The 53,919-nt window shown below is 67.0% G+C and carries 58 protein-coding genes and 1 riboswitch (1 of these 59 only partly in view); of the genes, 35 read left to right on the top strand and 23 right to left on the bottom strand.

What is annotated here, in order from left to right; genetic code table 11:
- Positions 1–474, top strand: partial view of a hypothetical protein gene (locus LJ725_RS17940; protein ID WP_230552010.1) — the 3' portion only. It extends 21 nt beyond the left edge of the window; only the last 474 of its 495 coding nucleotides appear in the window; its start codon lies beyond the left edge, outside the window; the stop codon is at positions 472–474.
- A complete protein-coding gene (locus LJ725_RS17935) occupies positions 474–743 on the top strand; it encodes a hypothetical protein (RefSeq protein ID WP_230552009.1) in 270 nt (89 codons plus the stop codon). The genes LJ725_RS17940 and LJ725_RS17935 overlap by 1 nt, the downstream gene beginning before the upstream one ends.
- Before the next feature lie 2 nt (positions 744–745).
- Here the strand turns inward: LJ725_RS17935 and LJ725_RS17930 are convergent, their stop codons facing one another.
- Entirely contained in the window at positions 746–2,644 is a 1,899-nt protein-coding gene (locus LJ725_RS17930) for a potassium transporter Kup (RefSeq protein ID WP_230552008.1), read from the bottom strand.
- 89 nt (positions 2,645–2,733) lie between these two features.
- On the opposite strand from LJ725_RS17930, the gene LJ725_RS17925 reads away from it, so the two are divergent.
- Complete coding sequence (locus LJ725_RS17925; protein WP_230552007.1) at positions 2,734–3,126, top strand: carboxymuconolactone decarboxylase family protein; 393 nt, start codon at positions 2,734–2,736, stop codon at positions 3,124–3,126.
- Positions 3,127–3,131: 5 nt separating this feature from the next.
- Entirely contained in the window at positions 3,132–4,046 is a 915-nt protein-coding gene (locus LJ725_RS17920; protein WP_230552006.1) for a phosphoribosylaminoimidazolesuccinocarboxamide synthase, read from the top strand.
- A gap of 44 nt (positions 4,047–4,090) precedes the next feature.
- Here the strand turns inward: LJ725_RS17920 and LJ725_RS17915 are convergent, their stop codons facing one another.
- The 4 genes from LJ725_RS17915 to LJ725_RS17900 all read right to left on the bottom strand — a co-directional run bounded on the left by LJ725_RS17915 (position 4,091) and on the right by LJ725_RS17900 (position 8,161).
- Complete coding sequence (locus LJ725_RS17915) at positions 4,091–4,348, bottom strand: hypothetical protein (protein WP_230552005.1); 258 nt, start codon at positions 4,346–4,348, stop codon at positions 4,091–4,093.
- A 53-nt stretch (positions 4,349–4,401) separates the two neighbouring features.
- Positions 4,402–5,313, bottom strand: a complete 912-nt coding sequence (locus LJ725_RS17910) for a TerC family protein (RefSeq protein ID WP_230552004.1) — start codon at positions 5,311–5,313, stop codon at positions 4,402–4,404.
- An 82-nt stretch (positions 5,314–5,395) separates the two neighbouring features.
- Entirely contained in the window at positions 5,396–5,743 is a 348-nt protein-coding gene (locus LJ725_RS17905) for a hypothetical protein (protein ID WP_230552003.1), read from the bottom strand.
- 78 nt (positions 5,744–5,821) lie between these two features.
- Positions 5,822–8,161 carry a heavy metal translocating P-type ATPase gene (locus tag LJ725_RS17900; protein WP_230552002.1) on the bottom strand — a complete coding sequence of 780 codons (2,340 nt, stop codon included), beginning with the start codon at positions 8,159–8,161 and terminating at the stop codon, positions 5,822–5,824.
- A gap of 37 nt (positions 8,162–8,198) precedes the next feature.
- Here LJ725_RS17900 and LJ725_RS17895 point away from each other — a divergent pair, with 37 nt between their 5' ends.
- The 6 genes from LJ725_RS17895 to LJ725_RS17870 all read left to right on the top strand — a co-directional run bounded on the left by LJ725_RS17895 (position 8,199) and on the right by LJ725_RS17870 (position 13,014).
- A complete protein-coding gene (locus LJ725_RS17895; RefSeq protein WP_230552001.1) occupies positions 8,199–8,474 on the top strand; it encodes a metal-sensitive transcriptional regulator in 276 nt (91 codons plus the stop codon).
- 1 nt (position 8,475) lies between these two features.
- The gene (locus tag LJ725_RS17890; protein WP_230552000.1) at positions 8,476–8,814 is read left to right on the top strand and encodes a hypothetical protein; all 339 of its coding nucleotides are present in this window, start codon (positions 8,476–8,478) and stop codon (positions 8,812–8,814) included.
- 44 nt (positions 8,815–8,858) lie between these two features.
- Positions 8,859–9,347 carry a cupredoxin domain-containing protein gene (locus LJ725_RS17885; RefSeq protein WP_230551999.1) on the top strand — a complete coding sequence of 163 codons (489 nt, stop codon included), beginning with the start codon at positions 8,859–8,861 and terminating at the stop codon, positions 9,345–9,347.
- A gap of 11 nt (positions 9,348–9,358) precedes the next feature.
- Complete coding sequence (locus LJ725_RS17880; protein WP_230551998.1) at positions 9,359–11,014, top strand: copper resistance system multicopper oxidase; 1,656 nt, start codon at positions 9,359–9,361, stop codon at positions 11,012–11,014.
- Positions 11,001–11,726 carry a copper resistance protein B gene (locus LJ725_RS17875; RefSeq protein WP_230551997.1) on the top strand — a complete coding sequence of 242 codons (726 nt, stop codon included), beginning with the start codon at positions 11,001–11,003 and terminating at the stop codon, positions 11,724–11,726. Before LJ725_RS17880 ends, LJ725_RS17875 begins: the two co-directional genes overlap by 14 nt.
- 79 nt (positions 11,727–11,805) lie before the next feature.
- Complete coding sequence (locus LJ725_RS17870; RefSeq protein ID WP_230551996.1) at positions 11,806–13,014, top strand: patatin-like phospholipase family protein; 1,209 nt, start codon at positions 11,806–11,808, stop codon at positions 13,012–13,014.
- Between the two features lie 3 nt (positions 13,015–13,017).
- Here LJ725_RS17870 and LJ725_RS17865 read toward each other — a convergent pair whose 3' ends face one another.
- A complete protein-coding gene (locus LJ725_RS17865) occupies positions 13,018–13,983 on the bottom strand; it encodes a Bug family tripartite tricarboxylate transporter substrate binding protein (RefSeq protein ID WP_230551995.1) in 966 nt (321 codons plus the stop codon).
- Between the two features lie 81 nt (positions 13,984–14,064).
- On the opposite strand from LJ725_RS17865, the gene LJ725_RS17860 reads away from it, so the two are divergent.
- The gene (locus tag LJ725_RS17860; protein ID WP_230551994.1) at positions 14,065–15,273 is read left to right on the top strand and encodes a CaiB/BaiF CoA transferase family protein; all 1,209 of its coding nucleotides are present in this window, start codon (positions 14,065–14,067) and stop codon (positions 15,271–15,273) included.
- Between the two features lie 177 nt (positions 15,274–15,450).
- On the opposite strand, the gene LJ725_RS17855 is transcribed toward LJ725_RS17860, so the two are convergent.
- On the bottom strand, positions 15,451–16,167 hold the full coding sequence (locus LJ725_RS17855) for an alpha/beta fold hydrolase (protein WP_230551993.1): 717 nt from the start codon (positions 16,165–16,167) through the stop codon (positions 15,451–15,453).
- Positions 16,168–16,223: 56 nt separating this feature from the next.
- On the opposite strand from LJ725_RS17855, the gene LJ725_RS17850 reads away from it, so the two are divergent.
- The 3 genes from LJ725_RS17850 to LJ725_RS17840 are packed head-to-tail and all read left to right on the top strand — an operon-like array spanning position 16,224 to position 18,908.
- Positions 16,224–17,366: an OpgC domain-containing protein gene (locus LJ725_RS17850; RefSeq protein WP_230551992.1), complete on the top strand. Its 1,143-nt coding sequence runs from the start codon at positions 16,224–16,226 to the stop codon at positions 17,364–17,366.
- Positions 17,363–18,115 carry an SGNH/GDSL hydrolase family protein gene (locus LJ725_RS17845; RefSeq protein ID WP_230551991.1) on the top strand — a complete coding sequence of 251 codons (753 nt, stop codon included), beginning with the start codon at positions 17,363–17,365 and terminating at the stop codon, positions 18,113–18,115. Before LJ725_RS17850 ends, LJ725_RS17845 begins: the two co-directional genes overlap by 4 nt.
- A gap of 16 nt (positions 18,116–18,131) precedes the next feature.
- The gene (locus tag LJ725_RS17840; RefSeq protein WP_230551990.1) at positions 18,132–18,908 is read left to right on the top strand and encodes a cyclase family protein; all 777 of its coding nucleotides are present in this window, start codon (positions 18,132–18,134) and stop codon (positions 18,906–18,908) included.
- A 42-nt stretch (positions 18,909–18,950) separates the two neighbouring features.
- Here the strand turns inward: LJ725_RS17840 and LJ725_RS17835 are convergent, their stop codons facing one another.
- The 6 genes from LJ725_RS17835 to LJ725_RS28990 form a co-directional block, all read right to left on the bottom strand.
- Complete coding sequence (locus LJ725_RS17835; protein WP_230551989.1) at positions 18,951–19,586, bottom strand: LysE family translocator; 636 nt, start codon at positions 19,584–19,586, stop codon at positions 18,951–18,953.
- Positions 19,587–19,592: 6 nt separating this feature from the next.
- On the bottom strand, positions 19,593–20,141 hold the full coding sequence (locus tag LJ725_RS17830; protein ID WP_230551988.1) for a carboxymuconolactone decarboxylase family protein: 549 nt from the start codon (positions 20,139–20,141) through the stop codon (positions 19,593–19,595).
- A 33-nt stretch (positions 20,142–20,174) separates the two neighbouring features.
- Positions 20,175–20,765 carry a hypothetical protein gene (locus tag LJ725_RS17825; protein WP_230551987.1) on the bottom strand — a complete coding sequence of 197 codons (591 nt, stop codon included), beginning with the start codon at positions 20,763–20,765 and terminating at the stop codon, positions 20,175–20,177.
- A gap of 11 nt (positions 20,766–20,776) precedes the next feature.
- Positions 20,777–21,547 (bottom strand): aldolase, encoded by a 771-nt coding sequence (locus tag LJ725_RS17820; protein ID WP_230551986.1) that lies wholly within the window; start codon positions 21,545–21,547, stop codon positions 20,777–20,779.
- A 66-nt stretch (positions 21,548–21,613) separates the two neighbouring features.
- Entirely contained in the window at positions 21,614–22,339 is a 726-nt protein-coding gene (locus LJ725_RS17815; protein WP_230551985.1) for a DUF1194 domain-containing protein, read from the bottom strand.
- A 121-nt stretch (positions 22,340–22,460) separates the two neighbouring features.
- Positions 22,461–23,213: an RNA recognition motif domain-containing protein gene (locus LJ725_RS28990; protein ID WP_268990721.1), complete on the bottom strand. Its 753-nt coding sequence runs from the start codon at positions 23,211–23,213 to the stop codon at positions 22,461–22,463.
- A 288-nt stretch (positions 23,214–23,501) separates the two neighbouring features.
- Here LJ725_RS28990 and LJ725_RS17805 point away from each other — a divergent pair, with 288 nt between their 5' ends.
- The 5 genes from LJ725_RS17805 to LJ725_RS17785 all read left to right on the top strand — a co-directional run bounded on the left by LJ725_RS17805 (position 23,502) and on the right by LJ725_RS17785 (position 28,721).
- The gene (locus LJ725_RS17805) at positions 23,502–23,816 is read left to right on the top strand and encodes an NIPSNAP family protein (protein WP_230551984.1); all 315 of its coding nucleotides are present in this window, start codon (positions 23,502–23,504) and stop codon (positions 23,814–23,816) included.
- A 16-nt stretch (positions 23,817–23,832) separates the two neighbouring features.
- A complete protein-coding gene (locus LJ725_RS17800; RefSeq protein ID WP_230551983.1) occupies positions 23,833–25,521 on the top strand; it encodes a thiamine pyrophosphate-binding protein in 1,689 nt (562 codons plus the stop codon).
- 198 nt (positions 25,522–25,719) lie between these two features.
- Complete coding sequence (locus tag LJ725_RS17795) at positions 25,720–26,691, top strand: Bug family tripartite tricarboxylate transporter substrate binding protein (RefSeq protein ID WP_230551982.1); 972 nt, start codon at positions 25,720–25,722, stop codon at positions 26,689–26,691.
- Between the two features lie 31 nt (positions 26,692–26,722).
- A riboswitch (SAM riboswitch) is annotated at positions 26,723–26,799 on the top strand.
- A gap of 74 nt (positions 26,800–26,873) precedes the next feature.
- Positions 26,874–28,085 carry an O-succinylhomoserine sulfhydrylase gene (locus LJ725_RS17790; RefSeq protein WP_230551981.1) on the top strand — a complete coding sequence of 404 codons (1,212 nt, stop codon included), beginning with the start codon at positions 26,874–26,876 and terminating at the stop codon, positions 28,083–28,085.
- Between the two features lie 24 nt (positions 28,086–28,109).
- Positions 28,110–28,721 (top strand): TenA family protein, encoded by a 612-nt coding sequence (locus LJ725_RS17785; protein WP_230551980.1) that lies wholly within the window; start codon positions 28,110–28,112, stop codon positions 28,719–28,721.
- On the opposite strand, the gene LJ725_RS17780 is transcribed toward LJ725_RS17785, so the two are convergent.
- Positions 28,718–29,167 carry a MarR family winged helix-turn-helix transcriptional regulator gene (locus LJ725_RS17780; RefSeq protein ID WP_230551979.1) on the bottom strand — a complete coding sequence of 150 codons (450 nt, stop codon included), beginning with the start codon at positions 29,165–29,167 and terminating at the stop codon, positions 28,718–28,720. The two genes, LJ725_RS17785 and LJ725_RS17780, sit on opposite strands and share 4 nt — an antisense overlap.
- Before the next feature lie 77 nt (positions 29,168–29,244).
- Here LJ725_RS17780 and LJ725_RS17775 point away from each other — a divergent pair, with 77 nt between their 5' ends.
- The 14 genes from LJ725_RS17775 (at position 29,245) to LJ725_RS17710 (ending at position 41,245) form a co-directional block, all read left to right on the top strand.
- On the top strand, positions 29,245–29,718 hold the full coding sequence (locus tag LJ725_RS17775) for a PaaI family thioesterase (RefSeq protein WP_230551978.1): 474 nt from the start codon (positions 29,245–29,247) through the stop codon (positions 29,716–29,718).
- A 58-nt stretch (positions 29,719–29,776) separates the two neighbouring features.
- Positions 29,777–30,685: a cation diffusion facilitator family transporter gene (locus LJ725_RS17770; RefSeq protein ID WP_230551977.1), complete on the top strand. Its 909-nt coding sequence runs from the start codon at positions 29,777–29,779 to the stop codon at positions 30,683–30,685.
- Between the two features lie 61 nt (positions 30,686–30,746).
- Entirely contained in the window at positions 30,747–31,139 is a 393-nt protein-coding gene (gene apaG, locus LJ725_RS17765; RefSeq protein ID WP_230551976.1) for a Co2+/Mg2+ efflux protein ApaG, read from the top strand.
- Positions 31,140–31,164: 25 nt separating this feature from the next.
- Positions 31,165–31,791 carry a GTP cyclohydrolase I FolE gene (folE, locus tag LJ725_RS17760; protein WP_230551975.1) on the top strand — a complete coding sequence of 209 codons (627 nt, stop codon included), beginning with the start codon at positions 31,165–31,167 and terminating at the stop codon, positions 31,789–31,791.
- 50 nt (positions 31,792–31,841) lie between these two features.
- Positions 31,842–33,011, top strand: a complete 1,170-nt coding sequence (argE, locus tag LJ725_RS17755; protein ID WP_230551974.1) for an acetylornithine deacetylase — start codon at positions 31,842–31,844, stop codon at positions 33,009–33,011.
- A 14-nt stretch (positions 33,012–33,025) separates the two neighbouring features.
- Positions 33,026–33,469, top strand: coding sequence for a hypothetical protein (locus LJ725_RS17750; RefSeq protein ID WP_230551973.1), 444 nt, complete (start codon positions 33,026–33,028; stop codon positions 33,467–33,469).
- 10 nt (positions 33,470–33,479) lie between these two features.
- Positions 33,480–34,349 (top strand): 2-dehydro-3-deoxygalactonokinase, encoded by an 870-nt coding sequence (locus LJ725_RS17745; RefSeq protein WP_230551972.1) that lies wholly within the window; start codon positions 33,480–33,482, stop codon positions 34,347–34,349.
- Positions 34,346–34,972 carry a 2-dehydro-3-deoxy-6-phosphogalactonate aldolase gene (locus LJ725_RS17740; RefSeq protein WP_230551971.1) on the top strand — a complete coding sequence of 209 codons (627 nt, stop codon included), beginning with the start codon at positions 34,346–34,348 and terminating at the stop codon, positions 34,970–34,972. The genes LJ725_RS17745 and LJ725_RS17740 overlap by 4 nt, the downstream gene beginning before the upstream one ends.
- Positions 34,973–34,994: 22 nt before the next feature.
- Entirely contained in the window at positions 34,995–36,185 is a 1,191-nt protein-coding gene (locus LJ725_RS17735; RefSeq protein ID WP_230551970.1) for a mandelate racemase/muconate lactonizing enzyme family protein, read from the top strand.
- 128 nt (positions 36,186–36,313) lie between these two features.
- Positions 36,314–39,166, top strand: a complete 2,853-nt coding sequence (locus LJ725_RS17730; RefSeq protein ID WP_230551969.1) for an autotransporter outer membrane beta-barrel domain-containing protein — start codon at positions 36,314–36,316, stop codon at positions 39,164–39,166.
- Between the two features lie 45 nt (positions 39,167–39,211).
- Positions 39,212–39,511 (top strand): hypothetical protein, encoded by a 300-nt coding sequence (locus LJ725_RS17725; protein WP_230551968.1) that lies wholly within the window; start codon positions 39,212–39,214, stop codon positions 39,509–39,511.
- Positions 39,512–39,610: 99 nt separating this feature from the next.
- Positions 39,611–40,204, top strand: a complete 594-nt coding sequence (locus LJ725_RS17720) for a PadR family transcriptional regulator (RefSeq protein WP_230551967.1) — start codon at positions 39,611–39,613, stop codon at positions 40,202–40,204.
- On the top strand, positions 40,201–40,521 hold the full coding sequence (locus tag LJ725_RS17715; RefSeq protein ID WP_230551966.1) for a DUF2218 domain-containing protein: 321 nt from the start codon (positions 40,201–40,203) through the stop codon (positions 40,519–40,521). Before LJ725_RS17720 ends, LJ725_RS17715 begins: the two co-directional genes overlap by 4 nt.
- 70 nt (positions 40,522–40,591) lie before the next feature.
- Positions 40,592–41,245, top strand: a complete 654-nt coding sequence (locus LJ725_RS17710) for an FABP family protein (protein WP_230551965.1) — start codon at positions 40,592–40,594, stop codon at positions 41,243–41,245.
- A gap of 6 nt (positions 41,246–41,251) precedes the next feature.
- On the opposite strand, the gene LJ725_RS17705 is transcribed toward LJ725_RS17710, so the two are convergent.
- The 7 genes from LJ725_RS17705 to LJ725_RS17675 form a co-directional block, all read right to left on the bottom strand.
- Positions 41,252–42,766 carry an ABC transporter substrate-binding protein gene (locus LJ725_RS17705; protein ID WP_408015752.1) on the bottom strand — a complete coding sequence of 505 codons (1,515 nt, stop codon included), beginning with the start codon at positions 42,764–42,766 and terminating at the stop codon, positions 41,252–41,254.
- Between the two features lie 198 nt (positions 42,767–42,964).
- Positions 42,965–43,804 (bottom strand): NADPH-dependent oxidoreductase, encoded by an 840-nt coding sequence (locus LJ725_RS17700; RefSeq protein WP_230551963.1) that lies wholly within the window; start codon positions 43,802–43,804, stop codon positions 42,965–42,967.
- Entirely contained in the window at positions 43,804–45,051 is a 1,248-nt protein-coding gene (locus tag LJ725_RS17695) for an MFS transporter (RefSeq protein WP_230551962.1), read from the bottom strand. Before LJ725_RS17695 ends, LJ725_RS17700 begins: the two co-directional genes overlap by 1 nt.
- Entirely contained in the window at positions 45,035–45,877 is an 843-nt protein-coding gene (locus LJ725_RS17690; protein WP_230551961.1) for a fumarylacetoacetate hydrolase family protein, read from the bottom strand. Before LJ725_RS17690 ends, LJ725_RS17695 begins: the two co-directional genes overlap by 17 nt.
- Positions 45,878–45,888: 11 nt before the next feature.
- Positions 45,889–46,635 carry an aspartate/glutamate racemase family protein gene (locus tag LJ725_RS17685; protein ID WP_230551960.1) on the bottom strand — a complete coding sequence of 249 codons (747 nt, stop codon included), beginning with the start codon at positions 46,633–46,635 and terminating at the stop codon, positions 45,889–45,891.
- Between the two features lie 2 nt (positions 46,636–46,637).
- Entirely contained in the window at positions 46,638–47,357 is a 720-nt protein-coding gene (locus LJ725_RS17680) for a DNA-3-methyladenine glycosylase I (protein ID WP_329958375.1), read from the bottom strand.
- 5 nt (positions 47,358–47,362) lie between these two features.
- A complete protein-coding gene (locus LJ725_RS17675; RefSeq protein WP_230551959.1) occupies positions 47,363–48,127 on the bottom strand; it encodes an alpha/beta fold hydrolase in 765 nt (254 codons plus the stop codon).
- Between the two features lie 88 nt (positions 48,128–48,215).
- Between LJ725_RS17675 and LJ725_RS17670 the strand changes: the two genes are divergently transcribed.
- Both LJ725_RS17670 and LJ725_RS17665 read left to right on the top strand, forming a co-directional pair.
- Positions 48,216–50,456 carry an arylsulfatase gene (locus tag LJ725_RS17670; protein ID WP_230551958.1) on the top strand — a complete coding sequence of 747 codons (2,241 nt, stop codon included), beginning with the start codon at positions 48,216–48,218 and terminating at the stop codon, positions 50,454–50,456.
- A complete protein-coding gene (locus LJ725_RS17665; RefSeq protein WP_230551957.1) occupies positions 50,453–51,673 on the top strand; it encodes an MFS transporter in 1,221 nt (406 codons plus the stop codon). The genes LJ725_RS17670 and LJ725_RS17665 overlap by 4 nt, the downstream gene beginning before the upstream one ends.
- On the opposite strand, the gene LJ725_RS17660 is transcribed toward LJ725_RS17665, so the two are convergent.
- Together LJ725_RS17660 and LJ725_RS17655 are read right to left on the bottom strand one after the other, a co-directional pair.
- Complete coding sequence (locus LJ725_RS17660) at positions 51,660–52,619, bottom strand: Bug family tripartite tricarboxylate transporter substrate binding protein (protein ID WP_230551956.1); 960 nt, start codon at positions 52,617–52,619, stop codon at positions 51,660–51,662. The two genes, LJ725_RS17665 and LJ725_RS17660, sit on opposite strands and share 14 nt — an antisense overlap.
- 11 nt (positions 52,620–52,630) lie before the next feature.
- The gene (locus LJ725_RS17655; protein WP_230551955.1) at positions 52,631–53,845 is read right to left on the bottom strand and encodes a CaiB/BaiF CoA transferase family protein; all 1,215 of its coding nucleotides are present in this window, start codon (positions 53,843–53,845) and stop codon (positions 52,631–52,633) included.
- Positions 53,846–53,919: the final 74 nt, after the last annotated feature.

Raw genomic sequence — 53,919 nt, 5'->3', positions numbered from 1 at the left:
GAGTCTAGCGCCCAGCAAGGCCTCAAGCCCGGCTGCGGCCGGTTCGATTGCGCCTGCGCGCTGCCGGTCGGCGAGCGCTTCGTGCTCTGGGCGCTTCGCCAGTGGCTGCAGGACCGTGCGCTGCCGGGCGAAGGCTCGATCCTCCACCGCGGCTTCAAGGTGGCGGGCCTGCTCGAGGTGCTGCCGGATTTCGTGATCGCCATGGATGCGTTCCTGTTCGGCGCACGCCGCGCCATGGAAATCCACGTGCCGACCTGCTCCAGCGTCAGCCGAGACGAGGCCGTGCTGGTGGCGCTGTGCGGGCTCGCCCAGGCCGATCACGACCGATCGCTGCTCGCCTCGCTCGACATCATGATGGCGCCCACCGCCTCGCGCGTTGCCGCCGTCCGCCTCAAGGCCTTCGCCGTCGCCCTGGCGGGCGCGGGCCTCAGGCTTGCGCCGGCGGCGGGCGCAGCGGCCGGGCGTCTCAACTGATGGCCGATTGCATGACCGCACCGATGCCCGATCGCCTGTCCGACCTGCAGCACGCGATGCGCGTGATCGCCGACGCCGTCGAAGGACTGCCGCCGGAGTGTCGCGACCTTGCCGGTAACGCGCTTCTCAACATCGCGGCCGAGGCGGTGACGCAGGATGTCGGGTGCACCGAGGCGGGCCGCATCTTCGCGCGGCTGGGCGATCTCCTGTCGCGCGGCCTGCAGCCGCCCGCCCAGGACGCGATCGCGCTGTCGGGGTTCGACGCCTAGAGTCAGATCTCGATGCGGCTGCCCAGTTCGACCACGCGGTTGGCAGGCAGGCCGAAGAAGTCGCCTGCACTGGCGGCGAACCGCGACAGGGTGAGGAAGAGCTTCTGCTGCCAGCGCGGCAAGAGCGGCTTGTCGGCGCTCACGAAGCTGTTGCGGCCCACGAAGTAGGACGTCCGCATCGGATCGAACGGAATGCCCTTGTCTTCCAGGAGCGCGAGGTCGTTCGGCACGTCGGGCTGCTCCATGAAGCCGTAGTGCATCACCACGCGATGCACGCCCTTGCCAAGATGGGTGACCTGACTGCGTCCTTCCGGCGAAACGAAGGGGATGTCGGGCACCTCAATGCTCAGAAGCACCACATGCTCGTGCAATACCTCGTTGTGCTTGAGATTGTGCATCAGGCAACGCGGCGCGTTGCCGGAGAAGGCCGTCAGGTAGACGGCCGTTCCCTGCGGCCGGTGCACCCGCGCTGGGTTGATGCTTTCCAGCAGCACCTCGAGCGGCAGCGCCTCGTCCTGCTCGCGCTTCGCCACCGCGGCCCGGCCGGTCAGCCAGGTCCACATGCAGAGGAAGATCACGGCGGCGATCGCCAGCGGCACCCAGCCGCCGTCGAGGAACTTCAGCATGTTGGAGGAGAGCAGGGCGAGGTCGAGCGTCATGAAGGCGCCGAACACCAGGATGCTGAGCGGCCAGCCCCAGTTCCACTTGCGCACCGCGATCACGAAGACCAGCGTGCTGGTGATCAGCATCGTGCCTGTAACGGCGATGCCGTAGGCGGAGGCGAGATTGGTCGAGGACTTGAAGGCCATCACGAGGATGACGACGCCGAGGAGCTGCAGCCAGTTCACCACCGGCAGGTAGACCTGCCCGAACTCGCTGGCGGACGTGTGCTGGATGTGGACGCGCGGGCTGAGGCCCAGCAGGGCGGCCTGCTTCGCCATGGAGAAGGCGCCCGAGATGGTGGCCTGCGAGGCGATTACTGTGGCGGCGGTGGCGAGGACGACCAGCGGATAGAGCGCCCAGTCCGGAGCGAGATTGAAGAAAGGATTCGCCAGAGCGGTCGGGTCGGCAAGAATCAGTGCGCCCTGGCCGTAGTAGTTGAGCAGCAGTGCCGGCAGGACGAGACCCAGCCAGGCGAGACGGATCGGCTTGGCGCCGAAATGGCCCATGTCGGCATACAGCGCCTCCGCGCCGGTGATCGCCAGCGTGATCGCGCCCAGGGCCACGAAGGCCACGAACTTCTCGCGCAGGGCGAAGCCGATCGCATGGTGGGGCGACAGCGCGGCCAGCACCTCCGGCCGCTGCACGAGCTGATGGGCGCCGAGTACCGCGATCACCATGAACCAGATCAGCGTCACCGGCCCGAACCACCGGCCGATGCCGCTGGTGCCGAAATGCTGCACCGAGAAAAGCGCGACGATCACGCCCAGTGCGATCGGGATGATCATCGGCTGGAAGGCCGGCGTGGCGACTGTCAGGCCCTCGACGGCGCTCAGCACCGAGATCGCGGGAGTGAGCAGGCAGTCGCCGTAGAACAGCGCGGCACCGGCGATGCCCAGCATCAGGTAGAGACGTCGACGCCACTTCGTCGGAATGTTGTTCTGGCTGGCGACCAGCGCCATCAGCGCCAGCACGCCGCCCTCACCCTTGTTGTCGGCGCGCATGACCACCACGACGTATTTCAGCGTGACGACGACGATCAGCGCCCAGGTGATGAGCGACAGCATGCCCAGCACGTTGTCGTGCGTCGGCTGGATGCCGGTGTACTCGCTGAAGCACTCCTTGACCGTGTAGAGCGGGCTGGTGCCGATGTCGCCGAACACGACGCCGAGGGCGGCCAGGGTCAGCGCCGCCCGGCGCCGCCGGCCGGCGGGTTCTACTGCAGTGCCGCTGGCGGCCATCTTCTCGACGTGTCTCCCCTTCGAACGATTGATCCTACCCGCGAATTCCGGGACGCTGCAGTCCAGATTTCGTCACAAAGGAGGGAGCGATGGCCGAGAACGAGAACTACAGGAAGGGCAGCGAGATCCGGGCCAGCCTGATGGGCGAGAAGTTCGCCGCCGACATGAACAAGTCGGTCTACGACGACCCGATGATGAAGAAATTCGGCGACTACGCCCGCGAGGCGGTTTTCGGCATGCTGTGGTCGCGCCCCGGCCTCGACCTCAAGACGAAGACACTGATCTGCGTCATCTCCGACACCGCCCAGGCGCGCTGGCCCGAGCTGGCCATCCACCTGCGCATGGCCCGCCGCCAGGGCTGGACGGAGGACGAATTGTCCGAGGCGCTGATGCATCTTTGTGGCTATATCGGCCTGCCGTCGGTGCGCGAGGCCATGCTCACCGCCAAGGAAGTGTTCGAGGAAATGCGCAAGGAAGGCTGAAGCCGATGCTGATGACGGTGAGTGACCTGCCGCTGGAGCGGATCGCGCGCGGCAAGGTGCGCGATGTCTATGCCGTGGATGCGGAGCGGTTGCTGCTGGTCGCGACCGACCGGGTGAGCGCCTACGACGTGGTGATGGCCGAGCCCATCCCGCAGAAGGGCGCCGTTCTCACCCAGGTGAGCGCCTGGTGGTTCCGCCAGCTGGGCGATCTCGTCGATCATCACATGATCTCCGCCGCCGCCGACGAGATCGTCGCCGCCGTGCCGGCGCTGAAGGGGCACCGCGCCGCGATCGCCGGCCGCGCCATGCTCTGCCGGCGCGGCACGGTCTTCCCGATCGAGTGCGTGGTCCGCGGCTACATCACCGGCTCGGCCTGGCGCGAATATGCCAAGGCGGGCACCCTGGCCGGCGAGACCCTGCCCACCGGACTGAAGGAAAGCGGCCGGCTCGATCCGCCGATCTTCAGCCCGGCGACCAAGGCCGAGAGTGGCCACGACGAGAACATCACCATCGGCCAGATGCAGAAGGCGCTGGGCGCCGACGTCACCGCCGAGCTCGAGCGGCTGACGCGCCTCGTCTACACGCGCGGCCGCGACGTCGCGCTGAAGCGGGGCATCATCATTGCCGACACCAAGTTCGAGTTCGGCCGCACCGCCGACGGCAAAATCCTGCTGATCGACGAGGTAATGACGCCGGATTCGTCACGCTTCTGGCCGCTCGACGGTTATGCCGAGGGCAGGCCGCAGCCCAGCTTCGACAAGCAGCCGCTGCGCGACTGGCTCGACGTCGAACGCCACGCGGGCCGCTGGAACGGCGAAGCCCCGCCGCCCAAGCTGCCGCTCGAGGTCGTCGAGGCCACCAGCAAGCGCTACCTCGAAGCCTATCGCCGGCTGACCGGCGCCGAGCTGTCGGTATCGTAAAGGGCCTTCGCGTCCCGTTCGGCGCGAATGGCGGATGATACCGGTCAATCGCGCTTGGGAAGGGTGAAGCGCGCGTCGCGCAGCTTCTTCTCGAGCGGAGGGATGCCCGCGGCGTAATTGCCCTTGGCGCATTCGTTCATCGCCACGCTGGCGTCGACGTCGGGGAAGAGCTGGCCGTTGCCCTGGCCACTGAGATAGCGGCGATAGATGCGGGAAAGTTCGGCGCAGTAGGAAGCGTCGTCGGCGAAGGCGGCCGACGGCGCCAAAAGCATCGCCAAAAGCGGTAGCAGCTTGCGGATCATGGGGCGCGGTCTACGCCGCGACCCCAAGTCCCGCAAGCCGTGCGATTTCAGCCCTACTGAGCGCTGCGCGCCAGACGGGCGTTACGCAGCACCATGCGCTCGCGCACCCACAGGAAGAGGGCGGCGAACGGCAGCCAGCCGATCCAGCGCAGGCCCTCGAGCATGTATTCGCCCTGCGTGGTCGCCATCAGGTAGTCGACCTGGACCTTCCAGATGCTCGACGCCGCCTCGAAGCCCAGCATCCAGATCAGCATCGCGGGCAGCAGCACCGTCAGCGGCTTCATCTGCTCGCTGAGGCGTTCGGCGTACCAGGGCGCTAGGGCGATCGAGAAGGCCAGCACCGCCAGCACCAGCTTGGCGGCCGGATGCGCCTCGAACCAGGCGACCAGCATCGGCTCGCGCACGATCATGCCGTAGGCCGTCCAGCACAGCACCGCGCCGCCGACCAGGATGACCGACGGATAGCGGTCGACCAGCTTGATCACGAGCTGGCTGCCCCACACGATGATCGGCACGCTGATGGCCAGACCGATCAGGATCAGCAGGATCGAGCCGTGCGACGCGCCGCCGATGGCCAGCACGTTGTCGATGCCCATCACCGCGTCGGCGATGATGATGGTGCGCACCGCCGCAGCAAAACTGGCGGCCGGTGCCTTGACGAGGTGGCTTTCCTCTTCCTTGTCCTGCGGCGTCAGCAGCTTGCGCGCGATCCAGACGAGGGCGAGACCGCCCGCCAGCATGAAGCCCGGAACAGCCAGGATGTAGACGACGAGGATGGCCATCAGGGCGCGGATGGCGATGGCGCCGAAGGTGCCCCAGAAGATGACCTTCTTCTGGCTGTCCTTGGGAAGGTTGCGTGCGACCAGGCCGATGATGAGGGCGTTGTCGCCCGCGAGCACGAGGTCGATCAGGATGATGGCGAGGAGCGCGGAAAAGAATGCGCCCGAAAACAGTTCGAGTTCCATGAAAGTCTCCAACAACAAGTGAATGAGTGCCGTCGCCCCGCGCTTCCCGAGGAAGGGCGGTCGCCGGTGGTTCAGTCAGTCGTCAGAGCTTTATCGGCACTTTCTCGACGGCGTCCCGATGGACGGGGTCGAGCGGATGGAAGAAGGCGCCCACCACGATGCGCAGGACCATGATCCCCGCCGCCATCGCGCCGCCGGCCAGCAACAGCTCCAGCAAATGCCAGTGGCGCATCGCCAGCACCGAGAACTCGCCGCCGAAATCGAAGAAGGCGAACTCAAGCCCGGCTTCGCCGAGCCACGTCGGATCGACCGCGTCGCCGAACGACGCCAGGATCATGCAGATCACGATCGACGCAACGAACAGCTCGCCGCTCGGAGACACGGTCCGGACGGCGTTGGCGGCGCGATGCGATCGGTGGATCAGACGCATGGTGCAGTCAATTTCCCGCCGCTCCGGCTCCGGATCAAGCGTAAAGCGACAGACGCGTCCAGAAATCTCGCAGCCGCATCAAATCTCCAGCCGTCGCAGTCGGAGTGCATTTCCGATGACGCTCACCGAACTGAGCGCCATGGCCGCCGCCGCCAGGATCGGGCTGAGCGTGATCCCGAGGAACGGATAGAGGACGCCGGCCGCGATCGGCACGCCGGCGGCGTTGTAGACGAAGGCGAAGAACAGGTTCTGCCGGATGTTGGCCATGGTCGCCCGCGAGAGGTGGCGGGCGCGGGCGATCCCCAGCAGGTCGCCCTTCACCAGGGTAACCCCGGCACTCTCCATGGCGACGTCGGTCCCGGTGCCCATGGCGATGCCGACATCGGCGGCCGCGAGGGCCGGGGCGTCGTTGATGCCGTCGCCCGCCATGGCGACTACGCGGCCCCCGGCCTTCAGGCGCTGGACGATCCGCGCCTTGTCCTCGGGCAATACCTCGGCCTCAACCGCCTCTATGCCCAGCCGGGCGGCGACCGCCGCGGCGCTGCGCCGGTTGTCGCCGGTCAGCATGACGATGTGGATGCCGGCCTCGCGCAGGCGCCTCAGGGCTTCGGGCGTCGTGTCCTTGACCGGATCGCTCACCGCCAGCAGCCCTTCGACGATGCCGTCGACGGCCAGCAGGACGACCGTGGCGCCCTCCTGGCGCATCGCATCGGCCCTCGCGTCGGCCTCCGCGACGTCGATCCCGGCCTCGCGCAGGAGGGCGGCATTGCCGAGCAGCAGGCGACGGCCGCCGAGGCGGCCCGACACGCCCTTGCCGGCGGGCGAGGCGAAGTCCTCGACGCCGGCGGAGGCGATGCCCCGCGCCTCGGCGCCGGCCAGGATCGCCGCGGCGATGGGATGTTCGCTGCCGCGTTCGAGGCTCGCGGCCAGTCGCAGGATCTCGGACTCCGGCAGGCCGCCGAGGGAGTCGACGGCGGTCAGGGTGGGCTTGCCGAGGGTAAGGGTGCCGGTCTTGTCGACCACCAGCGTGTCGACCTTCTCAAGCCGCTCCAGCGCCTCGGCGTTGCGGATCAGGATTCCCGCGGCGGCGCCGCGGCCAACGCCCACCATGATCGACATCGGCGTGGCGAGCCCCAGCGCGCAGGGGCAGGCGATGATCAGCACGGAGACCGCCGCGACCAGCGCGTAGGAGAAGGCCGGCGCGGGCCCCCAGATCGACCAGGCGGCGAAGGCGAGCACGGAAACGGCGATGACCGTCGGCACGAACCAGCCGGCGACGATGTCGGCCAGGCGCTGGATCGGCGCGCGGCTGCGCTGCGCCTCGGCGACCATCTTCACGATGCGCGACAGCATGGTGTCGCTGCCGACCAGTTCGGCGCGCATCACGAAGCTGCCGCTCACGTTCACCGTGCCGCCGATCACCTTGGCGTCTACCGCCTTGGAAACCGGCATCGGCTCGCCGGTGATGCTCGATTCGTCGACCGAGCCGGCGCCCTCGACGATCGCGCCGTCGACCGGCACCTTTTCGCCCGGCCGCACGCGCAGCCGGTCGCCGACCGCGATCCGGTCGATCGCGACTTCGGCATCGTTGCCGTTGGCGTCGACGCGCAGGGCGGTGCGCGGCGCCAGTCCCAGCAGCGCCTTGATGGCGCCGCCGGTCGCGTCGCGGGCACGCAGTTCCAGGACCTGGCCCACCAGCACCAGCACGACGATGACGGCGGCCGGCTCGAAATAGACCGGGACCGTTCCGTCTGCGCCGCGGAGCCCGGCCGGAAACAGGCCGGGCGAGATCGTCGCCACGACGCTGTAGGCCCAGGCGACGCCGGTGCCGAGCGCGATCAGGGTGAACATGTTGAGATGGCCGGTGCGAACCGACTGCCAGCCGCGCCCGAAGAACGGCGCGCCGGCCCACAGGACCACCGGTGTCGCCAGCGCCATCAGCAGCCACGGCACGAGGCCGTGCGGCAGGAGGCGATGGAGATCGAAGAGATGTCCGCCCATGTCGAGCACGACCAGCGGCACGGAGAGCGCCCCGCCGATCCACAGCCGGCGGGTCATGTCCACGAGCTCTTCGTTCGGCCCGTCGTCGAGCGAGATCTCGGCAGGTTCGAGCGCCATGCCGCAGATCGGGCAGCTTCCCGGTCCGACCTGGCGGATCTCGGGATGCATCGGACAGGTGAAGATCGTGCCCGGCGCGACCGGGGGCGCGGTCTCGGCTGCCACGGGCTTCAGGTAGCGCACCGGATCGGCGGTGAACTTCTGCAGGCACTTTGGATTGCAGAAGTAATAGGTCTGCCCCTCATGCACCGTCGTGTTCTTCGCGCCCTCGATCTTCACTTTCATCCCGCAGACGGGGTCGATGGCGATGGCGGGATCGGCGGCGGGGATGTGGGACCCGTGGCAGCAGGCGTGGCTCATGCTTGCTATCTATACCCTACGGGGGTATGGTTCAAGGATGGACGAGAAGCTCAAGAAGTCGCAGCTCGCGCGCCTCAGCCGGATCGAGGGCCAGGTGCGCGGCGTCGCCCGCATGATCGAGGAAGGACGCTACTGCATCGACGTGCTGACCCAGATCCGCGCCGTGCGCGCCGCGCTCGACAAGGTCGAGCAGGAGACGCTGGGCGATCATCTGCAGCATTGCGTGGCGCACGCCTTCCATGCCGGCTCGGAGAAGGACCGGCAGATCAAGATCGACGAGATTCTCGAAGTTCTGGACAGCCGGCGGCGCTGACATGGTTCGCGTCCGCTCCTTCCTGTGGCTGCTCGCGCTGATAGCCTTCGTCATGCCCCCGCTCGGGATGGCGACGGCAAGTCATGCGATGCCGCCGATGGAGCAGATGGCCGGCATGGATTGCCACGACCATGCGCCGCCGCCGAAGGAGTGTCCGGACAAGGGGACCGCCAAGCACTCCGCCGGCCAATGCTGCCCGTCGATGGCCGTTGGCGATGCATTGCCGCCGCTGCCGTCCGCCGGTCGCGTACAATTGCCTGTCCATCTCGACCTGCCTGAGCGTGCCCGCCTCATGACCGGCGTCGCCCTCACCAAGGATCCGCCCCCTCCGCGAGCCTGAGACCGTCATTCGTTTGTGCGGTTCTCGATCTCGGGAGGTTCATCATGTTGTTGCGACGTTTCTTCGTCGGCGCTCTGGTTTTGGCTGCGGCCATGCCGGCGTCGGCCCACGGTCCCGGCCACGCCATGAGCGGCGGCAGGATCGGCCAGGCAGGCAAGGTCACGCGCGTGATCGATGTCGTCGCCACGGACCATGCGTTCAGCCTGAAGTCCCTGGATGTCCGCGACGGCGAGACCGTCCGCTTCGTGGTGCGCAACGACGGTCACGATTCGCACGAACTGCTGATCGGCACCGTGGCCGAGCATGCCGAGCATCGAAAGATGATGCGCGACATGATGGAGCGACAGAAGACGGGGCAGCACGATCACGCCTCGATGGCCGCCATGGCCCATTCCAGCGGCGTCACCGTGGCCCCGGGCCAGACCGCGACCTTCGTCTGGACCTTCGCCCGTACGTCCAACCTCGAGTTCGCCTGCGACATCCCGGGCCACTACGAGGACGGGATGAAGGGCGTCATCCGGTTCGTGAAGTGAGGGAGGCCGCCATGAAATTGCTCGCATGGGCGGCGACTGCCGCTGTCTTCACCGCGACTCTTCCCGCTTTCGCCGGCACCTACGATCTGGTCATCGATCGCACCAACGTGGCGATCGACGGCCAGACGCGCCGCGTGTTCTCGATCAACGGCGAAATCGCAGGTCCCGTGCTTCGCTGGAAGGAGGGTGAGGAGGTGACGGTCAACGTCACCAACCGGCTCAAGGAGGACACCTCCATCCACTGGCACGGCATTCTGCTGCCCTTCTACATGGACGGCGTGCCGATGGTGAGCTTCGGCGGAATCAAGCCGGGCGAGACCTTCACCTATCGCTTCAAGGTCCGGCAGGCGGGCACCTACTGGTATCACAGCCACTCCGGTGGGCAGGAGCAGGAGGGCATGTACGCGCCCATCGTCATCGAGCCCGCGAAGGGCGAGCGCGAGAAGGTGGCGCGCGACTATGTCGTCATGCTCTCGGACCATCACCCGATGTCCGCCGGCGCGATCCTGCGCAAGCTGAAGCAGGAGCCGGGCTACTTCAACGATCGCAGGCGCACGCTGCCGGGCCTGATGCGCGATCTTTCGGCCGCGAAGACGACGGAGGAGAAGCAGGCCGTCATCGCGAGCCGCCTGATGTGGGGCGAGATGCGGATGGACCCGACCGATCTCGCCGACGTCACGGGCTACACGTTCCTGGTGAACGGTCGCGGTCCCACAGATAACTGGACCGGCCTATTCAGGCCAGGCGAGAAAGTCCGGCTGCGCTTCATCAACGGCTCGGCGATGACCCTGTTCGATGCGCGCATCCCGGGCCTGCGGATGAGGGTCGTGCAGGCCGACGGCCAGGACGTGAAGCCGGTCGAGGTCGACGAGTTTCGCATCGGCGTCGGCGAGACCTACGACGTGATCGTCGAGCCAAAGGACGACCGCGCCTACACGATCGAGGCGCAGTCCATCGACCGTCGCGGCTTTGCGCGGGGCACGCTCGCGCCTCGAGCCGGCATGACGGGACCGGCGCCGGTGCTGCGGCCGCCTTCGCTGCTCACCGAAGCCGACATGGGGCACGGCGGCAGCATGGCCGGAATGGATCACTCGAAGATGGACCATTCCAAGATGAACCACGGGGCCATGGCGTCCGACGAGCTGTCGGGCCTCGTCCACGTGCCGCCGGTCGATGCGCCGCCGGGATCGAAGGTGTTGTCCTACACCGACCTGAAGCGTGCCAATCGCGCCTATCGGCTCAACCCGCCGGATCGCACCATCGACATCAGGCTCACCGGCAACATGGAGAAGTTCTTCTGGTCGTTCGACGACCGGAAGTATTCCGAGGCGCCGGTGATGAACTTCACCGAAGGCGAGACGGTCCGGCTGGTCTTCCGGAACGAGACCATGATGAACCATCCCATCCATCTTCATGGACTCTGGATGGACGTGGAGAATGGCGCGGGCGACGAGCGGCCGCGCAAGCATGTGGTGATCGTGCCGCCCGGCCGTACGGTGAGCGTCACCGTGCACATGACGGAGGAGGGCCGATGGCCGTTCCACTGTCATCTCCTGTACCACATGATGACCGGCATGTTCCGCGAGTTCGTGGTGTCGGCAAGAGGCACGCCGCTGCCGGCGGCTTCGTCAACCCCGGCAAAAGGAGGCGGTCATGCGCACCACTGACCTGCTGCCGGCGGCCGCCCTTCTGGTGGCCCTGGCATCGCCGGCCCTCGCCATGGACGACCAGGAGACGTTCTGGCGCGTCGACGCCCGCGCCGAGAAACGCGTCTCCTCGATCGCGCCCGCGACCGAGTGGGCGGCGACGGCCTGGATCGGCGAGGACCGCAACAAGCTCCGGCTGGCGAACACCGGCATCGTCGGGGACAACGGCCATATCGACAACGAGGGCGGCACCAAAGGCATCGACAGCCGCTTCTTCTACAGCCGGCTGGTCTCCGATTTCTGGGACGCCAAGGCCGGCGTGCAGTTCACGGTGTTCGACGAGGGAGTCACACGCTCGGGCTTCCTCGCGGGGTTCGAGGGGCTCGCACCGTACGGAATCCACGTCGACTTCGTGGCGGGCGTCAGCCAGACGGGGGTGGTGAGCGCACGACTCGAGGCTTCCTACGACGCGCTGCTGTCGCAGAAGCTGATCGCCACGCCCTATCTGGAAGCGATGGTCGCCTCGAAGGACGATCCCGCGATCCAGCTCGGCAGCGGACTCTCCCGCTTCGAACTCGGACTCCGGCTGCGCTACGAGATCCGCAAGGAGTTTGCCCCTTATCTCGGCGTCTCCTTCGAGCAGTACACGGGCAATACTGCGAGCTTCGTCGCGGCGTCGGGCGAGCCGACCTCGCTGGTGCGCGCGCTGGTGGGGCTCAAGGTCTGGTTCTAGATCGTGGTGGCGACCCGTCGCACGATGAAAACCGGCGGTGTCGCGCTAGAGTGCGACACCGCCTATCGAGGAACGCGTGATGCCCAAGACCAAGATCGCCATCGCCTGCCAGGGCGGCGGCAGCCAGACGGCCTTTACCGCCGGTGCGCTGAAAGCGCTCTGCCAGGCCCAGGCCCGGCTGCGGGAGGAGTTCGAGTTCGTGGCCATCAGCGGCACCTCGGGCGGGGCCGTGTGCGCAACGCTGCTCTGGTACTCGTTCATGAAGGGCGAGCGGCCGGTCTGGAAGCGGATGATGGACTTCTGGGAGGAGAACACCGCCCAAGGCCCGGTCGAGCATGCCATCAATCGCTTCATCGTCGAAACCGTGCGGCTGGTGAATGCCGGGATGATGCCGACCCTGCAGCTCAGCCCCTCGTCGCCGATCATGCAGTCGATGATGGAGTTCATGACGACCGGCCAGCGCATGGGCTTCTCCGATTTCCGCGGGTTGCTGGAGAAGCACATCGACTTCGCCGAGATCGCCGCGTGGGGACCGCGGCCGCAGCGGCCGGTCCTGATGCTGGGCGCGGCGAACGTGAGCAGCGGCGCGCTCGCCAAGTTCGTGTCCGCGCGCGAGCCCATCCGGGTCGAGCATGTGCTGGCTTCCTGCGCGGTGCCGAACATCTTTCCCGCGGTGCCGATCGGCGACGACGCCTATTGGGACGGGCTGTTCTCCGACAACCCGCCGGTCGAGGAACTGTTGCGCCCGCGCTCGGTCGGGGAGGCGAATATTCCCGACGAGATCTGGCTGATCAAGATCAACCCCACCGCCAGCCGGCGGGTGCCGGTGAAGCCCGGCGAGATCGTCGACCGGCGCAACCAGCTCGAGGGCAACATCTCGCTGTTCCAGCAGCTCGGGCATCTCGAGTTCATGAACGACCTGATCCTGGCCGATGCCTTCCGCCCGGAATTCCTGAGCCGCTTCGACATCAAGGCGCCGGTGCGTATTCCCAAGTCGTTCCATACCGACGTCGCCAAGCCCTACCACATCCCCTGCATCGAGATGCCGGTCGAGCTGCAGGACCTGCTCGACTACGAGGGAAAGATCGATCGCGGCTCGGAGAATATCGGCCGACTGATGGCCGAGGGCGAGAAGGCCGCCGAGGTCTTCCTGCGGGAACGCGCGGCTGCCGTCGCGGCCTCGTCGCTGGGTGAGGACCAGACCGCCGGTCAAGCCGAGGACCGGGGCGACGGTGCCGATCATGTTCCGCTGGCGCGCTGGAGAGACCCGTCGCCGGGCTCGCGATAAGTCCTATTGCGGCTCGATCTTCGCGATCTTGACGTAGTCGGCCCACTTGGCCCGCTCGTCGCGATCCTGCTGGGCGCACTGCTCGAGCGTAAGGGGCTTGGCGGTAAGGGCGAACTCCTCGGTCAGGCGCTTGTTGTTCTCTGGCGCGGTGATCGCCTCGTTGATCAGCGTGTTCAGTCGCTGCTGGATCGGTAGTGGCGTCGCCTTCGGCACGGCGATCGCCAGGAACCCCGAGGTCACGAAACCGGGGAAGCTCTCGGCTAGAACCGGAATGTCGGGATAGAGGGGGCTGCGGCTGGGCAGCGAGATCGCGAGCGCGCGCGCCTTCTTGTCGACCACCTGACCGCGGCCGGCGGTGAGGTCGACGAACATGAAGTTGATGGCGCCGCCGTAGAGATCGTTCCAGGCATTGCCGATAGCCTTGTAGCCGACACCCTGCCATTCGACCCCGGCCCGCTTGCCCAGCACCTCGGCCGGGACCTGCGAACTGGCGTTGAAATAGCCGAAGTTCAGCTTGCCCGGCCGCGCCTTGGCATCGGCCAGCAGCTCCGCGAGAGTCTTGTACGGGCTGTCGGCCGCCACCACGAGGAACGTGCCCGAGGAGCCGATGATGCCGACGACGGCGAAGTCCTTCTCCGGGTCGTAGCCCGGGTTCTTGTACATGTGAACGTTGGCGGCGTTGGTCGAGGTCGTGGCCAGCATCAGCGTGTAGCCGTCCGGCGGCGCGACCTTGACCGACATCGCGCCGACGATGCCGTTGGCGCCCGGCTTGTTCTCGACGATGAAGGGCTGGCCGGTCTTCTCCTCGATATACTTGCCGACCAGGCGCGCGGTGATGTCGCCGGAGCCGCCCGGCGCGAACGGCACGATGATGCGGATCGCCTTGGTCGGAAACGTTTCGGTCTGCGCAGCGGCCGGCAGGGCTGCGAGAAGCGGAAGAGCGAACAGGCTGCGGCGAGACAGCGGCATGCGAAATGTGTCCATGGGTGGGAAGTCTAGCGTATCTCCTGCGCATGGACAGCACGCCGGCTGCAGCCCTACCTTGCGCCCATGTCACAGTCAGGCCGGCCGCCGCTCGACGGCATTCGCATCATCGATTTCTCCCGCGTGATTGCGGGCCCCATGTGCACCCAGATGCTGTCCGACATGGGCGCCGAGGTGATCAAGATCGAGAATCCCGACGGGGGCGACGACACGCGCAAGGGCGCCGGTCCGCGCGCCGGCGGTCCCGGCGGCGAGAGCCACTTCTTCATGACCTACAACAGGGGCAAGAAGAGCGTCGCTCTCGATTTCACCAAGTCCGAAGGCCAGGCGATCGTGCGCAAGCTGCTCGAGAGCGCCGACGTGCTGGTCGAGAACTTCCGCCCCGGCGTGCTGAAGAAGTACGGCTTCGATTATGCGAGCCTCGCCGCGAAGTATCCGAAGCTGATCTATCTCTCGATCTCGGCCTACGGCCAGACCGGGCCGCTGTCGGACCGTCCCGGCTACGATCCGGTACTGCAAGCCGAGTCGGGCATGATGAGCGTCAACGGCGAGGCCGATGGCGAGGGCTTGCGCCACGCCATCGCCATCGTCGACACGATGACGGCGATCCACTCCACGGCCGCGATCAATGCCGCACTCTATGCACGGCGCGATACCGGCAAGGGACAGCAGATCGACCTTGCGCTCTACGACACCGCGCTCGTGTCGCTGGGCAACATGGGCTCCTATTACCTGATCGGCGGTGATCAGCCGCGCCGCGCCGGCAACGGCCATTTCGCTTCGGCACCCAACAGCTCGTTCAACACGTCGAACGGCAAGATCTACATGGCCGTCGCCAACCAGAAGCTGTTCGCCGACACGGCCAAGGCGCTCGGCCATCCCGAATGGGTCACCGATCCACGCTTCGACACGGTGGCCAATCGCGTCGCCAACAAGCCCGAGCTGACGCGCCTGATGGAAGAGGTTCTGACGACCGACACCAAGGAGAACTGGGCGCAGAAGCTGCGCCATCTACCCGCGGGTCCGATCCGCACCATGAAGGAGGCGCTCGACGAGCCGGAGGTGAAGCGCCGCGGCATGCTGAAGACCTACAGGCACAGCCGCGTCGGCGAGGTGCCGCTGATCGGCTCGAACTACCACTTCTCTGATACGCCGGTCGACGACACGCGCCCCCCGCCGGCCCTGGGCGAGCACACCGATCAGGTGCTGAAGGACCTGGCCGGTCTTGGTGCCGCGGAGATCGCGGCGCTGCGGGAAAAGAAGGTCATCGGCTAGAGCCTCGTCCACCCGCGCCACCTCATCGTGAGGAGCACGCCGAAGGCGTGCGTCTCGAAGGAGGGGCAACATGCGCGGTGCTCGCGCTCACCCTTCGAGACGCGGTCCTGCGGACCGCTTCTCAGGGTGGCGTCACTGTGTAGAGACTTGTCTTTGTTCGATGGAGAGGCTCTGGACTCACCGCTCCAGCCAGGTCTTCAGGATCAGGTTGGTGTCCTCGGGCTTCTCCATCGTGACGAGATGGCCGCACTGTTCGATCACAGCGAGGCTTGCCGCGGGGATGGCCTTGGCGATCTCCTCCGACAGGAAGAGCGGCGTCGCTGCATCGTCGCGGCCGCACACCACGACGGTCGGGCACTTGATGCGGGGCAGGTCGGGACGACGGTCGACGCGGATCGCGGCCAGCTCCTCCTGCCGCTTGTAGATCTCGACGCCGATCTCGCCGCACATCGTCATCACCTCGTCGACCAGCACCTTGTCGGGAAGCCGATAGGCCGGGATGAAGCGCGTCATCTGCATGCCGAGAACAAGCTCGAACCGGCCTTCGTTGGCGAGCCGGATGCGGGCCCGGCGCACGGCGCGTTCGGCCTCGTTCTGGCTGCGCATGCCGGTATCGAGCAAGGCGAGCTTCGTCACGCGCTCAGCGGCGAACTGCATGATCTCGACGGCGAGCATGCCGCCCAGCGACAGGCCCGCGAGCGCGAACTTTTCCGCCGGCATCTGATCCACGACCCAGCGCGCGGCACTTTCCCAACTGCCCCAGATCGACAGCGGTGCCTTGCGCCAGTCGGGCACGACGATGTCGGCCTGCCCTTCGAGCGCGGCGACCTGCGCGGCAAAGAGGCGTGGCGAGCACAGCACGCCGGGGACGAGCAGCAAGGGGGTTCTGGTCATTTCTTCCTCCGCATGGGAGCGTAGCGCAGACGATTCGCCTGCGGTACCAATGGGGCATGGCCGCCGTCTCCGTTCGCGACATCCGTCTCGACCTGTTCCGCGGCCTCGCCCTGTGGTTCATCTTCCTCGACCACATACCGACCAACATCGTGAGCTGGCTGACCGTCCGTAACTACGGCTTCAGCGACGCCACCGAGATCTTCGTCTTCATCTCCGGCTATACCGCGGTCATCGCCTATGGCCGGATGCTCGACCAGGAGGGCTGGCCGCGCACCGCGGCGCGCATCTACCGCCGGGTCTGGCAGCTCTACGTGGCGCACATCCTCCTGTTCGTCGCCTTCACCGCCCAGATCGCCTGGGTCTCGATCGCCCGCGACGCCCCGGCGCTGATCGAGGAGATGGAACTGCTCGGCCTGGGCCAGAACCCCTATCGCGCCATCCTCGAGGCGGCGCTTCTCAAGTTCCGGCCGGTGAACCTCGACGTGCTGCCGCTCTATATCGTGCTGCTCGCCGCATTCCCGTGGGTCCTGCCCGTACTGGTGCGCTGGCCCTGGGTGGTGATCGCCCTTTCGGTCGCCCTCTATGCCGCGACCTGCCACTACGACTGGAGCCTGCCTGCCTACCCGGACGAAAAGGTCTGGTATTTCAACCCCATGGCCTGGCAGGTGGTGTTCCATGTCGGGGCGGCCTGTGCCGTGTTCGGCCCCGGACTGTCGCGGCTCGATCGATACCGCACGCCCCTGACGGTCCTGGCCGTCGCCTTCCTGCTCTTCGCGGCCCTGATTGCCCTGTCCTGGCAGTACAATCCGCTGGAGCGGCTGATCCCGGCCTGGGTGGGGCGGATCATCTACCCGATCGACAAGACCAACATCGACGTCCTGAGATTCCTGCACTTCCTGGCCATTGCCTGGCTGGTCCGGATCGCCGTGCCCATTGACGCGCCGGCCCTGAAGTGGCCCATTTGGCAGCCGCTTCGCAGGTGCGGCGAGGCGTCTCTGCTTATATTCTGCATCGGGACCTTCCTGGCGCTGAGCGGCCAGGTGATCGTTGGCTACTATGAAGATTCGATCGTGTCGCAGATTGTCGTGAGCGTGGCGGGTATCGCGATCATGTGCGCGGCCGCCTATGTGGCCGCCTGGTTCAAGCGCGGGGGAACGCGCACGCCGACACGCGCGCCCGCCGTCGGGGCGGCACGATGAAGCGCGTCCTCGCCCGCCTGGTCGTCGCCCTCGCGATCGCCCTGTCGATCGCGGCAGCCGGCCCGGCCTTCGCCCAGTCGATGACGCTCTGCCGCGCCAAGCCGGCCATGCTCGAACTCGGCACCACCCTGCCGATCTCGCGCAAGGCGATCGCCGAGAAGAAGGTGCTGCGGATCATCGCGCTGGGCTCGTCGACGACGGCCGGCTATGGCGTCTCCAACCCGGCCTTCGCCTTTCCCACGCAGCTTCGCATCGGCCTCGAGAAGGCGCTGCCTGGCATCGACATCGACGTGATCAACCGCGGCATTGGCGGCCAGGACGTCGAGGAGATGGCCGCCCGCATGCGCACCGAGATGGAGGGCAATCCGGCTTCCCTCGTCATCTGGCAGACCGGGACCAACGCGGCCATCCGCCAGATGCCGATCGAGAAGTTCGATTCGACCCTCCGTGCCGGCCTCAAGCTCGGCACCTCGCTGGGCGCGGACTTCGTGCTGATGAACCTGCAATACGTGCCGGCGGTGGCCGCCGCGCCCGACAAGGAAGCCTACGAGAAGGCCATGGCCAACGCGGCCAGGGATTTTTCCGCCGGCCTGTTCCGCCGCTACGACATCATGCGCGGCTGGTACGACGACGGCATGCCCTATGCCCAGTTCGTGCAGCTCGATGGGCTGCATCTCAACGATTTCGGCCAGAAGTGCATCGGCAAGCTGCTGACCCGCTCGATCCTGGGTGCGCTCACCGGTCCCTGAAGCAAGAGGACGCCCCATGCCCCGTCGTTTCGTCGATCTCTCGATCTATCTCGAGAACGACGTGATCTCCGATCCGCCGCCGTTCGGGCCGAAGATCCAGTACCACAAGCATGCCGATACGGCCGGCCAGATCGCCGGCTTCTTCCCCGGCCTCAAGAAGGAAGACCTGCCCGACGGCGCCGGCTGGGCGGTCGAGAACGTCAACCTCTCGACGCACAACGGCACGCATCTCGACGCGCCCTATCATTTCCATCCGACGATGAACAAGGGCGAGCGCGCCATCACCATCGACGAGGTACCGCTGGAATGGTGCTTCCAGCCCGGCGTGAAGCTCGACTTCCGCGACAAGCCCGACGGCCATGTCATCACCGCCGCCGAGGTCGAGGAAGAGCTGAAGCGGATCGGCCATGAGCTGAAGCCGCTCGAGATCGTCGTGGTCAACACGCGGGCCGGCTCGCGCTACGGCAACAGCGACTACGTCAATGCCGGCTGCGGGATGGGCTACGACGCCACGATCTACCTGCTGGAGAAGGGCGTGCGCCTGACCGGCACCGACGCCTGGAGCTGGGACGCGCCGTTCTACTTCACCGCCCAGAAGTGGGCGAAGGACCACGATCCGTCGATCATCTGGGAAGGCCACAAGGCCGGCCGCGACATCGGCTACTGCCATCTCGAGAAGCTGCACAATCTCGAATCGCTGCCCGGCGACGGCTTCACCATCGCCTGCTTTCCGCACAAGATCCGCGGCGCCTCGGCCGGCTGGACGCGCGCCGTCGCGATCTTCGAGGAGTGACGCGCCGAGCGCGTCATCCCGAGCCTTGGCGAGGGATCTTCGCTATCCCAGAGCGGCCGGCCGCCGCGGGAACAGGAGCGCAATGGCGAGCGCTGCAATGGTTCCGCCGGCACCGGTTCGAAGGCGGCGCAGCAGGGCCGGCCGCCCGACCGCGATCGAGCGGGCGCGGGACGCGAGCATCGCGATCACCACGTCGACGGCGGTGTTGAGCGCCACCGAGATCAGCCCCAGCAGCAGGAACTGCAGCCAGACCGGGCCGGCCGACGGATCGACGAACTGCGGCAGGAAGGCCAGGAAGAAGGCGGCGGTCTTGGGATTGAGCGCCTCGACCAGGATGCCTTCGCGAAAGGCCCTGGCCGCACCGGTCGTCGTCACGTTCGCCTCGAAGGGCTGGCGCGCCTCGCGGATCGCCTTGAGGCCGAGCCAGACCAGATAGAGCGCGCCGGCGAGCTTCAGGATCGTGAAGGCCTCCGCACTCGCCATCACCAGGGCCGAGACGCCGACGGCGCCTGCCGCGACATGCACCAGGCCGCCCAGCCCCGTGCCGAAGCTCGACGCCAGGCCTTCGCCACGACCGCCGGCCAGTGTGCGTGCCGCGACGTAGAAAATGCCGGGTCCCGGCGATAGGGCGATCGCCAGGGCGGCAGCGGAGAACAGCGCGAGGTTCGCGAGATCCATTGCCGCCTACGGCAGCGGGTCGGGCTCGCCCGGCGGCAGCGGCACTTCGAAGACGTTGAGCGTCATCGAGACCAGCATGTAATAGCCGCACACGCCGACCAGATCGACCACGCCCTGCTCGCCGAACGCATCGATGGCGCGCTTGTAGTTGGGCGGGGCGACGCGATTGGTCTCGAGATACTCGGTGACGAAATCATAGACGACCTTCTCGACGTCGCGCTTGAACGGCGGCGTGGCGCGCAGGCGGACGGCCTCGATGATGTCTTCCGGAAGCCCCGCCTCCTTGGCGAGGCGCGCGTGCGCATAGAACTCGAACTGAGCCTTGAAGTGACGGCCGACCAGGCAGATCGCCAGTTCCGACAGGTCGCGTGGCAGCGTGTTGTGGAAGCGGCAGTATTCGCCGAGCTTCTGGGCGCGGTCGGCCAGAACCGGGCTGCGCAGCCACGGTTCGAACGGTCCGCGCAGGCCGCCGCGCGGGCCGGACATGATCGCGTCGGCGACCTTCTTCTGTTCGGGGGTGAGTTTGTTCAGGTCGAGCGGAGCCAGACGCGGCATGACGTTTCCTTCGTTCTCGTTCTTTGGGTAATTCTAGAGCGGGCAGCCGGCGTCGGCGACGCGGTTGGCATCGGCATTGTCGAAGATGTGGTTCACGATCGACATGCCCCCGGCCATCGCCTGGCTCGACCGCACGCTGCAGGAGCCGGTCGCGGTCCACAGCACCTTCCCGCCGCTCGCTTCGTAGAGCGTGAGGGAGATGCGCAGCGTCGCGCCCGACGGTGCCGCCGGGATCGTGTCGCGTCGGCCGATCGGATTGGCGGGCAGCATGAGGCGCGGGTTGGCGCCGGTCTCGTAATCCTGGCTCTGCATCATCGGCATCTCGCGATCGGCGCCGCCGCTCAGGTCGAAGTAGCTCACGTCCATGCGCATGATGTTGCCGCCGCTGAAGCCGACCTGGTTGCCGCGCTGGGTCAGGCGGACCATGACCTGGCGCCGCAGCTCGCGCGCGAGATGCGTGTCCGAGGTGAGCTGGACGGCGATCTTGACCTTGGGGATCTTCTGGTAGGCCTTGATCTCGATTTCGCCGAGCTTCGGCCCGCCTCCCAGCCCATAGCCCTGCGCCGAGGCCGGCACGGCGAAGCAGAGCGCCGAGAGCGCGACAAGAGTGGCGGCAATGCGCATGCGTCTTTCCCCTAACGTCCCTCGACCGCCGTCAGCCTGCTCCAGCCGGCTTCATCCCGGTCGAGCATGCGCTTCAGCGATTCGAAATGCAGGAAGGCCTGCTGCGCCTCTCCCGCGATCTGCCTGGCCGTATGCTCGGCCATCGCCTCGTCGATATTGTGCAGCTCCCGGCCGGTCTGCATCGCCAGCACCTGAACCATCGCCGCCCGTTCGAGGTAATAAAGGTCGTCGTAGGCTTGGGCAACGGTCGGGCCGGAGACGATGACGCCGTGGTTGCGCAGGAACAGGATGTCCTTGTCGCCCATCGCCCGGCACATGCGCTCGCCTTCGTCGTTCGACAGGGCGACACCGCCGTAATTCTCGTCGTAGGCGATGCGGCCCCAGTAACGGAAGGCGTTCTGGGTACACATCTCGATGCGCCCGTCGCGGATCGATGTGAGGGCGGTCGCGTAGGGCATGTGGGTGTGCAGTACGACCTTGGCCCGCGGGTTGCCGGCATGGATGCGGGCGTGGATGTAGAAGGCGGTCGGCTCGACCTCGTACTTGCCCTCGACGATGTTGCCCTCGCCGTCGGCCATCACGATGTCGGACGGCGTGATCTCGGACCAGTGCAGGCCCTGGGGATTGACCAGGAACAGCTCCTCGCGGCCGGGCACGGTCATGCTGAAATGATTGCAGACGCCTTCGTTCAGCCCGTGCCGCGCGGCAGCGCGCAGGGCGGTCGTCAGGTCGATCCGCGCCTGGGTGACCGGGTCGTTCGCCAGCATCTTGGTGAGCTCCATCTTCGACGGCTTTGCAGCGCCGATGATGCGGCTTCCCGCAATCGCGGCCAAGGGAAATTGAAGCGATCAGGCCGGCGAGGAGCGGATCGGTCCGTCGGCGGCCGAGATCTCGCGCACCAGCTTGGTACGGACGGCGCGGCCGAAATGGTCGAAATTGTCGGCCACGATCATGAACGAGCCCGGCCCGCCGATGACGCTCTCCTCGTAGTACTTGTCGAGCGTGAGGTCGGGCGGACGGCCGAAGTTGGTGCGGTTCATCATCACCGGCAGGCCGTTCACGACAATGCCCTGCGACACCAGCTTGTCGCGGACGATCTCCGCAGGCGGTCCGTCGTTGGTGCGGCCGTCGCCCGACACGTCGATCACGCGTCGCTTCGCGACGAAGGGCGAGTTCTCGAAACGCTGGCCGGCATGGGCGAGGGCGGCGCCGACGGCGGTCCAGCTCTGCGACGCGCGCGGCGCCTCCGCGAGCTTCTCGGCGAAGCGCCGCGCCGCGCCCGGCGTGTCGATCACGGTCCAGTCGAGGACGACGACCTGATAGTGCGTGCCGGCCCATTCCGTGTAGCAGACGGCGATGCGCTTGTGCTCACCCGAGAGGATGGCGTCGATGACGCGATCGTTGGTCAAGGCCTCGATGTAGCCGCGTCGCTGGAGCTCGGCCTCGACCTCGTCGATCGAACGCGAGACGTCGACGGCCAGGACGAGTTGCAAGTCGACCGGTGTCTGGGCGCGGGCCGGCGTTCCCGCCGCCAGCGCCGCCAAGGAGCCTACGAGCGCCGACCGTCGCCTCATGCCCACCTCCGTCGATGGCGAGAGCATAACATTCCGGCGTCCGTCTCAAAGAAACCGGCGCAAAGAAAAACGCCGGAGGGGTGCTCCGGCGTTCTCGTCGACTGAAAGGTCAGTCCGATTTCTATTGATCGTCGTCGAAGCCGCGCTTGCGGGGCTCGTAGTCGCGATCGCGACGCGGACGGTCCGCACCGCCGCCACCATGACGACGCGGCGGCTTGCCGAAGTCGCCAGCGCCGCCGCCGCCACCGCCGGCAGGGTCGAAGCCGGCCGGCGGCGGGCCGCCGGAGAAGTCGGCGCGACGATCGCGCATCGGGCCACCGTCGCCGGCGCCACGATACCCGCCGCCGCCGCCGCCGTAGCCGCCACCTTCGCGGCCGCCACCACCGTAGCCGCCACCGCCGCCCTCGCGGCCGCCGCCACCGTAGCCGCCGCCACCGCCGCCGCGATAGCCACCACCGCCGCCGTCACGACCGCCACCACCGTAGCCGCCGCCACCGCCGCCGCCGTAGCCACCACCGCCGCCGCCGCCGCCATAGGGCGGACGCGGGCCGCGCGGACGGAAGCCTCCGCCGTCACGGCCGCCGCCACCGCCACCGCCACCGAAGCCACCGCCGCCACCACCGGGCTGACGCTCGACGGCTTCACGGACCGCGATCGAGCGGCCATCCAGCAACGCGCCGTTCATGGCCTGCATGGCCGAGGCGCCTTGGTCATCGGTTTCCATCTCGAGGAACGCGAAGCCGCGGCTGCGGCCGGTCTCGCGATCCACGATCACTTTCGAGGATGTAACGGTGCCGAACTGAGAGAAGGCTTCTTGCAGACGCTCAGACGTGACCGAATAGGGCAGGTTGCCCACAAACAATTTGCGACTCATTCAAGGCTCTGGGCTAGAGGAAGGATCGAGCGGAGTCCGGCGCGCGCTTGCTGGACGGATGCGTCCAAGCGTTTCGATGACCTTTGACAGATGACCAAGTAGCTCACGGGAAGACGTTGACCGGTATCGCGCTCCGCGACTGGGCCGAGACTCATGATGATGCTCGTCGGCTAGTGTCGCAATGCAGCACTTATGCGCCGATTCCCATCATGAGTCCACCGCTGCGGCGGGGTTGAGGCGCGGCCGAGCACGGCACACAATCGCGCGGAACTCGGGAGGAACTGGAAAATGATCGTCGACCATCGCACCTATGAGCTGCAGCCGGGACGGTTGCGCGACTTCCTCGCGCTCTACGAAAAGGAGGGGCTGCCGGTCCAGTTGAAGCATCTTGGCAATTTGGTCGGCTACTACACGACCGAGGTCGGCAACGTGAACGAGATCGTTCACATGTGGGGCTACGAGGATCTGGCCGACCGCACGAAGCGCCGCGCCGCGATGGCCGCCGATCCCGCATGGCAGGCCTATTTGCAGAAAAGCCGAGAATACATGAAGCACATGAACAACAAGATATTGGTGCCCACCACCTTCTCACCCACGAAGTAAGGGAAAGATCTCGAAAATGGCTACCGCATACCCGCGCCGCAGCGGCGCGCAGGTTCTGATCGACCAACTGCGTATCCACGGCACCGACACGATCTTCGGTGTGCCCGGCGAAAGCTACCTGGCCGCCCTCGACGCGCTCTATGCGCAGCGCAATTCCATCCGCTACGTCATCTGCCGGCAGGAAGGCGGCGCCGCCTACATGGCCGAGGCCTACGGCAAGCTGACCGGCAAGCCCGGCGTCTGTTTCGTCACGCGCGGGCCCGGCGCAACCAATGCCAGCGTCGGAATGCATACCGGCTTCCAGGATTCGACGCCCATGATCCTGCTGGTCGGCCAGGTCGCGCGGGAGCAGGCCGAGCGCGAGGCGTTCCAGGAGATCGACTATCGCCGCATGTACGGCCAGATGGCCAAGTGGGTGACCCAGATCGAGGATGCCCGCCGCATTCCCGAAATCGTGAGCCAGGCGTTCCATCGCGCCATGAACGGCCGGCCGGGACCGGTGGTCATCGCCTTGCCGGAAGACATGCTGGTCGACGAGGTCGAGGTCGCTGATGCCGGTCCCTACAAGGTCGCGCGCGGCGCGCCCCCGCCGGAGGATATGGCGACGTTCCGCGAGCTGCTGGCGGCGGCGAAGCAGCCGCTGGTCGTCCTGGGTGGCGGCGGCTGGGACGCGAAGGCCTGCGACGACATCAAGGCGTTCGTCGAAGCCAACCACCTGCCGGTGACGACGGCCTTCCGCAACCAGGACCTGATCGACAACCGTCACGAAAATTTCGTCGGCGATCTCGGCCTCGGCGTGAACCCGCCGCTCGGCAAGCGCATCAAGGAGAGCGACCTCATCATCGCGATCGGTCCGCGCCTGGGCGAGGCCACCACGGGCGGCTACACCATGTTCGACCTGCCCGTGCCGGCTCAGAAGATGGTGCACGTGCATGCCGGCGCCGAGGAACTGGGCCGCGTCTACCAGGCGACCCTGCCGATCAACTCGGGCATGGCGCAGTTCGCCGCCGCGGCGAGGGCGATGAAGCCGGTCGATGCCTCGGCATGGAAGGCGACCGTGCCCGCGGCGCGCGCCGACTACCTGAAGAACATCGAGCCGACGCCGCAGCCGGGGTCCGCGAATCTCGCGGAGATCGTGGGCTGGCTGAACAAGCGCCTGCCCGACGACGTGATCGTCACCAACGGCGCCGGCAACTATGCCGGCTTCGTGCACCGCTTCTTCCAGTATCGCGGCTTCCGTACCCAGCTCGCGCCGACCAACGGCTCGATGGGCTACGGCGTGCCATCCGCGGTGGCGGCCAAGATCGCCGCGCCCGGCCGCACCGTCGTGTCGTTCAGCGGCGACGGCTGTTTCCTGATGAACGGGCAGGAGTTTGCAACTGCGGTCCAGCACGGTGCGAACGTGGTGTTCATCGTCGTCGACAACGGCATGTACGGCACGATCCGCATGCACCAGGAGCGCGAATATCCCACGCGCGTCCATGGCACGGAGCTTAAGAACCCCGACTTCGCGGCCTATGCCCGCGCCTTCGGCGGCCACGGCGAGACGGTCGAGCGCACGGCTGACTTCGAGGCTGCCTTCGAACGCGCGCTCGGCGCCGGCAAGCCCGCGATCATCCATGTGAAGACCGATGCCGAGGCCATCACCTCGCGCATCACCATGAGCAAGCTCCGCGAGCAGGCGCTCGCCAAGCAGAAGCACTAGAGAGCCAATCAAAGCCTCGCCCGTCATGCGGGGGAGGTGCCCCCGAAAGGGGGCGGAGGGGGAAGGCAACAGGTCTGATCTCTTCGCAATCGACGATCGTCGCGTGGCGTTCCCCCCTCCCGGCCTCCCCCGCATGACGGGGGAGGAGACGAGTCGGGGCTCGAGCTGGAGAAGAAGAAAAGCACGAAGGGGGAAACCATGAGCATCACACGTCGCGCGGCACTCGGTGCCCTGGGTGCGGCCGCGCTGGCCACTCCGGCGCAAGCGCAGGCGGAGTGGCCGAAAGGCCAGCCGATAAAAGTGCTCATCCCCTTCGCGCCGGGCGGCGTGCCCGACATCATCGCGCGGATCGTCACCCCGAAGATGGCCGAAGGTCTGGGTCAGTCCTTCGTCATCGAGAACAAGCCGGGCGCGGGCGGCGGCCTTGCGGGCCAGTTGCTCGCGCAAGCCGCACCGGACGGCTACACGCTGCTGATGGGCACGGTCTCCACCCTGGCGATCGTGCCCGCGGTCAATCCGTCGCTGAAGTACGACCCGACCAGCTTCGCCGCGATCGGCCTCGCCGCCATTGTGCCGATGGTGGTGCTGGTGCGGCCCGACTCGCCCGCGAAGGACATTCCGGGCCTGATCGCGCTCATCCAGCGCAGTCCGAAGTTCGACTACGGCTCTTCCGGCAACGGCTCGATCCTGCATCTCACCGCCGAGCTGTTCCGGCTGCGCACCGGCGTGAAGATGCAGCACATTCCCTACAAGGGCTCGGCGCCCGCGCAGCAGGCGCTGCTGGCCGGCGAGATCGACGTGGTGTTCGACGCGCTGGCACCGGCAATGGGCCAGATCCAGGCGGGCAAACTGCGCGCGCTGGGCCTCGCGATGGCCAGGCGCTCGCCTGCGCTGCCCGAACTCAAGACGCTCGCGGAGCAGGGCGTCGCCGGCGTCGAGGCCTATACCTGGGCCGGCCTCTATGCGCCGCAGGGGACGCCGGCGCCGATCGTGCAGCGCCTGAACGCGGAGCTGCTGAAGGCACTGAAGGATCCTGAGGTCGCGAAGAAGATCTCCGATCTCGGCTACGAGATCGCCTCGTCCACGCCTGCGGAGTTGGCCGCGCACACCGCCGCCGAGCTGAAGAAGTGGACTGAGGTCGCGCGCGCCGCCGACGTGAAGCCCGATTGACGGGCTTGCGCGGAGCGACCGCCGCCCTTATAGAGGCGGCCGTGGAGATTTGAGCCGACCGGCTTGCGACCACGTTAAACATCGCTAAAAGGTCGGAGGTTACGCAAAACCCCCGTCCTTCCAGGTCGGGGGTTTTTCGTTTGCGTCGTCGGGAAAGGGCGCGCGGCGAGAGGAGAAGTGAGATGGACGGATCGATTCCGAAGAAGAAGGCCGAAGCCGATACCTCGAAGTGGCGCACCCAGACCCGTGCCGTGCGCGGTGGGCAGATCCGCAGCAATTTCGACGAGACGTCGGAGGCGCTGTTCCTGACCTCGGGCTACGCCTATTCGAGCGCGGAGGAGGCCGAGGCCACCTTCAAGGGCGAGAGCAACCACTACCAGTATTCGCGCTTCGGCAATCCGACCGTCACCATGTTCGAGAACCGGCTGGCGGCGCTGGAAGGCGCCGAGGCCTGTCGCGCCACCTCGACCGGCATGTCGGCGGTGTTCTTCGCGCTGCTGGCGCTGCTCAAGGCCGGCGACCGCATCGTCGCGGCCCGCCAGCTGTTCGGCTCCTGCCACTACATAGTGGCCGAGCTGCTGCCGAAGTACGGCATCGAGAGCGAGCTGGTCGACGGCGGCGATCTTGCGCAGTGGGAGAAGGCGCTCAGCAAGCCCACGCAGGCGGTACTGTTCGAATCGCCGTCAAACCCGATGCTCGACATCGTCGACGTGAAGGCGGTGTGCGACCTCGCGCACAGGGCCGGCGCCAAGGTCGTCCTCGACAACGCCTTCGCCACGCCGATCCTGCAGCGGCCGCTGGAGTTCGGCGCCGACATCGTGGTCCACTCCGCGACCAAGTACATCGACGGTCAGGGTCGCACCCTGGGCGGCGCGGTGCTGGGTTCGAAGGAATTCATCCTCGAAAAGCTGCAGCCGATCATCCGCAACACCGGCCCGGCGCTCAGCCCGTTCAACGCCTGGGTCCTGGTCAAGGGCCTGGAGACGCTCGGCCTGCGCGTCGAGCGCCACTGCGCCAATGCCCGCCGCGTCGCCGACGCGCTGGCCGCGCATCCCGCGATCGGCCGCGTGCTCTATCCCGGCCGCCCCGACCATCCGCAGCATGCGCTGGCGGCGAAGCAGATGTCCGACTTCGGCGGCGTCGTGACCTTCGACCTCAAGGCCGGCAAGTGGGCGGCGTTCGAGACGCTGAACCGCCTGCAGCTCGTCGACATTTCCAACAACCTGGGCGACGCCAAGAGCCTCGTCACCCATCCCGCGACGACGACGCACATGCGCATCGGCGCCGAGGAGCGCGCCAAGCTCGGCATCACCGACGGCACGGTCCGCATCTCGGTCGGCCTCGAGGATGCCGAGGACATCGTGGGCGATCTCGTCCAGGCCCTGGGCGGCTGAGGCGACGGGCCTGGAGTGGAAGGCGTGTCGCTGTCGGCCGACCTGTGGGCGGCGAATGTCGACCTTGCCAAACGCATCCTCGCGCACGGCTTCGTGCGCGGGCTGCGGGACGGCTCGCTGCCCGTCCATTGCTTCAAGGGCTACGTCGCGCAGGACGCCTATTTCCTCGAGGCGTTCGCGCGGGCCTATGCCTTCTGCCTCGCCAACTCGACGGCGCGTGAAGACCTCTACGGCTTCGCCGGCTTGATCGCGGGCGTGCTGCAGGAGCTCAAGCTGCACAAGAGCTATGCCGACCGCTGGCAGGTCGAACTGGCCGGCGTCGCGCCGGTCGAGGCGACCCGCGCCTATGTCGATTTCCTGCTGGAGACGGCGCGACGCGGCCATCTGGGCGAGACGATCGCGGCCATGACGCCGTGCATGCGGCTCTACGCCTATCTCGGCCGGTCGCTGGCGGCCACCAGCCCGGCGCCGCTCTACGCGGAGTGGGTGAAGACCTACGCCGATCCCGCCTTCGAGGCGCTGGCCGCTGAGCTCGAAGCGCTGCTCGACCGTCATGCCGAGGACAGCGAGACGGTGCGCGCGCACTATCGCCGCGCGATGGAACTCGAACTCGGCTTCTTTGCCGCCAACGTCTAAAGCGGCGCCAGCTTTTCCATCGACCGATCGAGGGCGACGTGCAGGTCGGCGGTCAGCTTCGTGCCCATCGCGTCGCGCACTTCCTGCTCGGCGGCGGCCCACATCGGCAGGGCGCGCTTGAAGAGGGCGCGTCCCGCCAGCGTCGCGACCAGCTCGTGGCGGCGCTTATCGCCCGCGGCCGCGCGCTCGATCACGCCCGAGGCGAGCAGCGGCCGCAGGTTGCGCGTGAGCGTCGTGCGGTCGGTCGCCAGCCGGTCGGACAGTTCGGAGATGCTGAGGGGGCCGCGCGCGATCACGTGGCCCAGCAGCGAGAATTGCGAGATGCGCAGTCCCGTCGGCGCGAGGTGGCGGCTGTAGATCTGGGTGACGCGGCGCGCCGCGCTGCGCACGCGAAAGCAGGTGCATTCGGCCGGCGAGAGGCGGAGCGGGGACGGGACGGCGGTCATCGGCAGAGAGTATCGCCGGTTCTTGCGCCAGCAAAGTCTCAATGTGTATATGCACCTAAATTCGGACGGAGTTTGACATGGCTGGAGACGCTGGATTTGGCGTGGTGCCGATCGAAGTGGCGCGCACGCTGGACGGGCTGGATCTCTTCAAAGGGCTGCTGGAGGGACGGTATCCGGCGCCACCGATCACCAAGGCCCTGGGCTTCAGCCTGATCGAGGTCGAGGCGGGGCGCGTGGTGTTCGGCTATACGCCGGTGTTCGACCACTACAACCCTCTGGGCTCGGTGCATGGCGGCATCGCCGCCACGCTGCTGGATTCGGTGATGGGCTGCTGCATCCACACCATGCTGAAGGCCGGCAGCGGCTACACCACGGTCGAGATCAAGGTGAACTACGTGCGTGCCATGTCCGACCGGACGGGGCCGGTCCGCGCCGAGGGCAAGGTCATCAACATCGGCTCGCGCATCGCCACCTCGGAAGGCCGCCTGACCGATGCCTCTGGCAAGCTGCTGGCCCACGGAACGACCACCTGTCTGATTTTCCCGATCTGACTTTCATGCTCCTCTCCCCCCCTAGCGGGGGAGAGGCGCATGATGTCTAGTCCATTTCATGCAGACCGCGACCGCCGAACAGAGACTCCTGAAAATCTCCATCGCCGTCACCATCGGGGTGGCGTCGGTCGGTGTGCTGTTCGGCCTGCTGTCCGGATCCTTGTCGATCCTGTTCGACGGCGTGTTCTCGGCCATCGATGCGGCGATGTCGGGCCTGGCGCTGTTCGTCACGCGCCTCGTCACGCGCGTCACCGAGAACCGGCGGTTCCAGTTCGGCTACTGGCACATCGAGCCTATGGTGCTGGCCTTCAACGGCGGCACGCTGATGCTGCTCTGCTTCTATGCCTTCCTGAACGCGGTCGGTAGCCTGCTGGCTGGCGGCCGCCACCTCGATTTCGACTGGGCGATGGCCTACGCCATCCTGGTCTGCGTGGCCTGCTTCAGCATGTTCTTCTACGAGCGCCGCCTGAACCGCGAGATCGGTTCCGATTTCATCCGGCTCGACACGCAGGGCTGGCTGATGGCGGGTTCCATTACCTCCGCCCTGCTCGTGGCCTTCGTCATCGGCGCCTCGTTGAAGGGGACGGCCTACGCCCATCTCGCGCCCTACGCCGACCCGGCGGTGCTCGCTCTGCTCACCATGGTCCTCGTCTTCGTGCCCATCCAGGCGGTGCGCAAGGCGCTGCAGGAGATCCTGCTGATCACGCCGCCCGAACTCGATGCGCGTGTGCGGCAGGTCATGGACGGGGTGATCGCGCGCCACGGCTTCAAGACCTATACCAGCTATGTCGCCAAGGTCGGCCGTGCCCAGTTCATCGAGATCCACGTCGCGGTGCCGCCGGAGTCCTCGATCGACAGCGTGGGCAAGGCGGACGCCCTGCGCCGCGAAATTGCCGAGGCGATCGGCGGCGAGGGTCCGCATCGCTGGCTCACCATCGACTTCACCGCCGATCCGAGGTGGTTGTAGACGCATTTGACCTTTTGGGCCGAAACTCCCATGTCAGAGCCCGTAAGGAAGTCGCCCGACCATGTACAAAGCCACAACCCGCGCCATTCTGGTGACGGTCCAACCGCAATACCTGCCCGACCAGTCCGAGCCGGCGAAGTCGCAGTATGTCTGGTCATACACGGTGCGGATCGAGAACCAGGGCGACGTCGCGGTGCAGTTGCGCAGCCGCCATTGGAAGATCACAGACGGGCTGGGCCGGCTGCAGGAAGTCAAAGGTCCGGGGGTCGTCGGCAAGACGCCGCTGCTGCGTCCCGGTGACACATTCGAGTACACGTCGGGCACGCCGCTTTCCACGCCATCCGGAATCATGGGCGGCACGTATCAGATGGTTGATGAGGCTGGCGTGAAGTTCGACATCGAAATCCCCACTTTTTCGCTGGATACGCCGACGGCGCAGCGCAGCCTCAACTAGGCCACGCGGATCGAGGAGACTGCAGATGAACAAGATGGTGAAGCCGGGTGGAGCGATATCGCTCGCCACCGGCCTGACCCGCCCGTCGCGCGAGGAGGCCGAGGCCGCCGTTCGCACCCTGATCCGCTGGGCCGGCGACGATCCCGGCCGCGAAGGCTTGGCCGGCACGCCGGACCGCGTCGTCCGCTCCTATGAGGAGTTCTTCAAGGGCTACGACCAGGACCCGCGCGACATGCTGCAGCGGACCTTCGAGGAGGTCGAGGGCTACGACGAGGTCGTGGCGCTGCGCGACATCCGCGTCGAATCGCATTGCGAGCACCACATGGTGCCGATTATCGGCAAGGTCCATGTCGGCTACCTGCCCGACAAACGCGTGGTCGGCATCAGCAAGCTGGCCCGCGTGGTCGACGCCTATGCCTACCGCCTGCAGATCCAGGAGAAGCTGACGGCGCAGATTGCCAACACGCTTCAGGAAGTGCTGCAGCCGCGCGGTGTGGCGGTTGTCATCGAGGCGGCGCACCAGTGCATGACGACGCGCGGTGTCCACAAGTCCGACGTCACCATGGTGACCAGCCGCATGCTGGGCGCCTTCCGCGACAATGGCGAGACACGGCGCGAATTCCTGTCCATGATCGGCCGGAGTTCCATTTGACCGCGACGCGGGTCGGGCAAGGCACGCGGGTCGGGTAAGACAAGGACATCATGGCCGGAGAGATCGTCAGTTCCGTGGAAATGCTGCGCAAGCTCGTGGCGTTCGACACCACATCGCGCTTTTCCAACCTCGCCCTCATCGAATACGTGCAGGGCTACCTGAAGGGCCACGGCATCGACTCGAAGCTGGTGCCCAACGAGGACGGTTCGAAGGCCAATCTGTTCGCCACCATCGGCCCCAACGTGCCGGGCGGCGTGGTCCTGTCCGGCCATACCGATGTCGTGCCGGTGGACGGCCAGCCGTGGGTGACCGACCCGTGGACGCTCACTCTCAAGGACGGCAAGTACTACGGCCGCGGCACCTGCGACATGAAGGCGTTCTACGCCATCGGCCTCGCCATGCTGCCGCAGTTCCTGAAGGCGCCGCTCAAGAAGCCGATCCACTTCGCGCTGTCCTACGACGAGGAGATCGGCTGCTTCGGCGCCCATTCGCTGGCCGCCCGCATGGCGAGCGAAGTGCCGAAGCCCCGCGTCATCATCATCGGCGAGCCGACCATGATGACCGTGGTGCATGCCCACAAGGGCAGCCAGTCCTACGTCACCAAGTTCACCGGCTTCGAGGCGCATTCCTCGATGACCCATCTCGGCGTCAGCGCGATCCATTTCGCCGGCGAGTTCATCCACTACCTCAACACGGTGCAGGAAGAGCTCGAGGCCGCCGCGCCGAAGAACAGCGAGTTCATGCCGGCCGCCGCGACCTTCAACGTCGGCACCATCGTCGGCGGCACCGCGGGCAACATCCTGGCGCGCGAATGCGAGGTGCTGTGGGGCTATCGCGAGCTGCCCACCCGGCCGATCGAGGAGCTGGGCGAGCGCGCCAAGAAGTGGCTTAAGGAAGAGCTGCTGCCGAAGATGAAGGCCAAGCATCCCGCCGCTGCCATCGAGACCGAGCTGCGCGCCTCGACCCCGGCCTTCTCGCCCGAGGGCAACGACGACGCCAAAGCGCTGGCGGGCAGCTGGTCGGGCTCCAACACGGTGGGCGCGGTGGTCTATGCCACCGAGGCCGGCATTTTCCGCAAGGTGCTGGGCGTGCCGACCGTGGTCTGCGGCCCCGGCGACATCGCCCAGGCGCATCAGCCCAACGAGTTCATCCTGGCCTCGCAGATCGATGCCGGCGAGGAGTTCATGAAGCGCATGCTCGAGTGGTGCTGCCGGAACTAGGCTTGGAGAGGCCGATGGCGAAGGTTCCTGGTCCCTGGGAGATGGCCGAACGCCTGACTGGCCCCGGCCCGTGGGCAGGACCTTCGATGCAGCCGGCGCGGCCGGCGCCGCCGATCGTAGACGATCCCGACAAGCTCACTCCGGACGAGCTCACCGTCGTGACGCCAGATCAGTTCGATCGGGCCTTCGAGGCGTACAGCAAGTTCGGAAGGTCTGGTCCCGTCGACAAGCTGTGGCCTGCGGTGATCCCCGATGTGGATCGCTCTAGGTATCCTGCGTTGGAGGCCAAGTGCGACGAGATCAGGTGGACTGTCGCGCGATGGGATGACGACGTGAGATGCGGTCGGATTCGCGACGAAGACGATGTCGTGAAGCGAATGGTCGCGATCAGGTATCCCTATCTGACGCCACAGCACCAGCTTGCCGTCAGGCTCTATGCCTCGTTCGTGAACAGGTAAGCAGGTAGACGTGCCGCACCTGATCGCCGTCGACTGGGGCACGAGTTCGCTGCGTGGCGCCCGTCTCGATGCTGCGGGTAGCGTGCTGGAGGAGAAGAGCGCGCCGCTCGGGATCCTCAATGTGCCGAACGGCGATTTTGCGCACGTCTTCGACTCTCTGTTCGCCGATTGGATGAAGCCCGCCGGCAGCGTCTGCCTGATCTCGGGCATGGCCGGCAGCCGGCAGGGCTGGGTCGAGGCGCCTTACGTCGCCTGTCCGGCCGGTCTCGACGAGCTGAAGAAGAAGCTGCATTGGATCGAGCCGGGCCGAATCGCGCTGGTGCCCGGCCTCAGTGTCGAGCAGGGCGACGTGCCCGACGTGATGCGCGGCGAGGAAGTGCAGATCGTCGGCGGGCTGCGGCTCGCCGGCATCTCGGATGGGCTGTTCGTCCTGCCGGGCACGCACAGCAAATGGGCCACGGTGCGCGAGGGCCGCATCGTGGGTTTTCGCACCTGCATGACCGGCGAGTTCTATGGCCTGCTCAGCCAGCATTCGATCCTGGCGCGCACGCTCGCGGCCGATGCGACGCTCGACGAGGCGATGTTCCTGCGCGGCGTGACGCGCGCCGGCAACGGCGAGGGGCTGCTGCACAATGCCTTCGGCGTGCGGGCGCTCGCGCTGTTCGACCGGTTGTCGCCGTCGCAGTCGGCGAGTTACCTGTCGGGTCTGCTGATCGGGGAAGAATTGCGCCACGAAGCGCCGGGCGCCCGTGACGTGATCGCGATCGGCGCGCCGGCCCTCACGGCGCGCTATGCTCTCGCCTTGAAGTCGATGGATGTCGCCGTGCGCTGCTTCGGCGGCGAAGCGACATGGGCGGGCATGAGGGCCTTGCAGGGATGACGAGCGTCGATCGATTCAAGGCTGCGATGGGCGAGCTGCCGCTCGTCGCCATCCTGCGCGGGCTGAAGCCCGAGGAGGCGCCGGCGATCGGCGATGTGCTGGTCGAGGCGGGCTTTCGCCTGATCGAGGTGCCGCTCAACTCGCCGCGGCCGCTCGACAGTATCGCGGCCCTGCGCAAGCGCTTTCCCGATGCCGTGACCGGCGCCGGCACGGTGCTGACGGCCGCCGAGGCGCGCGACGTCGCGTCGGCCGGCGGCGAGCTGGTCGTCGCGCCGAACTTCGATCCCGAGGTGGTCGCGGAAACCGTGCGGCTCGGCATGGCGAGCCTGCCCGGCATCCTGACCCCGACGGAAGCCTTCGCGGCCCTGAAAGCCGGAGCTCATGGGCTGAAGCTGTTTCCCGCCGAGATCGCCTCGCCCGCCGTGGTGAAGGCACTGCTGGCGGTGCTGCCGAAGGGCACGAAGCTGATCCCGGTCGGCGGCATCGGCGCGGACAATATGCAAGCCTGGCGCTCGGCCGGCGCCGCGGGTTTCGGCCTCGGCTCTTCGCTCTACAAAGCGGGCGACGACGCGGCCACGGTCCGCGCCAAGGCGGCGTCCATCGTAGGGGCGTGGCGCAAGTAAGCGAAAACGCGGGAGAGGGAACATGAAGGTCAAAAGCTACGAGATCTTTCGCTGCGATGCCGGCTGGCGTCTCTTCTCGTTCCTGAAGCTGGTGACGGACACCGGTCCGGTCGGCTGGTCCGAGTACAACGAAAGCTTCGGCAGCCCCGGCCTCTCCGGCGTCATCGAGAACCTGATGCCGAGTGTCGTCGGCATGGACCCGATGGACATCGAGCTGGTGAACGCCGTGCTCGCCACCAAATCGACCCAGTCGCGCGGCGGTGTTGTGCGGCAGGCGATTGCCGCCATCGAGAACGCGCTGCTCGACATCAAGGGCAAGGCGCTGGGCGTGCCGGTCTATCAGCTGTTCGGCGGCAAGCTGCGCGATCGCATCCCCGTCTACTGGTCGCATTGCGGCTCCTACCGCATGCGCAATCCCGACCTCTGCGGCACGCCGGCGGTGCGCTCCTACGACGATTTCATGCGCACGGGCGAGGAGGTGCGCAAGAAGGGCTTCACCGCCTGCAAGACCAACATCGCGATGGAGGTCGATGGCAAGCTGCGCGCCTATCGGCCGGGCTTCGTCGTCGGCAAGGGCTTCCCCGAGCGCAACTGGGACGCCTTCATCGCCCGCAGCGCCGCCAAGACGGTCGAGGCGTTCCGCGCCGGCGTCGGGCCCGATGTCGGCATCATGCTCGACACCAACTTCCATTTCCGCACCGAAGGCTTCAAGCGCATCGCCGACGCCGTGGGACCGACCGGTCTCACCTGGCTCGAACTCGACATCCACGACCCCAGGTCGATCGCGATGATCCGCGAGCATGCGCCGTGCCCCATCGCCTCGGGCGAGACGCTGCTGGAGCGCCGCGACTTCCGGCCCTATCTCGAGGCCTATGCCTTCGACACCGCCATCGTCGACGTGATCTGGAACGGCTTCAACGAGTCGCTGAAGATCGCCTCGATGGCCGACGTCTACGAGGTCAACGTGGCGCCGCACAATTTCTACGGCCACCTCGCCAGCGCGATCTCGGCGCACTTCTGCGCCGCCGTGCCGAACTTCCGCATCATGGAGATCGACATCGACGGCGTGCCGTGGCGCGACGAGATCGTCGACAATCCGCCGGTCTTCGAGAATGGCGACTATCTCCTGCCGAAGGGGCCGGGCTGGGGCGTCGAGCCGAACGAGTTGGCGATGCGCCGGCATCCACCGAAGAGCTACGTCGTCACGCAATAGTTGTTACACGACAGGCCTCTTCCCGTATTGCAAATGCACAGGCTGTGAGGCCAACTATGCCCCGTTGAATCGGGGGAGACCGTGCATTGAAGGCGCCGCGTAGCGGACAGCGCCGACAGGGCGCAACGATGAAAAGGGGACGCAAGCGGCTGCCATCCCTGGCCGTGGCCGCCATCGTCTCGGCGGCCGGGACGGCGTCCGCCCAGGATTCGCGCTGGGACGGCATCCTCTCCAATTCCAACTGGTACGTCGCGATCCCGAACCTGGTCGCCTATGCCGGCGCCAATCGCAGCCAGACGAGCAATCCCTTTGCGATCGGCGACCAGACGCTGTGGGCGCTGGGCACCGCGACCAACGGCAGATTCACGGGGCAGAGCGAGGCGACGTTCGCCATCGGACCTACCGTCACGGCGCCCAGCAACTCCTCCATGAACGGCGTGGTCACCGAAACGGGCCAGATCCGCATCGAGTTCACGTCGGCCGACAGTCCCACCATCATCGGGATCGGCCAGATGCGAGAGATCGGCGGCGTGCCGTTCATGGAAATGCAGATGATCACCGGGACCTCGCTGCTGGTGACGCATTGGGCCTACATGGCGCCCTACAACCCCGCCGTCTTCACGCCGCCCTCGCCGACTCAGTACGTGTCGGCCGACATCACCTCGCCGGAGTGGCGCTGGACCGCCGGCACCACCTGGCAGCTGAGAAGTCCTGACGTGTTCGGCACCGCGACGCCCGGCACGTTCAAGATCAACGGCTACAGCAACGGCTATTACTGGGGCGTCGGCGCGGCGCCACTCGACAGCCTCGTCGGCAACTTCACCGTGCTGGGCTCGATGACACCCGAGGGCAACGTCCTGTTCAGCCTACTGTTCGGGCCGACCTACGGCAGTCTCTCGGGCCAGATCACGGGCGACGCCACCACCGGGAGCATGGTCCTGCGCTCCTATACGCTCTCCGGCGCGACCGGCTTGCCGACGACGGCAAGCATCATGCCGGTCTCTCCCATTGCCGCCGGCCAGACCTACTTCCTGAGCAACGTGGGTTCGACCGTGATACCGGCCTTCACGGGCGGCACGCTGCAGGTCGACACGAGCGGCAGTACCTTCAACCAGAACTTCGTGGTCGACGGTTCGGCCACCAACCGCCTCGACCTGCGCGGCAACTCGGCGGTGCTGAGCGGCGTCCTGTCCGATGCGATCCCCGGAACGCCGGGCCGTCTCACCATCGCCAACAGCGGGCTGGGCGGTAGCGTCAGCTTCGCCGGCAACAGCACCTATACCGGCCTCACGACCATCGATGCCGGCGCCACACTGTCGGTCGACGGCTCGATCGTCTCGCCAGTTTCGGTCAATGGCACGCTGCGCGGCACCGGTACGGTGGGCGGCGCCACCACGGTGCAAAGTGGTGGCACGCTGGCGCCGGGCAACAGTCCGGGCACGCTCACTTTCGCGGCGCCGGTCGTCATGGCGCCCGGCAGCACCTTGTCCCTCGATATCGATGGCACGGGCACCGGCGCAGGCGCCGGCAACTACAGCCGCGTTGTGGTGACGGGTGCCGGCAACGGCTTCACGGCCGGCGGCACGCTGCAGCCTGTGCTGCGCGGCATCACTGGGGCCGCGACCAATGCCTTCACGCCGTCGATCGGTCAGCAGTTCGTGGTCGTCTCGGCCGAGGGCGGCGTGCAGGGAAGCTTCGCCGGCCTTGCCCAGCCAACGGGCCTCGCGGCGGGAACCCGCTTCGACGCGCTCTATGGGCCGTCCTCGGTGTCGCTGGTCGTCACGCCCGCGTCCTATGGCAATCTGGGTGCCGCCGGTCTTCCCCAGACTCCCAACCAGGTGTCGGTCGGCCAGGCGCTCGACGTGTTGCGGCCGGCGGTCGGCCTGCGCATGAGCGGCCTGTCGCAGTCTCTCTTCGCACCGCTCTACAGCCTGCCCGCCGCGTCGATCCCGCAGGCGCTCGACCAGCTGTCGCCCAGCCTCTACGGCGACATGATGCTGTCGGCGCGCCAGGGCTTCTACGGTTTCTCCGACCAGGTGAGCCAGCGGCTCGGCACCCGCCGCGCGGCGCAGGGCGAGGCGCAAGGCGTCGCCGCGGCCTGCGGCGATGCCTGCGCGGGACTTCCCAACGCCGCGCCCCGGTCGGTGGCCGGGCCGCTCGGCACGACCGCCTGGCTGTCCGGCTTCGGTCAGTGGACGCAGGTCGCGGCGGCGGCGGCACCCGGCTTCCAGTCGTCGCTTGCCGGCGTGATGGCCGGGCTCGACGTCGAACTGGGGCCGGGCTTCGTCGCCGGTGTCGCGCTGGGCGGCGGCAGCGCCAACACTTTCGCGGGCAACGGCGCCGCGGCGCTGGGATCGGCGTTCCAGGCCATGCTCTATGGCGAGTACGCCATGGGATCATTGTTTTTCGGCGGCCAGGTGGCCTATCTGAATTTCGACCAGACCACGACACGATCCCTCGGCGCGTGGAACAGCGTGTCGCGCGACAGCGTCGTCACGAACGGCGTGGGCGGCCAGGTCGCGGCGGGGCTGCGCCTGGGCTTCGACGGCTGGAGCGTCGAGCCGACGCTGGCGCTCGCTGTACTCGGCCTGTCGTCGCCGGCCACGGTCGAGCAGAACCCCAACGGCCTAGCGCAGCAGGTCAACGGACAGTCGCTCACCAGCGTGCGCGGAGCCGTCACCCTGCCGGTGAGCCGTACGCTCGCGCTGGCCGACCAGCGCGCGCTCACGGTGCGCGGACTCCTCGGCTGTGCGCATGAATTCGCAGACGTGTCGGCCACCACCCAGGCGGCTTTCGCCGCGGCTCCCGGTGTGGCCTTTGCGACGACGACCGCGCCGATCGCCCGCGACTCGGCGTTGGTCGGCCTGTCTGCCGATTTCGCTGTCGACGATGGCGTCGCATTTTTCGCGGGCTGGCAGGGCTCGATCGGTTCATCCTCGACCTCACAGACCTTTCGCGCCGGCTTGCGCATGACCTGGTAGATCCGGCCGACTGCCCGGCCGATCGACCGAACTCGGGAGAAATCGATGATCCGCACACTCGTTTGCACGTCCCTCGGGCTGGCGCTGATGGCGGGCTCGGCCGAAGCGCAGGTCTATTGCCGGGCCGAAGGCGTGCCGCACGGATGCGTCTGGGCACCGCGTGCCGGCGTCGGTGCCGGCGCACCCGGTGTCGGCGTAGCGCCTGGCGTCGGGGCGGGAGCGCCAGGCGTCGGCGTTGCGCCCGGCGTGGGTGTGGGTGCCCCCGGGGCCGGCGTCGCGCCGCGCGACGGCGTGGATGGCGCCGTGAACGGCGGTGGCCCCGTCAACCGCGCCGGCCGTCGCTAGATAACAAAAAGTAACTGAAAATTTGTCGAAGCAGGCTCTTGTGCTTTTGAGCAATCAAGATATATCTTAGATATGTTCAAACACAGTGAGACAGCATTCATGCGATCCTTTCATCATCATCCCCACCCCCACGGCGAGGGGAGCCACAAGCATCACTTCGGCCCTCGGGGGTTCGGCCGGCACGGTCATGGTTGGCACGGCGACCCCGGCGAGGGGCGTGGCGGTCGTGGACGGCGGCGCGTCTTCGATTCCGGCGAACTGCGGCTCGTTCTGCTCAAGCTGATCGCCGACCAGCCGCGTCACGGCTACGAACTCATCCGCGCGATCGAGGAACTGACCGGCGGCAGCTACGTGCCCAGTCCCGGCATGGTCTATCCCACGTTGACCATGCTCGACGAGATGGGTCACGTCTCCGAGGTGAAGTCCGACGGTGCGCGCAAGGCCTTCACGGTCACGCCGGACGGCACGGTCCATCTGCTCGAGCGCAAGGCCGAGGTCGATGCGCTGTTCGCCCGGCTCGCCGAGCTTGCCAGCCTGCAGGAGCGGACCGATGCGGCGCCGGTCCGCCGGGCGATGAACAACCTGCGCGAGGCGCTGATCCATCGCCTGGGGCGCGCGGGTGTGCAGAAGCAGACGGTGCACGACGCGGTGGCGATCATCGACGAAGCCGCGCAGAAGATCGAGCGGCTATGAGCACGCACAGCATCGCGCGCGTGCCGACCGCCAACGGCAGCCGCTACCTCCAGCAGCTCTGCAAGCACTGGGGCCACAACCTCGAGGTCGAATTCACGCCGGAGAAGGGCAGGGTCGTGTTCCCGCGCAACGCTCGCGGCGCGGAGTGGCCGGGCGATGCGACGCTGCTGCTGGAGGCGCAGGCCGACGCGCTGGAATGCCGCCTCGAAGCCAGCGCCGCGGGCCAGCTCGAGGCGCTGAAGGGCGCCATCGCCCGCCACATCGATCGCTTCGCCTTTCGCGAGGCGCCGCTCGCCTTCGACTGGCGCGACGCGTGACAAGCCGCGCGCTTGTCCTTGTCCGTTCGGGGCCGCACATTCGCCGCGCGTTCAGCCCCGCGAGGATACAATGTCGAGCCTTCCCGAAGACGTCTTTACCGAGCCCGAGGATTTTTCGCCGGACACCCTGGCCAACCTCGGGCCGCTGGCCCGCCTCGCAGGCGAATGGGAATCCGACAAGGGAATCGACATCGCGCCCAAGGCGGAAGGGCCCGAGCAGCGCGGCTTCCGCGAGCACATCCGCATAGAGCCGATCGATCCGCAGCCCAACGGACCGCAGCTCCTCTACGGGCTGCGCTATCACATCCACATCAACACCGAGGAAGAGGCGATCACCTTCCACGACCAGGTCGGCTACTGGCTCTGGGAGCCGGCCACCGGCCTGATCATGCAGTCCATCGCCATCCCGCGTGGCCAGGTCGTACTGGCGGGCGGCATCGCGAAGCCGGGCGACAAGACCATCTCGGTCGAGGCCAAGCGCGGCGACACACGCTTCGGCATCTGCTCGACGACCTTCCTCGAAGAAGCTTTCCGGACCGACTATTACCGCATCGACATCACCTTCAACGATGACGGCACTTGGTCCTACGTGACGCGCACCGACCTCGCGGTGCGGGGCAAGACACCGGCGTTCAACCATCGCGACACGAACACGCTGCGCCGGGTCGCGGCGCCGGCAGCCAATCCGATGGTCGGCCGGCTGAAGTCCGGCAAGTTCGACTGAGGCGTCCTACTTCAGCTTCAGGCCGACCACCCGCAGCAGCCCATCCGGCACCGGCCGGAAGCCTTCCAGCCGCACCGTGTGGGTTGCCAGGTTCTGCGGGTGGTAGAGGTAGAAGATCCAGCCCTTTTCGAGAAAGCGCTCGGTGACCTTGCGGTAGATCGCCTTGCGCGCGTCCAGTTCGGTCGCTGCCCGCGCCTCCTGGTGCCAGCCGTCGAGTTCCTTGTCGCAGTACTTCGCCATGTTCTGCGGCGCGCCGCAGGTCTGGTAGATCACCGAGTTGCCGTCGGGGTCGCTGCGGCCGCTCCAGGTCAGCGCATAGACCTGGAAGTCGCCGTCCTCGCCGGCCTTCAGCGCGGTCGCGACTTCGACCACGCGCAGCTTCAGGTCGAAGCCCGCCTCGGCGACCAGCGACTGCACGACCTCGGCGATGGCCCGCGATTCGGGCGCGTTGTTCACCATGTAGTCGAGCGTCAGCTTGCCGGTGATGCCGGCCTCCTTCATCAGCGCCTTGGCCTTGGCGACGTCCCGCTTGGGGATCGGAAAATCCTTCTGATAGTAAGGGCTCTGCGGACTGACCCACTGGTTGCCCGGCACGAATTCGCCGTTGAACACGACCTGGTTGATGGCGTCGCGGTCGAGCGCCAGTTCGAAGGCGCGGCGCACGCGCGGGTCTTTGCCCAGCGGATTGTTCGACTTTGGCCCGTTGTCCTGGTTGATCATCAGGCCGAACCAGGCGAGCGATACCGAGTTGGCGAGCTTGAGCTTGGGATCGGCGCGCACGGTCGGGATGTCGGTTGCCAGGATGCGTTCGGTGAGGTCGATACCGCCGGACCGCAGGTTGGCCAGGCGCACCGTGGTGTCGACGATCGGAAGGTAGGTGATCTTGTCGATGAACACCTGGTCCCTGTTCCAGTAGTCGGCGAACTTCTCGACGACGATGCGGTCCTGCTGGACCCTCTCGACGAACCTGTAGGGTCCCGCACAGACCGGCTTCAGGCCGAACTTGTCGCCCGTCGCCTCGGCGGCTTTGGGCGAGACCATCATGCCCGAGCGGTCGGTGAGCTGGGCGATCAGGGGCGAGAAGGGCTGCTTCAGGTTCAGTTTGACGGTCAGCGGGTCGACCACCTCGACGCTCTCGACGATGCCGATCTCGGGCTTGCGGAACGAGCCCTTCATGTTGAGATGGCGTTCGAGACTGTACTTGGCCGCCGCCGCGTCGAACGGCTCACCGTCGTGGAACTTCACGCCGGGGCGAAGCTTGATGAGGACTGCCTTGCCGTCAGCCGAGGTCTCGTGGCCGAGCGCGAGCTGAGGCACGATGGTCAGCTTTTCGTCGATGTCGAACAGCTTGTCGCAGATCGAGGCGAAGACGATGCGGCCGGTATAGGTGCGCGACAGCGTGGGATCGAGCACGTCGGGATCGTCGCCGATGCCGATCCTGAGATGCCCCTGCGCCGAGGCGGTGCTTGCCGCCGCACAAAAAGCCACTGCCACGAGAAAACGATGAGCCATCCGCCGCATGTTGCCTCCGTCCGGACTATCCCGAGACTCCAGCATGCGCCGTGCCATTGAGTCGAGCGAAGCTCGACTCGGTAGCGTCAGGACATCGCTTTGCGATGTCCGGGAGCGTCGAAGAAAGAGCGACCAACCATGACCCCTCCGTCGCGTGAGACGCGAAACCGCCCCATCTGGATGGGGAGGAAGGAGGCGATAGGTCCCCTACCGCACCTCGAATCCCATCTTCGCCAGCGCGGCGCGCAACGTCTCGCGGCCGTTCATCGCCTTGATCGGCCCCAGCCGGTTCAGCACGCGCTGCGTCCAGGTCGCGGCCTGCAGCTCGTGGCGGGCCGAGAACTTGCTCATCTCGGCGTCGTAGGCGGCGCGCAGGGCTTCTTCCCTGCTCGCGTCGTAACGCTCGGTGTGGAGCACGACCGACTGCGGCAGGCGCGGCTTGACCTCGCCCTTGCCCTTTTCCGTGGCGTATCCGACGCAGAGGCCGAACACGACGACGGCCTGTGGCGGCAGGCCCAGCAGATCGGCAACGCGGATCGGGTCGTTGCGCATGGCGCCGATATAGACCGTGCGCAGGCCCATCGATTCCGCGGCGACGACGGCGTTCTGAGCCGCGAGCGCGGCGTCGATCGAGGCGACCATGAAGGTCTCCAGCCAGGGCATGGTCTCGAACGGGGTCTTCGTCGCGTTCGAGATGCGCTGGTTGCGCGACATGTCGGCGATCCAGGCGATGAACAGCGGGCACTGCTCGATATGCTTCTGGCCGCCGGCGATCTCGGCCAGCACCTTCTTCTTGGCGGGATCGGTGACGGCGAGCGCCGACCACCACTGCATGTTGGAGCTGGTAGCGGCCGACTGGGCGGCGGCGATCATGCTCTCCAGCGCGCCGGCCGGCACGGGATCGGGCTTGTAGCTGCGCACCGAGCGATGATCGAGCATCGTGGCGATGGTTTCGTTCCACGGTCCAGCCGCGGGCAGGACATCGGCGCCATAGCGGCGGGCGAGGGCTTCCGTCTTGGGAGGCGTGGCAGGCGTCAGGGAATCCATCAGGCAATGCTCTCGGGTTTGCGGCGGGTGATCGCGGTGATCAGCGCCAGGAAAATGAAGCCGGTGACGATCATGAAGATGGCGCGCGGCTCGCCATGGTCCATCAGGGCGCCATAGAGCAGCGGGGCGATCATGCCGCCCAGGTTGAAGCCGGTGCTGACGAAGCCGAACACTTTGCCGAACGAGCCGGGCGGCGTCACGGCGCGCACCATCATGTCGCGCGACGGCTGGATGATGCCGTTCAGCAGGCCGCCGACCGACATCAGCGCGATCAGCGCGAAGCCCGGCATGTTCACCCAGGCCATCAGGATCGCCATGGTCGAGGTGCAGGCGAAGCCGACGGCCGCCACGCGCTCATGGTGGGGCGTGCGGTCGGCGATGATGCCCCCCAGCAGCACGCCGCCCGCGCTGCACAGGAGGAAGCCCGAGAGGGCCACGCTGGCGACCGAGAAGGGCGTGCCGTGGATCTGCGCCAGGCCGACGACGGTAAAGGTCTGGATGCCGCCATTGGCCATGGCCAGGCAGAAGAAGAACAGCAGGTTGCGCAGGATCGGTGCGCTCAGCAGCAGGTCGAGCCCGACCTTCTGGCCGCTGTCCTTGGCCGGTTGCTGCCCGGGCTTGTGCACGACGCGCGGCAGGATGCTGCCCGCCACGATCAGCACGAAGGCGGTCGCGATCGACAGGCCAGCCACGAACAGGAAGGCGCCGCGCCAGCCCCACAGAGCTGCGCAGGCCAGCGCCAGCGCCGGCGTCACCCCTGAGCCGAGATAGCCCGCGAAAGTGTGAATCGAGAAGGCCTTGCCGATGCGCTTGTGATCGATGGTGGCCGACAGGATCGAATAGTCGGCCGGGTGATAGACGGTGTTGGCGAGGCCCAGGAACCCGTAGGCGATGACGAAGAACCAGTAGCCGGGTAGCAGCGCGGCCGCCGCGACCGCGACGCCGCCCAGGATCAGCCCGCCGGTCAGCATGGCGCGCGGGCCGACCCGGTCGACCAGGAAGCCGGCCGGCGTCTGCAGCAGGGCCGAAGCCGCATTGAAGGCGGTGAGCGCAAAGCCGATCTCGACATAGGAGACGCCGAAGGCCTCGCGGACTTCGCCGAACAACGGCGGCAACAGCATGATGTGCACGTGGCTCACGAAGTGCGCCAGGGCGATCAGCGCGATCACCTTGAATTCGCGCGCCTTCTTGCTGTCGGTGCTGGCGTCGCTCGCCGGCAGGTCGAAGGAGTTACTCGTCGACGACATTGACGCCCAAGGTCCCTATGCCTGAGATCTCGACTTCCAGCCTGTCCCCGTCCTTCATCCAGAGCGGCGGCTTTCGGCCGGCGCCGACCCCGTCGGGCGTGCCGGTCGCGATGACGTCGCCCGGCTCCAGCCAGGTCACGGTGGAGAGATACTCGATGATGGTGGCGACATCGAAGATCATGTGATCGGTCGTGTCGTGCTGTACGACGGCGCCGTTCAGCCGCGTCGTGAGCTCGAGGCGCTGCGGATCGGCGATCACGTCGGACGTGACCATCCACGGGCCCAGCGGGCCGGTCGCCGGGAAGTTCTTGCCGGCGAAGACCGAGTGCTTCTGGAAGTCGCGCACGCTGCCGTCGATGAAGCACGTGTAGCCCGCGATCACCGAGAGGGCGCCGGCGCGCGAGACGTGCCGGCAGCGCTCGCCGATGACGATGGCCAGCTCGCCCTCGTAGTCGAAGTCGATCGAAGCGCGCGGCCGCACGATGTCGCCGCCGTGCGGCACCAGCGTATTGTGCAGGCGGGAGAACACGCTGGGCACGGTCGGCATCTGGCGTCCGACCTCGCCGACATGGCTCGCATAATTGAGGCCGATGCAGAGGATCTTCCCCGGATCGGGAATGACCGGCAGCAGCTCGATGTCTTCAAGTGCGAGGTCGGCCGCTGCGTCCTTCGTCACGACGCGGAGTTCGTCGAGCGCCTTCGCGGCGATGACGGCACGCAGGCTTTGCCAGCGTCCGTTCGTGCGCGCCGACAGGTCGACGATGCCGCCGTCGACGGCCGCGCCGATTTTGTCCGCGCCCGCATGGCGAAAGCTGACCAACCGCATGGGGACGGACCCTAGGGCGATTGCAGCAGCTTCGAAAGTCCCTTGGAGAGCTTGATGCTGTCGACGGCGCCCGGCTTCGCAAGTGCACCCTTGCTGGCCTTCGCCGGCTTCTGAAGCGCAAGTCCCTCGGCCATCGAGATCGCGCAGGCGACACCGTCGAGCAGCGGTGCATCGACCATGTGCTTCAGCTTCGCGGCCAGCCCGGCCAGGCCTGCGCCGCCCAGGATGACGACGTCGGCACCGTCCTCGCGAACGCAGGCGGAGCAGCCTTTTGCCAGCAATTCCATGGCGGCTTTGGGGTTACGCGCGATGTCGGCGCCGGTCGGCGCGACCGTGCGCACCGAGGCGAGCCGGGAGGTGAGCCCATGGCCCGCCACGAACTCCTCCAGCATCGACTTCCAGCGCTCGCCACCGGTGACGATGGAGAAGCGGTTTCCCATGGCGCAGGCTTGCAGGATCGACGCATCAGCCATGCCGACGACCGGGACCGGGCTGACCTCCTTCAGGGCCGCGAGGCCGGGATCGCCGAAGCAGGCGAGCACCACGACATCCTTGGGGCCGCGATCGTTGGCATAGGCGTCGAGGGCGGCGTGGCTTGCGATGGCATAGGCGGCGCGCGAGGCGATGTAGCGGGGGCCGAACGAGCCGGTGAGGGCGCGCAGGCGCGTGCCCTTCGACGCAAAGCCCTTCGCGGTCCTGAGGACGAGATCGGTGATCGACTTCGTGGTGTTGGGATTGATCAGCAGGATGTTCGTCATGGTCACGTCCTCATGGCCTCGGCGAGGCGCGCGGCGTCGTGGTTCTCGCCGATCGACATCGAGCAGATGCGCGAGATGTGGGTGAGGGGCAGCCCGCTCTCCCTGGCCCATTCGTTGATCTGCGCCTGGGCGAGCTTCTGGTCCTTCTTCGACGTGCCCTTCTCGCTGATCGGCACACCCGCGTCGCGCAGGCACATCATCAGGTCGCCGGTGAGGATGAAGGAATCGCGGCCGAGGAAGCGCAGCAGGTACTGGCCCGAGAAGCCGCCCAGCCGGGAGCCGCGTTTAGCGAAGACTTCCAGCAGGCCGATCTGGTCGTCGGCCGGCCAGGCGGCCAGGAACTTGCCGAAGCTGCCATGCTCGGCGGCGATGTCGGTGACGAACTTCGCATTGTCGCGCACCGACTTGATGCTGGTCGGGTTGCGCACGATGCGCGTGTCGCGCGTTAGCCCCTCCCAGAACTCGGCGGGCTGGAACAGCAGTCGCTTCGGATTGAAGCCGAGAAAGGCTTCCTCGAAGCCCGGCCACTTCTTGTCGATCACGCTCCAGACGAAGCCGGCGCAGAAGACGCGGCGCGCCATCTCCGCCAGCACGCGGTCGTCCGTGAGTTTCGCCAAGGCCTTGTTGTCGCGCTTCCTCGGCAGCAGCGATGCCAGGACCTTCTCGCCACCCTTGCGCTTGGCGGCGCGGGCCTGGATCGACTTGAAGCTGACCCGCGCCACGCTCGCTACTCGAGCCAGCCGTCGAAGAAGTCGAACACCGTCGCCTTGAACATCGGATGGCCGATGCAGGAGAAGTGATCGCAGCCCGGCAGGGTCACGGCCTTGGCGCCTGGGATGGCGTCAGCCAGTCCCTGCGGCGGTCCGGCGAGCTGATCGCGGGCGCCGGCGACGACCGCGGTCGGGCGGCGGATCGCCATCAGCGAGTCACGTGTGAGCGGGATGCGTGCGCCGCGCGAGCAGGCGGCCAGCGCCAGCCGGTCTTCCTTCTGCTCGTCGGCGAAGTGCCGGAAGCTCTTCAGCATCGGGTCGGTAATGTCGTCCGGGTTGGCGGTTTCCATGGCCTCGGCCATGGCACCTTCCGCGCGCGGCGGTTCGAACATCCGGGCGCCGACGCCCGCCACGACCAGATGATCGATCCGGCCGGGATCGACCAGGGCTGCCGTCAGCGCGATGTGGGCGCCCATCGAGAAGCCCAGCAGATGTGCGCGCTCGACGCCGGCATGGTCCATCAATGCAAATACATCGCGGGCCATCGACTCGCGGTCGTATTTCGCGGGATCGTGCGGCTTGGCGCTTTCGCCATGGCCGCGATTGTCGAGGGCGAAGCCGCGCAGGCCCTTGGCGGCGATGGCGTCGTACCAGCCCATACGCTTCCAGTTCTCGTAGCGATTCGCGGAGAAGCCGTGCACCAGCACGATCGCCTTGCGGCCATCGGCGGGACCGAATTCATCGTAGGCGAGGTCGAGCCCGTCGGACGTGAAGTGAGCCATGACTTTCCCTAACAAGCGCCATGAATTGCGACAAGGTTGATCGTATTGCCCAAGTGTCGGACAACCCTGGGCAACGAAAGGGAAACGCATGACGGAACATGGCGGCAAGATCGGCAAAACGGTCCAGGACTCCCAGCCCTACTGGCCCGAGACGCCGAAGCGCCCGAAGGGTGCGCCCAACATCCTCGTCATCCTGTTCGACGATGTCGGCTTCTCGGACTTTGGCTGCTACGGGTCGCCGATCGAGACGCCTGCCATCGACGCCTTGTCCAAGCGCGGCCTGCGCTATACCGGCTTCCACACGACGGCCATGTGCTCGACCACCCGCGCGGCGCTCCTGACCGGCCGCAACCATCATTCGGTCGGCGTCGGCTGCCTCGCCAATTTCGATTCGGGATATCCGGGCTATCGCGGCAAGATCAGCCGCGAGGCCGGCACCATCGCCGAGATGCTGCGGCCGCACGGTTATCGCAACTACATGCTGGGCAAGTGGCACGTCACGCCGCTCACCGAATCGGGCGCGACCGGGCCGTTCGACGGCTGGCCGCTGGGCCGCGGCTTCGACCGCTATTACGGTTTCATGGATGCCGAGACCGACCAGTACGCGCCCGAACTGGTGCGCGACAACACGCCGGTCGATCCGCCGGGCACCTTCGCCACCGGCTATCACCTGACGTCCGATCTCGTCGACCAGGCGATCCGCTATCTCGCCGACCATGTCGCCGACAATGCCGAGACGCCGTGGCTCACCTGGCTGGCCTTCGGCGCCTGCCATGCGCCGCACCAGGCGCCATTCAACCTGATCTCCAAGTACGATTCGATCTTCGCCGAAGGCTGGGACGTCGAGCGCGAGCGCCGCCTCGCGCGCCAGATCGAGATGGGCATCGTGCCCAAGGGCACGCAGCTGCCACCACGCAACGATTCCGTGCGCGCCTGGGCCGAGGTGGCGGAGCCCGAGCGCCGCATGTTCACGCGGCTGCAGGCCGCCTATGCCGCCATGCTCGACCATGCCGACCAGCATATCGGCCGCCTGATGGCGTTCCTCGAAAGCGCCGGCCAGCTTGAGGACACGCTGGTCATCGTCATGTCCGACAACGGTGCCAGCCAGGAAGGCGGCCCGTTCGGCATGATCAACGCCATGGGCCCCTACAATCTCCGCCGCGAATCACTCGAGGAGAAGATCGCGCGCATCGAGGATATCGGCGGGCCCGACACGCATTCCAACTTCCCATGGGGCTGGGCGATGGCGGCCAACACGCCGCTGCGCCGCTACAAGCAGAACACCCATGGCGGCGGCATCCGCGATCCGCTGGTCATGGCCTGGGACAAGGGCATCGCCGCGCGCGGCGAGCTGCGCCACCAGTTCTGTCACGCCAGCGATCTCGTGCCGACCCTGCTCGACGTCGTCGGCATCAAGCCGCCCAAGACGATCAACGGCGTGAAGCAGATGCCGCTCGAAGGCACCAGCTTCGCCAAGAGCCTGAAGAACAGGAAGGCGAAGTCCAAGGCCAAGGCGCAGTATTTCGAGATGTTCGGCCATCGCGGCTTGGTGCAGGACGGCTGGAAGGCCGTCTCCTACCATCCGCCCGGCGGCGACTTCGCCCAGGACAAGTGGGAGCTCTATCACCTCGAGCAGGACTTCAACGAGACCAACGACCTCGCCGAGAAGGAGCCGGAGCGCCTGAAGGCGATGATCGACGAATGGTGGCGGCAGGCCGAGGCGAGCAAGGTTCTGCCGCTCGACGATCGCTTCGCGCCGCGCTTCGCCGACAATGCCAAGCGCTTCCACGGGCCGCGCAACCGCTTCGTCTTCCACGCGGGCATGGGCCATGTGCCGACCGACGTGGCGCCCGACGTGCGCAACCGCACCTACACGATCGAGGCCGACGCGCAGGTCGACGGGCCGATGACCGAGGGCGTGCTGATCGCCCATGGCGATGCCACGACCGGCTACTCGCTCTACATGAAGGACGGCAGGCTCGCCTACGACATGAACATCGGTGGCGAGCATCACCTGATCGTCTCCGACCGTCCGGTGCCGGCCGGCAACCGCAAGCTGGCGGTGCGCATGCGCCGCAACCAGGGCCGCAACATCGCCACCCTGCTGATCGACGGTGAGCCGGCGGGCAGCTTCGACACCCAGAACGGCTTCGTCAGCTTCATCTCCTGGTCCGGCCTCGACATCGGCCGTGATCGTTCCAGCCCCGTGTCGCACTACGAGGCGCCGTTCGCCTTCACCGGCAAGCTGCGCAAGGTCACCGTGCTGATGGACGACGACCAGGTGCTCGACGCGGAGAAGGCGGCGGCGGCGGCGCTGGCGCGCGAGTGAGCGACGCCCGCCCGGGGAGGGGCATCGACAGCGCCTATGCCTGGCGGCTGGCGCTGGTCTCGATGGCCTGCGTGGCGCTGGGCGGCGGCGGCATCTATCTGCCGATGGTCGGGCTCAAGGAGATGGCGGCCGATTTCGGCGACCAGCGCGCCGTGCCGTCCTTTGCCTACATGGTCGGCTTCTTCGGCATGGGCGTCGGCGGCGTCTTCATGGGCTGGCTGGCCGATCGCACCAGCCCGCGGGTGCCGCTGCTGATCGCCGGCGTGTCGATCGCGCTGGGCGGCTGGATCGCCTCGCGCGGCGGCGAGATCGCACTCTACGCGGGCTATGCGATGCTGCTGGGCTTCTTCGGCAATGCGGGCACCTTCACGCCGGCGATGAACAACGTGCAGGGCTGGTTCGAGAAGCGGCGCAACATGGCGGTCGCCCTCATCTCCATCGGCCCCGCCGTGGCCGGCTCGGTCTGGCCGCAGGTCTATCGGCTGCTGCTGCCGGAGATCGGCTGGCGCGACACGCTGCTGGTCTATGGCCTCGTATCAGGCGTGCTGTTGCTGCTGGGTGCTCTTTACGTGCGCGCGGCGCCGACCTTGCGAGGACCCGGTGGGCGGCGGCGCGAGCAGAAGGTCCACCTGCCGCTGCCCTCCTCGACGATCATGGTGCTGCTGTCGGCCGCCGGCTTCTGCTGTTGCGCGGCGATGGCGATCCCCTTCGTGCACATGGTCGCCTTCTGCGGCGATCTCGGCTACCCGGCGGCGCGCGGTACGGAGGCGGTGTCGCTGGTGCTGGTGTCGGCGATCGTCGCCACCTTCGTCATGGCGCGGCTGGCCCAGCGCATCGGCCCGCTGCCGGTCAGCCTGCTCTGCTCGGTGATCCAGATCGGCTCGCTGGTCGGTTTCCTATATGTCCGCGACATCAATGGCATCTACGCGCTGTCGCTGCTGCACGGCATTCCGTTCATCGCCATCGTGCAGGGCTATGCGCTGAACCTGCGGTTCCTCTACGGTCCGACGATCGCCGGGTGGCGGCTGGGCGTGGTCATGCTGTTCGCGATGGCCGGCATGGCCGCAGGCGGGTGGCTGGGCGGCTTCATCTTCGACGCCACTCTGTCCTACATGTCGGCCTTCCAGTCGGCACTGGCGTTCAACCTTCTGAACCTCATGCTGCTTGGCATCCTCTACATGGCCCAGCGCAGGCGCCCCATGGTCAGTCTGCCTTGATGCCGGACTGTGCGATCACCTTGCTCCAGCGCTGATCCTCGCTCCTGAGGAACGCGGCGAACCGGGTGGCATCCATGGCGTGGGGAATCGCACCGGCTGCAAGGAATTTCTTCTGGATCTCGGGCATGCCGACCACCTTCACCACGGCATCCGACAGGCGCTTCACTTTGTCGGCCGGTGTCTGCGCCGGCAGCAGGACCGCCAGCCACGCGCTGGCCTCCAGGCCGGGGAATCCCTGCTCGGCGATGGTCGGCGTATCGGGAAAAAAAGACAGTCGTTCGAGCGTGCTGACGGCGATCAGGCGCATCCGGCCGGCATCGATGTGCGGCTTGGTGACGGTGACGGTATCCATCGCGACCTGAACCGTGCCGGCGACGAGATCGTTCATCGCCGGCGGGCTGCCCTGATAGGGAACGTGAAGGATCCGGATCCCGGCCTTGGCCTTCAGCTCCTCCATGGCGACATGGCTCAACGTGCCGTTGCCCGAGGAGGGATGGCTGAGCTTGTCCGGGTTGGCCTTCGCGTAGGCGATGAGTTCCGGCAGCGTCTTCACCGGCAGCGACGGGTGCACCACCAGCACCAGCGGCAGATCGCAGACGCGCGCCACCGGCTCGAAGCTGGTGAGGCTCTGGTAGGCGACGTTCTTGTAGAGGTGCGGGTTGATGGCGAGTGCGGCCAGCGGCGACAGGATGAAGGTGCTGCCGTCGGGGACCGCGCGGGCGACAAGGCCGAGCGCGATGCTGCCGCCCTGACCGGGCTTGTTGTCGACGATCACGGTCTCACCCAGCTCCGCCTTCAGGGCCTCGGCGAAGATGCGGGCGACGATGTCGGTGGCCTGTCCGGCCGGGAAGCCGACGACCATCTTGGCGACCTTGTCGCCCTGCGCATGGGCAGCGGGCGCGGCCAGGGCGGCGAGCGAGAATGCGCCGAACGTGCGTCGTAACATGCTGTTCCTCCCTAGATGACCTTGCGTGCCCGGAGCGCCGCGATCTCCGCCGCGGACAGACCCAGGCCGCCATAGACTTCCTCGTTGTGCTGGCCCATCGCCGGGCCGGCGTGGCGCACGGCGCCCGGAGTCTCGGAGAAGCGCGGGACGACGCCCTGCATGCGCACCGAGCCAAGCTCACCGTCCGGGACGCTGACGATCGCCTGTCGGGCGGCGAACTGCGGATCGGCGAAGACGTCGGCGATGTCGTAGATCGGCGAGAAGCCGACCTCGTGGCGGGTGAAGGTCTCGCGCAGTTCCGCCAGCGTCAGCTTGCCGATGGCGGCGCCGACAATCTCGTCCAGCTCGAGGTAGTTCTTCACCCTCGCCGGATTTAGCGCGAAGCGCGGATCCTCAAGAAGGTGCTTCAGGTCGAGCGCTGCGCACAGGCGAACGAAGATGCTCTGCGTCGAGGCCGCGATCGAGGCCCACTTGTCGTCGGCGGTGCGATAGACGTTGCCGGGCGCGGCGTACTGGCTGCGGTTGCCCGAGCGCGTGCGCACCGCACCCAGCTGGTCGTACTCGATCGCAAGGAATTCGAGGGTACGCATCATCGCCTCGGTCGCCGAGCAATCGATCTCCTGGCCGCGCCGTTCGGGATGGCGCGCAAGATCGTGCAGTGCCGCCAGGATGCCCAGCGCCCCGAACAGGCCGGCAATCGCGTCGGAGATCGGATAGCCGAGATGCAGCGGCCGCCCGTCCTCCTCGCCGCAGATCTGGGTGAAGCCGCTCATCGCCTCGAAGATGCGCGCAAAACCCGGCCGGCCGGCATAGGGGCCGTCCTGGCCGAAGCCGGTGACGCGCAGGATGGTGAGCCGGGGATTGAGGCCCTGCAGCCAGGTCCGCGTGATGCCCCAGCCGTCGAGCGTGCCAGGCCGAAAATTCTCGACCAGCACGTCGGCGTCGGCCACCAGCTTGGCGAACAGGTCGCGGCCTTCGGGCAGACGAAGGTCCAGGGTGACGCCCTTCTTGTTGCGGTTGGTGACCTTCCACCACAGTGGCACGCCCTCCTTGTGCGGGGCCAGCGCGCGCAGCGAATCGCCGACGCCCGGCATCTCGACCTTCACGATCTCGGCGCCATAGTCGCCCAGCAGTCCTGCTGCGAAAGGCCCGGCCACGACCGTCGAGATATCGACGATGCGCAGGCCGGTCAGTGGTCCGGCCGGCTCCCGTGTGTTCATTGTCATTGTGCGTTTCCTCGATCCGTCCCGAAGGAATGGCCGCTCGCATGCGGCCCGGTCAAGTCAGCCAAACGCGGATC

The sequence above is a fragment of the Reyranella aquatilis genome, from assembly GCF_020880995.1.
In the GTDB taxonomy this organism is placed as follows: Bacteria; Pseudomonadota; Alphaproteobacteria; order Reyranellales; family Reyranellaceae; genus Reyranella; species Reyranella aquatilis.
Note: the sequence above shows the minus strand (reverse complement) of the source record. Positions and strands in the feature narration are given on the sequence as shown.

Excerpts from the sequence above, each read along its gene's own strand:
- LJ725_RS17935 (WP_230552009.1), top strand. The coding sequence starts at position 474 with ATGGCCGATTGCATGACCGCACCGATGCCCGATCGCCTGTCCGACCTG.
- LJ725_RS17930 (WP_230552008.1), bottom strand. The coding sequence starts at position 2,644 with ATGGCCGCCAGCGGCACTGCAGTAGAACCCGCCGGCCGGCGGCGCCGG.
- LJ725_RS17925 (WP_230552007.1), top strand. The coding sequence starts at position 2,734 with ATGGCCGAGAACGAGAACTACAGGAAGGGCAGCGAGATCCGGGCCAGC.
- LJ725_RS17920 (WP_230552006.1), top strand. The coding sequence starts at position 3,132 with ATGCTGATGACGGTGAGTGACCTGCCGCTGGAGCGGATCGCGCGCGGC.
- LJ725_RS17915 (WP_230552005.1), bottom strand. The coding sequence starts at position 4,348 with ATGATCCGCAAGCTGCTACCGCTTTTGGCGATGCTTTTGGCGCCGTCG.
- LJ725_RS17910 (WP_230552004.1), bottom strand. The coding sequence starts at position 5,313 with ATGGAACTCGAACTGTTTTCGGGCGCATTCTTTTCCGCGCTCCTCGCC.
- LJ725_RS17905 (WP_230552003.1), bottom strand. The coding sequence starts at position 5,743 with ATGCGTCTGATCCACCGATCGCATCGCGCCGCCAACGCCGTCCGGACC.
- LJ725_RS17900 (WP_230552002.1), bottom strand. The coding sequence starts at position 8,161 with ATGAGCCACGCCTGCTGCCACGGGTCCCACATCCCCGCCGCCGATCCC.
- LJ725_RS17895 (WP_230552001.1), top strand. The coding sequence starts at position 8,199 with ATGGACGAGAAGCTCAAGAAGTCGCAGCTCGCGCGCCTCAGCCGGATC.
- LJ725_RS17890 (WP_230552000.1), top strand. The coding sequence starts at position 8,476 with ATGGTTCGCGTCCGCTCCTTCCTGTGGCTGCTCGCGCTGATAGCCTTC.
- LJ725_RS17885 (WP_230551999.1), top strand. The coding sequence starts at position 8,859 with ATGTTGTTGCGACGTTTCTTCGTCGGCGCTCTGGTTTTGGCTGCGGCC.
- LJ725_RS17880 (WP_230551998.1), top strand. The coding sequence starts at position 9,359 with ATGAAATTGCTCGCATGGGCGGCGACTGCCGCTGTCTTCACCGCGACT.
- LJ725_RS17875 (WP_230551997.1), top strand. The coding sequence starts at position 11,001 with ATGCGCACCACTGACCTGCTGCCGGCGGCCGCCCTTCTGGTGGCCCTG.
- LJ725_RS17870 (WP_230551996.1), top strand. The coding sequence starts at position 11,806 with ATGCCCAAGACCAAGATCGCCATCGCCTGCCAGGGCGGCGGCAGCCAG.
- LJ725_RS17865 (WP_230551995.1), bottom strand. The coding sequence starts at position 13,983 with ATGCCGCTGTCTCGCCGCAGCCTGTTCGCTCTTCCGCTTCTCGCAGCC.
- LJ725_RS17860 (WP_230551994.1), top strand. The coding sequence starts at position 14,065 with ATGTCACAGTCAGGCCGGCCGCCGCTCGACGGCATTCGCATCATCGAT.
- LJ725_RS17855 (WP_230551993.1), bottom strand. The coding sequence starts at position 16,167 with ATGACCAGAACCCCCTTGCTGCTCGTCCCCGGCGTGCTGTGCTCGCCA.
- LJ725_RS17850 (WP_230551992.1), top strand. The coding sequence starts at position 16,224 with ATGGCCGCCGTCTCCGTTCGCGACATCCGTCTCGACCTGTTCCGCGGC.
- LJ725_RS17845 (WP_230551991.1), top strand. The coding sequence starts at position 17,363 with ATGAAGCGCGTCCTCGCCCGCCTGGTCGTCGCCCTCGCGATCGCCCTG.
- LJ725_RS17840 (WP_230551990.1), top strand. The coding sequence starts at position 18,132 with ATGCCCCGTCGTTTCGTCGATCTCTCGATCTATCTCGAGAACGACGTG.
- LJ725_RS17835 (WP_230551989.1), bottom strand. The coding sequence starts at position 19,586 with ATGGATCTCGCGAACCTCGCGCTGTTCTCCGCTGCCGCCCTGGCGATC.
- LJ725_RS17830 (WP_230551988.1), bottom strand. The coding sequence starts at position 20,141 with ATGCCGCGTCTGGCTCCGCTCGACCTGAACAAACTCACCCCCGAACAG.
- LJ725_RS17825 (WP_230551987.1), bottom strand. The coding sequence starts at position 20,765 with ATGCGCATTGCCGCCACTCTTGTCGCGCTCTCGGCGCTCTGCTTCGCC.
- LJ725_RS17820 (WP_230551986.1), bottom strand. The coding sequence starts at position 21,547 with ATGGAGCTCACCAAGATGCTGGCGAACGACCCGGTCACCCAGGCGCGG.
- LJ725_RS17815 (WP_230551985.1), bottom strand. The coding sequence starts at position 22,339 with ATGAGGCGACGGTCGGCGCTCGTAGGCTCCTTGGCGGCGCTGGCGGCG.
- LJ725_RS28990 (WP_268990721.1), bottom strand. The coding sequence starts at position 23,213 with ATGAGTCGCAAATTGTTTGTGGGCAACCTGCCCTATTCGGTCACGTCT.
- LJ725_RS17805 (WP_230551984.1), top strand. The coding sequence starts at position 23,502 with ATGATCGTCGACCATCGCACCTATGAGCTGCAGCCGGGACGGTTGCGC.
- LJ725_RS17800 (WP_230551983.1), top strand. The coding sequence starts at position 23,833 with ATGGCTACCGCATACCCGCGCCGCAGCGGCGCGCAGGTTCTGATCGAC.
- LJ725_RS17795 (WP_230551982.1), top strand. The coding sequence starts at position 25,720 with ATGAGCATCACACGTCGCGCGGCACTCGGTGCCCTGGGTGCGGCCGCG.
- LJ725_RS17790 (WP_230551981.1), top strand. The coding sequence starts at position 26,874 with ATGGACGGATCGATTCCGAAGAAGAAGGCCGAAGCCGATACCTCGAAG.
- LJ725_RS17780 (WP_230551979.1), bottom strand. The coding sequence starts at position 29,167 with ATGACCGCCGTCCCGTCCCCGCTCCGCCTCTCGCCGGCCGAATGCACC.
- LJ725_RS17775 (WP_230551978.1), top strand. The coding sequence starts at position 29,245 with ATGGCTGGAGACGCTGGATTTGGCGTGGTGCCGATCGAAGTGGCGCGC.
- LJ725_RS17770 (WP_230551977.1), top strand. The coding sequence starts at position 29,777 with ATGCAGACCGCGACCGCCGAACAGAGACTCCTGAAAATCTCCATCGCC.
- apaG (WP_230551976.1), top strand. The coding sequence starts at position 30,747 with ATGTACAAAGCCACAACCCGCGCCATTCTGGTGACGGTCCAACCGCAA.
- folE (WP_230551975.1), top strand. The coding sequence starts at position 31,165 with ATGAACAAGATGGTGAAGCCGGGTGGAGCGATATCGCTCGCCACCGGC.
- argE (WP_230551974.1), top strand. The coding sequence starts at position 31,842 with ATGGCCGGAGAGATCGTCAGTTCCGTGGAAATGCTGCGCAAGCTCGTG.
- LJ725_RS17750 (WP_230551973.1), top strand. The coding sequence starts at position 33,026 with ATGGCGAAGGTTCCTGGTCCCTGGGAGATGGCCGAACGCCTGACTGGC.
- LJ725_RS17740 (WP_230551971.1), top strand. The coding sequence starts at position 34,346 with ATGACGAGCGTCGATCGATTCAAGGCTGCGATGGGCGAGCTGCCGCTC.
- LJ725_RS17735 (WP_230551970.1), top strand. The coding sequence starts at position 34,995 with ATGAAGGTCAAAAGCTACGAGATCTTTCGCTGCGATGCCGGCTGGCGT.
- LJ725_RS17730 (WP_230551969.1), top strand. The coding sequence starts at position 36,314 with ATGAAAAGGGGACGCAAGCGGCTGCCATCCCTGGCCGTGGCCGCCATC.
- LJ725_RS17725 (WP_230551968.1), top strand. The coding sequence starts at position 39,212 with ATGATCCGCACACTCGTTTGCACGTCCCTCGGGCTGGCGCTGATGGCG.
- LJ725_RS17720 (WP_230551967.1), top strand. The coding sequence starts at position 39,611 with ATGCGATCCTTTCATCATCATCCCCACCCCCACGGCGAGGGGAGCCAC.
- LJ725_RS17715 (WP_230551966.1), top strand. The coding sequence starts at position 40,201 with ATGAGCACGCACAGCATCGCGCGCGTGCCGACCGCCAACGGCAGCCGC.
- LJ725_RS17710 (WP_230551965.1), top strand. The coding sequence starts at position 40,592 with ATGTCGAGCCTTCCCGAAGACGTCTTTACCGAGCCCGAGGATTTTTCG.
- LJ725_RS17705 (WP_408015752.1), bottom strand. The coding sequence starts at position 42,766 with ATGCGGCGGATGGCTCATCGTTTTCTCGTGGCAGTGGCTTTTTGTGCG.
- LJ725_RS17700 (WP_230551963.1), bottom strand. The coding sequence starts at position 43,804 with ATGGATTCCCTGACGCCTGCCACGCCTCCCAAGACGGAAGCCCTCGCC.
- LJ725_RS17695 (WP_230551962.1), bottom strand. The coding sequence starts at position 45,051 with ATGTCGTCGACGAGTAACTCCTTCGACCTGCCGGCGAGCGACGCCAGC.
- LJ725_RS17690 (WP_230551961.1), bottom strand. The coding sequence starts at position 45,877 with ATGCGGTTGGTCAGCTTTCGCCATGCGGGCGCGGACAAAATCGGCGCG.
- LJ725_RS17685 (WP_230551960.1), bottom strand. The coding sequence starts at position 46,635 with ATGACGAACATCCTGCTGATCAATCCCAACACCACGAAGTCGATCACC.
- LJ725_RS17675 (WP_230551959.1), bottom strand. The coding sequence starts at position 48,127 with ATGGCTCACTTCACGTCCGACGGGCTCGACCTCGCCTACGATGAATTC.
- LJ725_RS17670 (WP_230551958.1), top strand. The coding sequence starts at position 48,216 with ATGACGGAACATGGCGGCAAGATCGGCAAAACGGTCCAGGACTCCCAG.
- LJ725_RS17660 (WP_230551956.1), bottom strand. The coding sequence starts at position 52,619 with ATGTTACGACGCACGTTCGGCGCATTCTCGCTCGCCGCCCTGGCCGCG.
- LJ725_RS17655 (WP_230551955.1), bottom strand. The coding sequence starts at position 53,845 with ATGACAATGAACACACGGGAGCCGGCCGGACCACTGACCGGCCTGCGC.